The sequence below is a fragment of the Roseateles sp. genome, from assembly GCF_965229315.1.
GTDB lineage: Bacteria > Pseudomonadota > Gammaproteobacteria > Burkholderiales > Burkholderiaceae_C > Pelomonas.
The window spans coordinates 365,172-421,654 of record NZ_CBDDJA010000002.1; the positions used below are offsets into that span (position 1 = coordinate 365,172).

General features: G+C 67.8%; 54 protein-coding genes (2 of these 54 cut by a window edge). 34 read left to right on the forward strand and 20 right to left on the reverse strand.

All coding sequences use genetic code 11. From position 1 onward, the window contains the following. The 7 genes from ACO07H_RS06400 to ACO07H_RS06430 all read right to left on the reverse strand — a co-directional run. On the reverse strand, nt 1–512 hold the 5' portion of the coding sequence (locus ACO07H_RS06400) for a glycosyltransferase (RefSeq protein ID WP_422012287.1). The gene continues 610 nt to the left of window position 1, outside the view; only the first 512 of its 1,122 coding nucleotides appear in the window; its start codon is at nt 510–512; the stop codon falls past the left edge of the window. Continuing rightward, a complete protein-coding gene (locus ACO07H_RS06405) occupies nt 509–1,288 on the reverse strand; it encodes a glycosyltransferase (protein ID WP_422012289.1) in 780 nt (259 codons plus the stop codon). Before ACO07H_RS06405 ends, ACO07H_RS06400 begins: the two co-directional genes overlap by 4 nt. 199 nt (nt 1,289–1,487) lie before the next feature. After that, nucleotides 1,488–2,738, reverse strand: coding sequence for an O-antigen polymerase (locus ACO07H_RS06410; RefSeq protein ID WP_422012291.1), 1,251 nt, complete (start codon nt 2,736–2,738; stop codon nt 1,488–1,490). 27 nt (nt 2,739–2,765) lie between these two features. Next, complete coding sequence (locus ACO07H_RS06415) at nt 2,766–3,635, reverse strand: glycosyltransferase family A protein (RefSeq protein WP_422012293.1); 870 nt, start codon at nt 3,633–3,635, stop codon at nt 2,766–2,768. A gap of 20 nt (nt 3,636–3,655) precedes the next feature. After that, a complete protein-coding gene (locus tag ACO07H_RS06420; protein WP_422012295.1) occupies nt 3,656–5,104 on the reverse strand; it encodes a lipopolysaccharide biosynthesis protein in 1,449 nt (482 codons plus the stop codon). Between the two features lie 25 nt (nt 5,105–5,129). After that, entirely contained in the window at nt 5,130–6,245 is a 1,116-nt protein-coding gene (locus ACO07H_RS06425) for a lipopolysaccharide biosynthesis protein (protein WP_422012297.1), read from the reverse strand. 29 nt (nt 6,246–6,274) lie between these two features. After that, nucleotides 6,275–8,131 (reverse strand): SLBB domain-containing protein, encoded by a 1,857-nt coding sequence (locus ACO07H_RS06430; protein ID WP_422012299.1) that lies wholly within the window; start codon nt 8,129–8,131, stop codon nt 6,275–6,277. 260 nt (nt 8,132–8,391) lie between these two features. On the opposite strand from ACO07H_RS06430, the gene ACO07H_RS06435 reads away from it, so the two are divergent. Beyond that, nucleotides 8,392–9,522: an MraY family glycosyltransferase gene (locus tag ACO07H_RS06435; protein ID WP_422012301.1), complete on the forward strand. Its 1,131-nt coding sequence runs from the start codon at nt 8,392–8,394 to the stop codon at nt 9,520–9,522. A 27-nt stretch (nt 9,523–9,549) separates the two neighbouring features. Then, nucleotides 9,550–11,031 carry a DEAD/DEAH box helicase gene (locus ACO07H_RS06440; protein WP_422012303.1) on the forward strand — a complete coding sequence of 494 codons (1,482 nt, stop codon included), beginning with the start codon at nt 9,550–9,552 and terminating at the stop codon, nt 11,029–11,031. Here the strand turns inward: ACO07H_RS06440 and ACO07H_RS06445 are convergent. Together ACO07H_RS06445 and ACO07H_RS06450 are read right to left on the reverse strand one after the other, a co-directional pair. After that, the gene (locus ACO07H_RS06445) at nt 11,028–11,804 is read right to left on the reverse strand and encodes an SAM-dependent methyltransferase (protein WP_422012305.1); all 777 of its coding nucleotides are present in this window, start codon (nt 11,802–11,804) and stop codon (nt 11,028–11,030) included. The two genes, ACO07H_RS06440 and ACO07H_RS06445, sit on opposite strands and share 4 nt — an antisense overlap. Then, nucleotides 11,801–12,376, reverse strand: coding sequence for a Maf family nucleotide pyrophosphatase (locus ACO07H_RS06450; protein ID WP_422012307.1), 576 nt, complete (start codon nt 12,374–12,376; stop codon nt 11,801–11,803). Before ACO07H_RS06450 ends, ACO07H_RS06445 begins: the two co-directional genes overlap by 4 nt. A gap of 32 nt (nt 12,377–12,408) precedes the next feature. Here ACO07H_RS06450 and ACO07H_RS06455 point away from each other — a divergent pair, with 32 nt between their 5' ends. The 20 genes from ACO07H_RS06455 (at nt 12,409) to acpS (ending at nt 29,412) form a co-directional block, all read left to right on the forward strand. Then, on the forward strand, nt 12,409–12,966 hold the full coding sequence (locus ACO07H_RS06455; RefSeq protein WP_422012309.1) for a YceD family protein: 558 nt from the start codon (nt 12,409–12,411) through the stop codon (nt 12,964–12,966). Nucleotides 12,967–13,140: 174 nt separating this feature from the next. Further along, nucleotides 13,141–13,326, forward strand: a complete 186-nt coding sequence (rpmF, locus tag ACO07H_RS06460; RefSeq protein ID WP_056876082.1) for a 50S ribosomal protein L32 — start codon at nt 13,141–13,143, stop codon at nt 13,324–13,326. Between the two features lie 130 nt (nt 13,327–13,456). After that, nucleotides 13,457–14,563: a phosphate acyltransferase PlsX gene (plsX, locus tag ACO07H_RS06465; protein ID WP_422012312.1), complete on the forward strand. Its 1,107-nt coding sequence runs from the start codon at nt 13,457–13,459 to the stop codon at nt 14,561–14,563. Next, complete coding sequence (locus ACO07H_RS06470) at nt 14,560–15,558, forward strand: beta-ketoacyl-ACP synthase III (protein ID WP_422012314.1); 999 nt, start codon at nt 14,560–14,562, stop codon at nt 15,556–15,558. The genes plsX and ACO07H_RS06470 overlap by 4 nt, the downstream gene beginning before the upstream one ends. A 62-nt stretch (nt 15,559–15,620) precedes the next feature. Beyond that, nucleotides 15,621–16,565 (forward strand): ACP S-malonyltransferase, encoded by a 945-nt coding sequence (gene fabD, locus ACO07H_RS06475; protein ID WP_422012318.1) that lies wholly within the window; start codon nt 15,621–15,623, stop codon nt 16,563–16,565. A gap of 5 nt (nt 16,566–16,570) precedes the next feature. Then, nucleotides 16,571–17,314 carry a 3-oxoacyl-ACP reductase FabG gene (fabG, locus tag ACO07H_RS06480; RefSeq protein WP_422012320.1) on the forward strand — a complete coding sequence of 248 codons (744 nt, stop codon included), beginning with the start codon at nt 16,571–16,573 and terminating at the stop codon, nt 17,312–17,314. A gap of 98 nt (nt 17,315–17,412) precedes the next feature. Continuing rightward, nucleotides 17,413–17,652: an acyl carrier protein gene (acpP, locus tag ACO07H_RS06485; RefSeq protein ID WP_056204266.1), complete on the forward strand. Its 240-nt coding sequence runs from the start codon at nt 17,413–17,415 to the stop codon at nt 17,650–17,652. Between the two features lie 42 nt (nt 17,653–17,694). Next, entirely contained in the window at nt 17,695–18,939 is a 1,245-nt protein-coding gene (gene fabF / locus ACO07H_RS06490) for a beta-ketoacyl-ACP synthase II (protein ID WP_422012323.1), read from the forward strand. 17 nt (nt 18,940–18,956) lie between these two features. After that, on the forward strand, nt 18,957–19,373 hold the full coding sequence (locus ACO07H_RS06495; RefSeq protein WP_422012325.1) for a hypothetical protein: 417 nt from the start codon (nt 18,957–18,959) through the stop codon (nt 19,371–19,373). Further along, nucleotides 19,373–19,978 (forward strand): sigma-70 family RNA polymerase sigma factor, encoded by a 606-nt coding sequence (locus ACO07H_RS06500; RefSeq protein WP_422012326.1) that lies wholly within the window; start codon nt 19,373–19,375, stop codon nt 19,976–19,978. Before ACO07H_RS06495 ends, ACO07H_RS06500 begins: the two co-directional genes overlap by 1 nt. Nucleotides 19,979–19,983: 5 nt before the next feature. Then, entirely contained in the window at nt 19,984–20,523 is a 540-nt protein-coding gene (locus ACO07H_RS06505) for a sigma-E factor negative regulatory protein (RefSeq protein ID WP_422012328.1), read from the forward strand. Between the two features lie 57 nt (nt 20,524–20,580). Next, nucleotides 20,581–22,041, forward strand: coding sequence for a Do family serine endopeptidase (locus ACO07H_RS06510; protein WP_422012330.1), 1,461 nt, complete (start codon nt 20,581–20,583; stop codon nt 22,039–22,041). A gap of 516 nt (nt 22,042–22,557) precedes the next feature. After that, entirely contained in the window at nt 22,558–24,366 is a 1,809-nt protein-coding gene (gene lepA / locus ACO07H_RS06515; protein WP_422012332.1) for a translation elongation factor 4, read from the forward strand. 31 nt (nt 24,367–24,397) lie between these two features. Next, the gene (gene lepB / locus ACO07H_RS06520; RefSeq protein ID WP_422012334.1) at nt 24,398–25,381 is read left to right on the forward strand and encodes a signal peptidase I; all 984 of its coding nucleotides are present in this window, start codon (nt 24,398–24,400) and stop codon (nt 25,379–25,381) included. 3 nt (nt 25,382–25,384) lie between these two features. Then, nucleotides 25,385–25,765: a DUF4845 domain-containing protein gene (locus tag ACO07H_RS06525; RefSeq protein WP_422012336.1), complete on the forward strand. Its 381-nt coding sequence runs from the start codon at nt 25,385–25,387 to the stop codon at nt 25,763–25,765. A gap of 28 nt (nt 25,766–25,793) precedes the next feature. Further along, nucleotides 25,794–26,486 (forward strand): ribonuclease III, encoded by a 693-nt coding sequence (gene rnc, locus ACO07H_RS06530; RefSeq protein ID WP_422012338.1) that lies wholly within the window; start codon nt 25,794–25,796, stop codon nt 26,484–26,486. Beyond that, on the forward strand, nt 26,483–27,421 hold the full coding sequence (gene era / locus ACO07H_RS06535; protein WP_422012340.1) for a GTPase Era: 939 nt from the start codon (nt 26,483–26,485) through the stop codon (nt 27,419–27,421). The genes rnc and era overlap by 4 nt, the downstream gene beginning before the upstream one ends. 97 nt (nt 27,422–27,518) lie before the next feature. Then, nucleotides 27,519–28,256 carry a DNA repair protein RecO gene (gene recO, locus ACO07H_RS06540; RefSeq protein WP_422012342.1) on the forward strand — a complete coding sequence of 246 codons (738 nt, stop codon included), beginning with the start codon at nt 27,519–27,521 and terminating at the stop codon, nt 28,254–28,256. Then, nucleotides 28,253–29,020 (forward strand): pyridoxine 5'-phosphate synthase, encoded by a 768-nt coding sequence (locus ACO07H_RS06545; RefSeq protein ID WP_422012344.1) that lies wholly within the window; start codon nt 28,253–28,255, stop codon nt 29,018–29,020. Before recO ends, ACO07H_RS06545 begins: the two co-directional genes overlap by 4 nt. Next, on the forward strand, nt 29,017–29,412 hold the full coding sequence (acpS, locus tag ACO07H_RS06550) for a holo-ACP synthase (RefSeq protein ID WP_422012346.1): 396 nt from the start codon (nt 29,017–29,019) through the stop codon (nt 29,410–29,412). The genes ACO07H_RS06545 and acpS overlap by 4 nt, the downstream gene beginning before the upstream one ends. Nucleotides 29,413–29,418: 6 nt before the next feature. Here acpS and ACO07H_RS06555 read toward each other — a convergent pair whose 3' ends face one another. The 4 genes from ACO07H_RS06555 to ACO07H_RS06570 all read right to left on the reverse strand — a co-directional run bounded on the left by ACO07H_RS06555 (nt 29,419) and on the right by ACO07H_RS06570 (nt 36,892). After that, complete coding sequence (locus ACO07H_RS06555; protein ID WP_422012348.1) at nt 29,419–31,119, reverse strand: hypothetical protein; 1,701 nt, start codon at nt 31,117–31,119, stop codon at nt 29,419–29,421. A 40-nt stretch (nt 31,120–31,159) separates the two neighbouring features. Beyond that, nucleotides 31,160–32,182 carry a hypothetical protein gene (locus ACO07H_RS06560; protein ID WP_422012350.1) on the reverse strand — a complete coding sequence of 341 codons (1,023 nt, stop codon included), beginning with the start codon at nt 32,180–32,182 and terminating at the stop codon, nt 31,160–31,162. A 113-nt stretch (nt 32,183–32,295) separates the two neighbouring features. After that, nucleotides 32,296–33,837, reverse strand: coding sequence for an oligopeptide:H+ symporter (locus ACO07H_RS06565; protein WP_422012352.1), 1,542 nt, complete (start codon nt 33,835–33,837; stop codon nt 32,296–32,298). 79 nt (nt 33,838–33,916) lie between these two features. Next, nucleotides 33,917–36,892 carry an Rne/Rng family ribonuclease gene (locus ACO07H_RS06570; RefSeq protein ID WP_422012354.1) on the reverse strand — a complete coding sequence of 992 codons (2,976 nt, stop codon included), beginning with the start codon at nt 36,890–36,892 and terminating at the stop codon, nt 33,917–33,919. 610 nt (nt 36,893–37,502) lie between these two features. Here ACO07H_RS06570 and ACO07H_RS06575 point away from each other — a divergent pair. The 4 genes from ACO07H_RS06575 to sppA are packed head-to-tail and all read left to right on the forward strand — an operon-like array spanning nt 37,503 to nt 40,562. Then, entirely contained in the window at nt 37,503–38,513 is a 1,011-nt protein-coding gene (locus ACO07H_RS06575; protein ID WP_422012356.1) for an RluA family pseudouridine synthase, read from the forward strand. A 10-nt stretch (nt 38,514–38,523) separates the two neighbouring features. After that, nucleotides 38,524–39,183, forward strand: coding sequence for an HAD family hydrolase (locus ACO07H_RS06580; protein ID WP_422012358.1), 660 nt, complete (start codon nt 38,524–38,526; stop codon nt 39,181–39,183). After that, a complete protein-coding gene (locus ACO07H_RS06585) occupies nt 39,176–39,562 on the forward strand; it encodes a Rieske (2Fe-2S) protein (RefSeq protein ID WP_422012360.1) in 387 nt (128 codons plus the stop codon). The genes ACO07H_RS06580 and ACO07H_RS06585 overlap by 8 nt, the downstream gene beginning before the upstream one ends. 1 nt (nt 39,563) lies before the next feature. Continuing rightward, nucleotides 39,564–40,562 carry a signal peptide peptidase SppA gene (sppA, locus tag ACO07H_RS06590; RefSeq protein ID WP_422012362.1) on the forward strand — a complete coding sequence of 333 codons (999 nt, stop codon included), beginning with the start codon at nt 39,564–39,566 and terminating at the stop codon, nt 40,560–40,562. A gap of 10 nt (nt 40,563–40,572) precedes the next feature. Here sppA and ACO07H_RS06595 read toward each other — a convergent pair whose 3' ends face one another. Then, complete coding sequence (locus ACO07H_RS06595) at nt 40,573–41,481, reverse strand: choice-of-anchor A family protein (RefSeq protein ID WP_422012364.1); 909 nt, start codon at nt 41,479–41,481, stop codon at nt 40,573–40,575. A gap of 177 nt (nt 41,482–41,658) precedes the next feature. Beyond that, the gene (locus ACO07H_RS06600) at nt 41,659–41,886 is read right to left on the reverse strand and encodes a hypothetical protein (protein WP_422012366.1); all 228 of its coding nucleotides are present in this window, start codon (nt 41,884–41,886) and stop codon (nt 41,659–41,661) included. 134 nt (nt 41,887–42,020) lie between these two features. On the opposite strand from ACO07H_RS06600, the gene ACO07H_RS06605 reads away from it, so the two are divergent. From ACO07H_RS06605 to ACO07H_RS06620, 4 genes are all read left to right on the forward strand, one after another. Beyond that, nucleotides 42,021–43,634, forward strand: coding sequence for a gamma-glutamyltransferase family protein (locus ACO07H_RS06605; protein ID WP_422012368.1), 1,614 nt, complete (start codon nt 42,021–42,023; stop codon nt 43,632–43,634). After that, nucleotides 43,631–44,011, forward strand: coding sequence for a PPC domain-containing DNA-binding protein (locus tag ACO07H_RS06610; protein WP_422012370.1), 381 nt, complete (start codon nt 43,631–43,633; stop codon nt 44,009–44,011). Before ACO07H_RS06605 ends, ACO07H_RS06610 begins: the two co-directional genes overlap by 4 nt. Before the next feature lie 128 nt (nt 44,012–44,139). Further along, entirely contained in the window at nt 44,140–45,411 is a 1,272-nt protein-coding gene (locus ACO07H_RS06615) for an MFS transporter (RefSeq protein ID WP_422012372.1), read from the forward strand. After that, nucleotides 45,408–45,992 (forward strand): GNAT family N-acetyltransferase, encoded by a 585-nt coding sequence (locus tag ACO07H_RS06620; protein WP_422012374.1) that lies wholly within the window; start codon nt 45,408–45,410, stop codon nt 45,990–45,992. The genes ACO07H_RS06615 and ACO07H_RS06620 overlap by 4 nt, the downstream gene beginning before the upstream one ends. 75 nt (nt 45,993–46,067) lie before the next feature. Here the strand turns inward: ACO07H_RS06620 and ACO07H_RS06625 are convergent, their stop codons facing one another. From ACO07H_RS06625 to ugpQ, 3 genes are all read right to left on the reverse strand, one after another. Then, entirely contained in the window at nt 46,068–47,402 is a 1,335-nt protein-coding gene (locus ACO07H_RS06625; RefSeq protein WP_422012376.1) for an alpha/beta hydrolase, read from the reverse strand. Between the two features lie 166 nt (nt 47,403–47,568). Continuing rightward, the gene (locus ACO07H_RS06630; RefSeq protein ID WP_422012378.1) at nt 47,569–48,459 is read right to left on the reverse strand and encodes a hypothetical protein; all 891 of its coding nucleotides are present in this window, start codon (nt 48,457–48,459) and stop codon (nt 47,569–47,571) included. Between the two features lie 22 nt (nt 48,460–48,481). Next, nucleotides 48,482–49,213, reverse strand: coding sequence for a glycerophosphodiester phosphodiesterase (ugpQ, locus tag ACO07H_RS06635; RefSeq protein WP_422012380.1), 732 nt, complete (start codon nt 49,211–49,213; stop codon nt 48,482–48,484). A gap of 61 nt (nt 49,214–49,274) precedes the next feature. Here ugpQ and ACO07H_RS06640 point away from each other — a divergent pair, with 61 nt between their 5' ends. From ACO07H_RS06640 to ACO07H_RS06650, 3 genes are read left to right on the forward strand one after another with little or no spacing between them, the layout of a single operon-like run. Beyond that, nucleotides 49,275–53,132: a DUF3683 domain-containing protein gene (locus ACO07H_RS06640; protein ID WP_422012382.1), complete on the forward strand. Its 3,858-nt coding sequence runs from the start codon at nt 49,275–49,277 to the stop codon at nt 53,130–53,132. Continuing rightward, complete coding sequence (locus ACO07H_RS06645; protein WP_422012384.1) at nt 53,129–53,494, forward strand: 2OG-Fe(II) oxygenase; 366 nt, start codon at nt 53,129–53,131, stop codon at nt 53,492–53,494. Before ACO07H_RS06640 ends, ACO07H_RS06645 begins: the two co-directional genes overlap by 4 nt. A gap of 1 nt (nt 53,495) precedes the next feature. Further along, nucleotides 53,496–53,924, forward strand: a complete 429-nt coding sequence (locus tag ACO07H_RS06650) for an HIT family protein (protein ID WP_422012386.1) — start codon at nt 53,496–53,498, stop codon at nt 53,922–53,924. Here the strand turns inward: ACO07H_RS06650 and ACO07H_RS06655 are convergent. Beyond that, nucleotides 53,894–54,082: a hypothetical protein gene (locus ACO07H_RS06655; RefSeq protein WP_422012388.1), complete on the reverse strand. Its 189-nt coding sequence runs from the start codon at nt 54,080–54,082 to the stop codon at nt 53,894–53,896. The genes ACO07H_RS06650 and ACO07H_RS06655 overlap by 31 nt on opposite strands. A gap of 404 nt (nt 54,083–54,486) precedes the next feature. Between ACO07H_RS06655 and ACO07H_RS06660 the strand changes: the two genes are divergently transcribed. Beyond that, entirely contained in the window at nt 54,487–54,834 is a 348-nt protein-coding gene (locus ACO07H_RS06660) for a hypothetical protein (RefSeq protein WP_422012390.1), read from the forward strand. Between the two features lie 131 nt (nt 54,835–54,965). Here ACO07H_RS06660 and ACO07H_RS06665 read toward each other — a convergent pair whose 3' ends face one another. Beyond that, on the reverse strand, nt 54,966–56,483 hold the 3' portion of the coding sequence (locus tag ACO07H_RS06665; RefSeq protein WP_422012392.1) for a M13 family metallopeptidase. The gene runs 516 nt beyond the window's last position; 1,518 of the gene's 2,034 nt are visible here — the last part of the coding sequence; its start codon lies beyond the right edge, outside the window — the gene reads right to left on this strand; it ends in the stop codon at nt 54,966–54,968.

Below are 56,483 nucleotides of genomic sequence, written 5' to 3' on the forward strand. Positions count from 1 at the left end.
TTGGGAATCACCCGCCAATGATCGGCGACGTAGCCGAAGGCCACATGAGCTCGGCGCGCCATCTCGGCGTTGCAGACCATGGCAGTCGGCAACCAACCCGACAGCCAGGCACACAGGTGTGCCACGGTGCGGGTCGCGCGGCCAATGTCCGCGGCGTCGAGGCCGCTCTGGCGGATGTTCCAGAACACGCGACGGCAGCCGACCAGCCGCGCCAGCAGCCCACCCAGCAAGTCCGCGTGGTACAGCCACGTCTGCACGATGGTTTCGGCCGGATCCTGGCGTAGCAGTCTGGCCAACTCCCAGCAAGCCGCCAGCGGGCGCTGCCGCAAACGCAGGGCTGTCACGGCTTGGCCAGCCTGTTGCAGGCGGTGCCCGACGACGCCGGTCTCACCGAGGGAAACGACGAGCTGACGGATGCCAGGCTGCGTAGCAGCCACATGCAGCACCAGACGCTCCAGCATGGCCTCGGCACCGCCTTGCTCCAGGCCTGTGATCACGTGGACCAGCCTCATGCGAGTTGTGCTTCCAGGAGGGCGGCAAGCCGCTCAGCGACAACGTCGAGCGCATAGTGTTCGCTCACGACGCGACGACCGTTGGCGCCCATGGCCCGGGCTCGCGATGGCGCGTCCAGCAGGTCGGCAATCGCATCGACCCAGGCATCGCGGCCCCGGGCCGCGTACCCCACGTCGGCCCTGGCCAGCACCTCGAGATTCATGCCCACCGGGGTCACAACGACGGGCACCCCGCAAGCCATATAGGTCAGCATCTTGAAGCTGCATTTACCTCGCTCCCACAGCGTGTCCGCAAGCGGCATCAAGCCAACGGTCAGGTCCTGCAACGCGCCCACTTCGTTGTCAGGGCTCCACTTGACATAGTCGATGCGTGACGCGGGCAGCATCGGTAGCTGGGGCTGGGCGTTCGAGATCACACGCAGACGCAAATCGGGATAACACGCCATGAGGATCTGCAGCGCAGGCTGGATCGCGACGAGATATGGAAAACCGCCCGCAGAGCCCGACCACCCCAGCGTGGGCGCCGCCGCAGTACGCCCCCCGGGAGTGAAACGTTGGGTGTCCACGGCCGTCGGCAGGACTGTCACGGTGCACTGCGCGCCGAAATGCTCGGCGATGAAGGCGTTGCCGCAGATCACCACCTGGGCGCGCCGCGCGATGCGGTCAGCGTGGTGGCCCCGCGGACCGAGGAAGATCGCATCGTCCACGTCCAGCACGAATGGGCGCCGAATCAGCGGCTCAGCGGTACACAGCGTGGCCAGCAATTGGCGCTGCAAGAAAACCAGATCGGCGTCGGCGTTTGCGCGCCGCACCCGCGCCATTGCGTCGGCTAGAGCGCGTGCGACCCAGGCGAGACGTGGCGCAGCGCCGAATGGTGGATAAGCCCCCGGGCCAGAATCCAGTGTGTTGCAGTGCCACCCGTCATGCGCCAGTGCTGGCACGAATTGCTTCCACCGAAACCGCGAACTGGGAACTTCAGGGCCTTGCGTGAGCGCCGTCAATACGCGATTTGGCTGGAAAGGCATGTTGAATGAAAAGGCAAACGAGGCAGGTCTTTATGAAGAAATAAAGACTGGGCAGGAAGAGATCAGAAAATATCGAAAGTACGATGGCGGAAAACAGGTAGCTGGCAAGCAGGATGTGTATGAGGGAGCGCGGGTTTTGGGCTTTTTTGTGGTGAAATGTCGCCCAGGCGCCATAGAGCGCCATTAGCAATATCAGTCCCGCCCATCCATATTTTGGAAAAATCGAAAAAAATACTGTATACACGTTGCCTATGCGGCCGTCGTGGGTGAATTCGAGAAATTCCTGGTGCAGCGGTCCTGCTTTGCATAGATCGAGTTTTGATGCAAGGGTGCACGGGAACACCAAGGCATCCCAGCTGGGGTTGAGGCGCTCTGGTGCGTCCATGTAGCGCGAGAATAAAATCGGACCTTGCAATGTGTAGTCCAGCAGATTTGTTGTAACCGCAGACGCGATTTCATCAGCTTCACTGTCCTCACTGACATCCCCTTTGGACACCAGGATCGCGCCAGCACTGAAAATGGTGATGAACAGTATTACAATGCCGATAAGAGTCGAGCTATTCAGTTTTTTGCCGTAGCGCAGCCGAATATAAACGAGAGCAATGATCAGCTGAACAAGTGCCGAGCGCCCATTGGTCAGCAGGTTGGTGCCGATCCAGATCAGAGTCGGGGTGAGATACAAGATGAGGGGTAATCTGCCACGCGCGGTCCCCAGCGCCAGCAGCGGTGAAACGATGAAGCCGAGCACTAGATAATTGCCCACGAGCGGCCCTACCGTTTCTCCTTGGCTGACGGACAGCACGCGCAGCTGAAATGCCAGGGCGGCCAGATCCTCAGTTTCACCAGCAATCTGATTGATTTCCTGCCACCAGAGCGGCAGCATGACCGCATGGAGCAGCAGGACGGCTATGGTCAGGCGTTTGTAATTAATTTCGCTGCTGGTGAAGTAGCTAAAGTTATCGGTCACGCGCGTGCTGAATATGGCGCCAGCAATGAAGCACGTTATACCAGCCGCAAAAGTTGCACACGCGGCAATATCGGCCTGCAAATAGCCCAGCCCGTCTGCGCTTCCAATGCCGACCAGCACAACGCCCCAAGTCAGCGGCATCCAAGCAGCCGGGTGCAGGGCGTCATGCGTCATTCGCCAGGCGGTCAGGCCGAGCGAAAGAAAAAGAAGCCCGAATACTAGGGTGACCGCCATGTATTTTCGCTGTGACGGGTCAATCGGTCAGCCGGTCGTCAGACTGTCTCTGATGCGCAGAAGACGGCCAAGCACTGCGCTTGCCCACAGTATCGCGCGTGGCGGATGTGTAGGCAGCGGCCAGCGCGTGCGTGTGAATCGCCAGTAGTTCATGGCAGCGCGCAAGCGCAATATAAGGGGCAGTGGCAAGAGGAGCATTTCCGCGTAGTACAGACTGGTGCCTAAAGGGCTTTGGTGACGCAGGAAGGTTGCGCGACTGCTCAAGTTGTCCTTGGTGTCATGGTAAACACGGAGCGCACGATTGATGAAGCGCGATTGATAGCGGCGTGCGAGACGATTCCAGATCAGGCCTTCGGGGCAAAATCGTTCCCCCTGGAATTCCGGAAATGGATGGGACTTTAAAATCTCGGTGCGATGGAATCCCCACATCTCAGCCGTTCTGCCAAGTTCGGCTAGCACCGCAAACGGGTGCCCATCGATATGACTGTGAGGCAAGGCGCCTTCAAGCACAATGCCGGATTCTGATCGGCACAGACAACTGACCCCGGAGAAATCGTCCCGCAGTTCAGCGGGGATTGCCTTCCATGTGTCATTCAAGGCTAGCAGAGTGTCGGGATCGCAACTGTCGTCCGAGTCGAGCGTCAGGAAGAATTCCCCAGCAGCTTCGCGCACGCCGCGATTGAAGGCGCGATGCTTGCCGCCATTGGCCTGCACGGAATATCTCAGCTGAATCAAGCCCTGCTGTTTCCAAGCCTCCAACAGATTCGCGGTGTTGTCGGTTGACCCATCGTCGACCACCAGCCATTCAAAGTCTTGCAGGGTCTGCGCGCACAGGGATGCATAGACGCGTCCCAGCGTGTGCGCGCGGTTGAAGGTTGGAGTGAAGATCGTGAACAAGGGCGGAGTGGCGTTGAGGCTCATGGCGAAACCCTGCGGATCAGCAGGGTGATACTTCTACGTGCGTTGGCCGCATTGAGCAGCAGCGCCAAGGCAGCAAAGAGCATCATGACCATGCTGCCCTTGACGATCAGGGCCAATACGGAGTTCAAGGGCTGAAGCGTCCACTGGCCTGTCACATATTCGCCGCCGGCGATGCTGACACAGGCGCAGGCGATGATCTTGACCAATTCGACGGGTAGCTTTTTCCAGAAGCCGAGATGCCGCGTCGTCCATGCGGTGCAAGCCGCGCCTAGCGTCAATGCGCCGAAGGCCGACCATGCGGCGCCGCGAGCCTCATATTCAGGAATGAGCAGCACGCCAAACAGGATATTGGTGGCGGCCATGACCAGCGTGATCGTGAACTGGCTGTTCGTGCGGTGCTCGAGCTGCAGGGCGATATCGAACAGGTAGTTCCGCAGGCCGCCGATAGCGGTGGCGGCAGCGATCCAGGGCAGCACGAGCTTGGCCTGGCCTGCGATGTGATCGCTAAAGATCAGATGCGACACCTCGGTCGCGCAACCTACGAAGAGGCTGGTGGCCGCGCCGCCAACCAGCAGTACGCCGTTGATCATCGGCTGGAAGGCTAGTCGCGCGCCTTGTGCTCCGTTGCGCTCCCACGCTGCCACCACCTGTGGGAAGCCGGCGAGCATGAAGACGTTCAGCAGGGCGCCGAGGCTCTGCTGCGCCAAGTCGTAAGCGGCGCTGTAGCCGGCCACTGCAGCAGACCCATGGATGGCGCCGAGCAAAAGGCGGTCGGCCATGTCGATAGTCATGGTCGCGGCATAGACCAAGGCCAGCGGCATACCGAAGCGGACCAGTTTGCGGCGTATCTCCGGATCTGAGGACCATCCGGATACAGCGAGGAATGTGGTTCCGAAACTGGTGGTAGCAACCAAGGCCGAGGCCCCCAGTGCAAACAGGACGGCGTCGTGCGCACCGCCCTGGTGCGTCAGCACATAACCCAGGCCGAGCAGTAGGGCAGCTCGGGAGACAGTGAGCTTTCCGTATTGCAGTGGTTTCCCTGCGGCATTGACGAGCTGCAATTGAAGGTTAAATAACCCCATGGCAATAGCGGCGAGCGTGACCAGCGTGATCGTCGCGCCGCTCACGTCGGCACGGCTCCAAGACGTCAGGCCTGCTGCGGTGGCGCCAAGCGCAGCAATGATCGCAGCAGCAATCAGCCACAGGCGCCGCAACTCCCGCCTCAAGCCACGCGTATCCCCATCATTGCCGGCATGGAAGCGGTTGGCGGCAATGGCGATCCACTGGAAGCCGATACTCGCAATCACATTCGCTGTGGCGAGACCCAGCGAGTAACGGCCAAACTGCTCCGTCGTCAGGACGTGGGTAAAAACGCTGAGGGTTCCGACGGCCAGCAGACCATTGGCGACACGTACCGCCAGATACTGGAGAGTATGGTGCAGCACTGCACGCCTAGTCGAAGCGGTGCACTCAGGCTGCCGGTAGTCTGGACTGGGCGACAGCGTCGCTCGGACGGCGAGCGCGCCACAGGAACGTCGCTGCCAGGATCAGGAACGCTGCAATTGTGGTGCCCACGCCGATGTAGGCCCGTTTGGGCGCGCTCTTGCGTTCGGGAGGCTCAGCCTTGTCGACCACTTGCAGCAGAGTTCCCTCGCGCGCTTCGTCCAGCCGGGCAGCCTCGTATTGGCGTGAGAACAGTTCGAAGACGGCTTCTTGATACTTGAACTCGCGATACGCGGACAGGTAGGAGGATGAGTCCGATGCACTGATGGGCGTCTCGGCGCGCGACACCTGGGCGCGCAGGGCGGCAATGGTGCTCAGCTGTGTTTGAAGTTCGGGCGTGTCTTCGGCAAAGCGCTGGCGCAGTGCCTGAGCGCGGACTTCAGCCGCCGTCAGCTCGGCCTGAAGCCTGGCGAAGCTTTCCGCAGTCGCCTTGGGTTCTGCACGCAAGGCACCGGGGTTGTAGCCCGAGGCTTGCAGCGCAGCCTGTGCAGCGAGAAGTTTTTCTCGAGCGGTCTTGACCTGCGATTCGAAGAAGACGCGCCGCTGCTGTGCTTCTGTGATCGCCAGACTCCCTGTCAGTTCGCGAAGTTCGCTGACGTAGGCATTGGCCATGTCCGCGGCGCGCTTCGGATCGTGATCATCGACTTCAATGATCAGGACGCCGTCCTTCTTCCCCGCGCTCATCCGCGAAGCGAGCGACAGACGCTTGAGCGCGTCAGTCTTGAACTGGACGTCATAGAGCTTTTGCAGCTCGAAACGTTCGACGAGGCGCATCCCGATGGAACTGCTTTGCAGGAGGGAGACATATTGATCACCAGGCGTCCGGATGCCGGCCGCTGCGCTGGCCAAGCCCGACAGCGCACCTAGCGAAGCCAGTGCGGCCGAAGCGCTGCTCGTCTGCTGCGGCAGGATGAGGGAAGTCCTGGCCGTGAACGTCGGAGGAATCAGGAAGCTGAGGCCGATAGCAATGACTCCGGCGCCAAGCGAACCCCCAAACAGCTTGAACTTGCTGGACCACAAGATCTGCCCAGCGCGTTCCCAGGTGACGGCGGATGGTGGTACTTGCGTGAGGTCTTGTGACACAGATGTTGGAGGGCTTGGTACGCCGTAAATCAATTGCGAATAGTCTTCAGAGCTGCAGCGCCAATACCGAATTGGTAGAGGATCTGCGTCCAGTCCTTGGCTTCCTGGCTGAAGGTGGTCTTGGTCAGATCCTCGGGCACGAAGATGGTGTCGCCAGGTAGCGCTGCCAGCGTCGAGAAGCCGGTACCCATGCTGATCCAGCCGCTGGACTGCTGCTTGGCGCTGACCACGCTGCCATTGGCGCGAATGACGAAGGTGCCAGAGCTGTCTGCACCACGCGTCGGACCGCCCGCAAGCTTGAGCATGTCGTCAATGCTCGCTCCTTGATTGAGCACGAAGCTGCCGCCGTTGAACACGCTACCGAACACGCCCACGGTGGTCGGGCGAGCCGGGATCGTCAGCCTGTCGCCATCCTCCAGCGCCAGTTCCGGCAGGGTGGTCGCCGTGGGGGGCAACTGCAACACGATGCGGCCGGTAGGACGCACGTTACGCAAGCGTTCGATCAGACGGTTGGAACTCTGTGCCCTGGCGTTTTGGGCGCTGGCTTCGTCTGCCGTCGCCGCTTTCTGCGTCACTTGGACGCGAGCAAATTCGGTTTCCATATCGCGAAGCGCGCGCTCATATTGCACTTGCTGGGTCACACGAACGCTTTCGCGGCTGAATTCAGAGCCATAGACGAATGCGCCGGCCGTCAATCCTCCTGCGGCGCTGATCGCGTCCGTCAGCGTGCTATTTGCCGGCAGGATGTATTCGCCAGGCCGCTGAACCTCGCCTTCGATCTTGATCCGTTTGTTCTGTCTATGCTGGGGCAGCAGGTTGTCCATCGCGTTGAATGCGCGCACGACGTCGCCAACTTTGAGAGCAGTGCGTCCCTGCGCCGGCAGGGCGAGTTCAACGATGCGGATGTCATTGCGGGTGTCCACACTCTCAACTGCCAAGCGTGTGCGGTCGGCCACCGCGTTCAGCCCGCCACCCATCAACAACAGGTCGTTGACCACCTCGCCTGGCTTGAGTTCGAAGATCGCCTGGCGATTGACGCTGCCGATCAGCGCTGCCTGCAAGCCGATCGGCCCGATGTGAACCACGTCATCAGCCTGCAAGACACGGTCTGCGCTTTTGTCGCCGCGCAGCAGCAGGTCGTACATGTCGAACTGGCTTATGAGCTTGCTGCCACGCCGCAGTTCGATGTTTCGAAAACTGCCTGCGGCGGAAGGACCGCCCGCCTGGATCAGCGCATTGACGATGGTCGAAAGGCTATTGACCGTGTAAGCACCTGGGCGCTGGGTGAATCCGGTCACGTAGACGCGGATACTGCGTAGCCTGCCGAGCGAGGCGCTCAGGCGGTAGTTGCGAAACACCTGCGCCACGCGTTGATCGATCGCTGTATTGAGCTCCGAGTAGCGCAGCCCTGCCACCAGTACTGGCCCCACGCGAGGGATGGTGATACGACCGCTGCGATCAACGATCAGGCGCAGGTCAGCTTCGACGGACCCCCAGAGATTGACCACCAATTCGTCACCAATGCTGATGACGTAGTCTTGCGGAATCTGGCTGGACGCTTCGCCTTGAGGGGAGTTGCGCTGCGACAGGAGGTCTGCACCAAACCTGCGCACGTCTGAGTCTTCGCCTGCGATGCGATGTACTTGGCGTTCGAAGTCGGTCATCAGCAGCCGGCGTTGCACAGGGCTTAGCTGATCGTGATCTTCTCGGCCGCGCGGTTGGGTCGGCTGATCGTTACCGGCCTCGTTTGCCAATCTGGAGGGCGACACCAACTTGACCGGGCCTGTGTTGGTAGCCGTTTCTTGCGGTTCGGTGGCTGCTGTGGCGACTCCAGCCAAGTTCGCCAGCACGGCCGCGCTCAACGCCAACAGTGCGCTGCGGGTCAAGCGCTGCCAGGCTGTGTTCGATGAGTGGTAAGTTCGCCTGGGGCCGAGAATAGTCATGAAGGGGCCGGGAGTTGAGGGGCGGCGCTAAACCTCGGGGAAGCCACGAGAGCGCAAACTGGCACAGATTCTAGCCATCGCGGGAGTATCCCAGGCTCGGCCTACCGACCAGGCCTGACGCGTCTCGCTACACTCATCACCTCGGATTTGACGCGCGGACTGCCTGCCGTGCATGCCCGTCCGCTCCACAGTTTCCTGGTTTCATGCTCCCTATTCTTGCGTTGAGTTTTGCGGTCGCTGCGGCCGTGACGTTGCTCATTATTCGCTCCTCGCACCTCCACGGTGCGTTGTCCTCCGACCATGACCTGTCAGGCCCGCAGAAGTTCCACTCCCGTCCGGTGCCGCGCGTCGGTGGGTTGGCTATTTTTTGCGGTTTCGCGGTCGGCACGGCGCTACTCGCTTGGCGCTACCCGGCGATGCGCAGTGCTGCGGGGTTGTTGTTGCTATGCGCCACGCCGGCATTCATTTCAGGCGTCATTGAGGATCTAACCAAGCGCGTCAGCCCGCTGCGGCGCATGCTCGCGACGCTGCTGGCTGCGGCGCTCGGTGCCTGGCTACTGGGCGCGCAGATCAAGCAGACGGAAATTCCTGGACTGGATCTGATCGCTGCGACGACAGTCGGCGGTTATCTGCTTGCGTTGCTTGTCGTTAGTGGGGTTGCCAATTCGATCAACATCATTGACGGCATGAACGGCCTCGCCTCCATGTGCTCGGCAATCATGCTGGCGGGTCTGGCCTATGTGTCCCTGCAGGCCGGAGACCAACTCGTTGCGGCGATGGCGATCGCCGTCATCGGCGCCGCGCTAGGTTTCTTTATGTGGAACTACCCACTCGGGCTGATCTTCCTGGGTGATGGCGGTGCGTACTTCCTTGGCTTCATGCTTTCGGAACTGGCGATCCTGCTACTGGTCCGCAACCCCGACGTCTCGCCGATGTTCCCGCTGCTGCTGTGCGCTTACCCGGTCTTGGAAACGGTGTTCTCCATGTACCGCCGCAAGGTAGTTCGGGGCCGGCCGGTGGGGATGCCTGACGGCATCCACCTGCACAGCCTCATCTACCGCCGTCTGATGCGCTGGGCCATCGGCAGCAAGGATGCGGCGGTGCTGACCCGCCGCAACGCGCTGACCGCGCCCTACCTGTGGGTGTTGTGCAGCCTGTCCGTCGTCCCGGCCACGATCTGGTGGGATGACACCACGATGTTGCAGATGATCCTCGGCCTGTTCGTCGTCTGCTACGTGCTGCTGTACTGGCGCATCGTGCGCTTTCGCACGCCGCGCTGGATGGTGCTCAATTCGCGTGCTGAATCGCAGCCGCCGGCCGCCCGATCCGAGTAGGGCGGCCTCATCCGGGATAATCGCCGGATGCAAGAAACCCCCGAGTCCGCCGCTGTGGCGCCTGCAGAGGCCGCGCCGGCCCGCTTCGACACCCTTCCTCTGGACCCCAAGCTGCTTCGCGCGGTGGCCGATTCCGGCTACCTGACGATGACACCCATCCAGGCCAAGGCGATCCCGATCGTGCTGGAGGGCCGTGACGTGATGGGCGCGGCGCAGACGGGCACCGGCAAGACGGCCGCGTTCTCGATCCCGCTGCTGCAGCGCATGCTCAAGCACGAGACTGCGAGCGTGTCGCCGGCCCGCCACCCGGTGCGCGCGCTGGTGCTGGCGCCGACGCGCGAGCTGGCCGACCAGGTGGCCGACAACGTCAAGAAGTACGCCAAGCACACGCAGTTGCGCTCGGTCGTCGTCTTCGGCGGCGTGGACATGAAGCCGCAGACGGCCGCGCTGAAGGCGGGCGTCGAGGTGCTGATCGCCACGCCCGGCCGGCTGCTGGACCACATCGAGGCCAAGAACTGCGCGCTGAACCAGGTCGAGTACGTCGTGCTCGACGAGGCCGACCGCATGCTGGACATCGGCTTCCTGCCGGACCTGCAGCGCATCCTGAGCTACCTGCCCAAGACGCGCCAGACACTGCTGTTCTCGGCGACCTTCTCGCCCGAGATCAAGCGCCTGGCACAGAGCTATCTGCAGGACCCCATCCTTGTCGAGACGGCGCGGCCCAACCAGACGGCGTCGACGGTGGAGCAGCGTTTCATCGCCGCGGCCGACGACGACAAGCGCGCCATCATCCGGCAAATCCTGAAGGAGCGCTCGATCCGCCAGGCCATCGTGTTCGGCAATTCGAAGCTGGGCGTGGCGCGCCTGGCACGTGCTTTCGAGCGCGACGGCCTGCGCACCGTGGCCTTGCATGGCGACAAGTCGCAGGACGAGCGCCTGAAGTCGCTCGACGCATTCAAGCGCGGTGACGTGGACGTGCTCGTGGCCACCGACGTGGCCGCGCGCGGCCTGGACATCGTCGACCTGCCGGCCGTCTTCAACTTCGACGTGCCCTTCAATGCCGAAGACTATGTGCACCGCATCGGGCGCACGGGCCGTGCCGGCGCGTCGGGCCTGGCGGTCACGCTGGTCACCAAGTCCGATGCCCGCCTCGTGGCCGACATCGAGAAGCTGATCAAGCGCAAGATCGACCTCGACGCCTTCGAGCTCGAAAGTGAGCGTCCGCGGTTCGAGCCGCGCCGCCGCGAAGAGGGTGCCGACCGCGCCGAACGCAGCGAACGCCCGCCGCGCACCACCAGCCCGGCGATGCGCACGCCGGCGCCGTCGGGTGATCCGTTCTTCGACAAGCCCTACGAAGCCGGCGCGCGTGACGAGCCGCCGGTGTGGGAGAAGAGCAAGGCTGCGGGCGCGCCTGCAGGCGTCAGCAAAGGGCTGTCCAGCTACATCAAGCCCAAGAAGCAGGTCGCGGCGCTGTTTGGCGCCAAGAAGCCCGCGTCCGTCGAGTCCTAGGCCAGCAGCGAGAAGACCGCCGGAATGCGGTCGGGCAGCGTGGCGCGGTTGGCCCGCCAGTCGGCCACCGTGGCGGTCTGCGTCCAGCCGCCCGGCAGCGTCAGGCCGACGCTGATCGACAGCCGGGTGGCCGGCTTCAGCGTCGCCAGCAGCGCCTGGCGCAGTGGCTCGTTGCGGTAGGGCGTCTCGATCAGCAACTGCGTCTGCTGCGACTTGGCCGACAAGGCCTCCAGCTCGCGGATGCGGGCCATGCGTGCGCCTGCCTCCACGGGCAGGTAACCGACGAAGGCGAAGCTCTGGCCGTTGAGGCCGCTGGCCGCCAGCGCCAGCAGCAACGCGCTGGGACCGGACAGCGGCAGCACCTCGATGCCCGATTCGTGGGCGAGCGAGACCAGTCGAGCGCCGGGGTCGGCGACGGCGGGCAGGCCGGCTTCCGAGACCAGCCCCAGGTCGTGGCCGTCCATGGCCGGTTCGAGCAGCGCGTGCCAGGCGGCGTCGTCGTTGCCCGACGCGCCGAGTCCGCCCTTGGGTGGCCGGGGCAGCTCGGCGATCTGGATGGCCTGCAGCGGCTGCGCCAACGGCGTGATGGCGTCCACGCGCTTGAGCAGCGCCCGCGTCGTCTTCGCGCTCTCGGCGGCCCAGTGCGTCAGCCGCGCGGCCTGTTCGATGACCCGCTGCGGCAGCACCTCGCGCAGGTCCAGCGAATCGTCCACGCCGAAGTCCAGCGTGTTGGGCATCAGGATGAGCCGCCCTTTCTTGAGGCCTGCGTTCATGCCAGTGGCTCCAGGCCGGCGCGGCGCAGCAACGCGCAGGTGCGGATCAGCGGCAGCCCGACCAGCGCGGTCGGATCGTCGGACTCGACCGCTTCAAGCAACGCGATGCCCAGGCTTTCCACCTTGGCGCTGCCGGCGCAGTCGTAAGGCGTGTCGGCACGCAGGTAGGTCTCGATCTCCGCGTCGCTGAGCTGACGCACGCGCACGCGCACCTCGGCGCGTTCGATGGCCGCGAGTCCGGGCGCGACGACGGCCACGGCGGTCTGGAACACCACCTCCCGGCCGCTCATGCGGCGCAACTGCGCTGCGGCCGCCTCATGCGTGCCGGGCTTGCCCATGGCCTCGCCGGCCAGGTCGGCCACCTGGTCAGAACCGATGACGATGGCGCCCGGGTGCGTCACGGCGACGGCGCGTGCCTTGGCCAGCGCCAGCCGTTCGGCCAGCGCGGCCGGCGCCTCGCCGGGCAGGGCGGTTTCGTCGACTTGGGGTGCGATGGTCTCGAAGGGCAGGCGCAGCCGGGACAGCAGGTCCCGGCGGTAGCGCGACGTCGAAGCAAGGATCAATGCGGGCATGAAAGCATTGTCCCCCGCCTAAACTTCGCGCCATGAAACCGCGCGCCTTTGCATTCGTTCCCGAGAAGCTCGACCTTGCCGCCTTCGCCCGAGACGGCGCCAACCTGGCGGGCGAATGGCCGGCGGCGTCGCTGCTGCGCCTGGCGGATGCCGCCGCGCCTGAAGTGCCTGCCAGCAGCTGGCCGGCGCTGCATTGGCACCTGCACGGCGAGATGCGCCAGCCCAAGGGCGGCGCCGAGCAGACCTGGCTGCACGTGACGGCCGAGGCCCAGGTCGCGCTGACCTGCCAGCGTTGCTTGAAGGCGGTGCAGGAGCACATCGACGTCGACCGCTGGATCCGCTTCGTCGGCACCGAAGAAGAGGCCGCTGCGCTGGATGCGGACAGCGACGATGACGTGCTGGCGCTGCCGCGCCATCTCAATGCGCGCGAGCTGATCGAGGACGAATTGCTGCTGGCGCTGCCGCTGGTGCCACGGCACGAGGTCTGCCCCGAGCCGCTGCCCCATGCCGCCGACGCCGAAGAGCCGGTCGTGGACGAGCGCCCGAACCCTTTCGCGGCACTGTCGGCGCTGAAGCGGCGCGACGGCTGATCGCCATGCCGGCGCTTGCTGCAGGAGTTCACGGATGCAGGAGCGGTTGGCGTTTGCCGCATTTCTCGTTATACTCATGGGCTTTTCTGCGGCCTGGAGCTCGAGCGTTTTGTTCGCTTCCCGGGGCCGTGCCCCAAAGACAGTCCCCAAGTTCCGCAGAGTCAGGAGAATTTCATGGCCGTTCAGCAAAACAAGAAGTCGCCTTCCAAGCGCGGCATGCACCGTTCGCACAATGCCCTGGTGACCCCGGGCACGGCCATCGAGCCGACCACCGGCGAAGTGCACCTGCGTCACCACATCAGCCCCACCGGCTTCTACCGTGGCCGCAAGGTGCTGAAGAGCAAGGCCGACGCGGCCTGAGCTTGATCGGGCCCGTCGTGGGCCTGAGGCTCCGCCCGGCCTCCCGGCGGTGCGCACCGACGAATCTGCCGACCCGGCCTGCGTCCCGCGCAGTGCCGGGTTTGGTCTTTTCTGAACTGCTTTCGACCCGATGACCCACGCGCCCCTGCCCGATCCTGTCCGCCTTGCCGTCGACTGCATGGGCGGCGACCACGGCCCTTCGGTGACGCTGCCGGCCTGCCGTGCCTTCCTCGACAAGCACCCGGGCGCCGAGCTCATCCTCGTCGGCAAGCCCGAAGCGCTCACCGCGGCTGCGGCCTGGCCCCGCTGCCACATCGTGGCGGCCAGCGAGGTGGTGACGATGGACGACGCCATCGAGGTGGCGCTGCGCCGCAAGCGCGACTCGTCGATGCGTGTGGCCATCCAGCAGCTCAAGGCCGACCGCGACGGCAATCCGCCCCGGGCGCACGCCTGCGTGTCCGCCGGCAACACCGGGGCGCTGATGGCGGTGGCCAAGGTGCTGCTGAAGACGCTGGAGGGCATCGACCGCCCGGCCATCGCGGCGGTGATGCCCAACGCCACCGGTCGCTTCACGACAGTGCTCGACCTCGGCGCCAACGTCGATTCCTCGGCCGAGAACCTGCTTCAGTTCGCCGTCATGGGCAGCGCGCTGGTCTCAGCCGTTGACGGCATCGAGGAGCCCAGCGTCGGGCTGCTCAACATCGGCGAAGAAGCGATCAAGGGCAGCGAAACGATCAAGCTGGCAGGCGAACTGCTGCGTGCCGCCGGCGCGGCCGGGCAGCTCAAGTTCTTCGGCAACGTCGAGGGCAACGACATCTTCAAGGGCACGACGGACATCGTCGTCTGCGATGGTTTCGTCGGCAATGTCATGCTCAAGTCGTCCGAGGGCCTGGCCAGCATGATGGGCGCCTTCATCAAGGCCGAGTTCAGCCGGGACTGGCTGAGCATGCTGGTGGGGGCGCTTGCCAGGCCCGTGCTGAACCGCTTCAAGCACCGTGTGGATCACCGCCGCTTCAACGGCGCGGCGCTGCTGGGCTTGCGCGGCCTGGTGTTCAAGAGCCACGGCTCGGCCGATGCGTTCGCGTTCGAGCAGGCGCTGGCGCGCGCTTATGATGCCGCCCGCAACCGGTTGCTTGACCGGGTCCACGACCGCATCGTCGCCACGCTGCAAGCCTCATCGAACACGGCGGCGACCGACGCAGGAGACAACGCGGCGACCGCCGCGCAGGCCGCATGAGCCCTTCAGCCCACACTTCCCTCCGACATTCCCGCATCCTCGGTACCGGCAGCTACCTGCCCGCCGACCGGGTGACCAACCAGGCCCTGGCCGAGCGCCTCGCCGCCGAGGGCATCGAGACCTCCGACGACTGGATCGTCGAGCGCACCGGCATCCGCGCGCGCCATTTCGCCGCCGCTGACCAGGCCGCCAGCGACCTGGCGTTCCCGGCCGCGCAGGCCGCGCTCGACGCTGCCGGCATCGCCGCCGAAGAGATCGACCTCATCATCGTCGCGACCTCCACGCCCGACATGGTGTTCCCGTCCACGGCCTGCCTGCTGCAGAAGAAGCTGGGCGTGCATGGCTGCGCCGCGTTCGACGTGCAGGCGGTCTGCTCCGGCTTCGTCTACGCGCTCAGCGTGGCCGATGCCATGATCAAGAGCGGCGCGGCGCACAAGGCGCTGATCGTCGGCGCCGAGGTATTCTCGCGCATCCTGGACTTCAAGGACCGCACCACCTGCGTGCTGTTCGGCGACGGCGCCGGCGCCGTCGTGCTGGGCGCGAGCGCCGAGCCCGGCCTCCTCGCCACCGAACTGCATGCCGACTCCCGCCATGTCGACATCCTCTGCACGCCCGGCACCGTCGCGGGCGGCCAGGTGATCGGCAGCCCCTTCCTGAAGATGGACGGTCAGGCCGTCTTCAAGCTCGCCGTCGGCGTGCTGGAAAAGGTGGCCCGCTCGGTGCTGGACAAGGCCGACATGACCGAGGCCGACATTGATTGGCTGATTCCGCACCAGGCCAACATCCGCATCATGCAGGGCACGGCCAAGAAGCTGAAGCTGGACCTGAACAAGCTCATCGTCACCGTCGACGAGCATGGCAACACCTCGGCCGCCTCCGTGCCGCTGGCGCTGGACGTGGCCGTGCGCAGCGGCCGCATCCAGCGGGGCGACACCGTCATGCTCGAAGGCGTGGGTGGCGGCTTCACCTGGGGCGCGGCCCTGTTGAAGTACTGACTGGCGACCCCGGTGCGGCCATATCGGCCGGCCCCGACCGCCACTGACCTGGAACTGAACTCATGACTGCACCTTTCGCCGTTGTCTTCCCCGGCCAAGGCTCGCAGGCCGTCGGCATGCTCGACGCCTGGGGCGACCACGTGGAGGTCCGCCGCACGCTGGACGAAGCCTCCGCCGCGCTCGGCGAGGACATTGCCGCGCTGATCCATGCCGGCCCCAAGGACCTGCTCGACCTGACGACCAACACCCAGCCCGTCATGCTGACGGCCGGCATCGCCTGCTGGCGCGCCTTCGTCGCCGAGACGGGCGCGGTGCCCGTGGCCGCCGCCGGCCATTCGCTGGGCGAGTACACGGCGCTGGTCGCCGCAGGCAGCCTGAGCCTGGCCGACGCGCTGCCGCTGGTGCGCTTTCGCGCGCAGGCGATGCAGGAGGCCGTGCCGGTGGGCACCGGCGCGATGTACGCCATCCTGGGCCTGGACGGTGACGCCGTGCGTGCCGGCTGCGCCCAGGCGGCCGCCGAGACCGGCGAGGCCATCCAGGCCGTGAACTTCAACGACCCGAAGCAGACGGTCATCGCCGGCAGCAAGGCCGGCGCCGAGAAGGCGGCCGAGATCCTCAAGGCCGCAGGCGCCAAGCGCGCGCTGCCGCTGCCGGTGTCCGCGCCGTTCCACTCCAGCCTGATGAAGCCGGCGGCCGAGCGGCTGAAGGAGAAGCTGGCCACCGTGCGATTCCAGGCGGCCGCCTTCCCGGTCATCAACAACATCGACGTGGCCGTGACCGACAACGACGCGGCGCTGCGCGATGCGCTGTATCGCCAGGCCTTCGGCCCCGTGCGCTGGGTCGAGGTCGTGCAGGCCCTCAAGGCCCGTGGCGTGACCCACCTCATCGAGGCCGGCCCGGGCAAGGTGCTGACCGGCATGGCCAAGCGCATCGATGCCGACCTGCAGGCCGCCTGCATCTTCGACCCCGCCTCGCTTGCCGAGGCCCGCACGCTGCTGGGAGCCTGAGCGCCATGACTGAAACCGTTTCCCAGGGCGTGGCCCTCGTCACCGGCGCCAGCCGCGGCATCGGCCGCGCGATCGCGCTGCGCCTGGCTGAAGCCGGCTGGCGCGTCATCGGCACGGCCACCAGCGAACCCGGCGCGGCCGGCATCACCGAGGCGCTGGCGGCGCATGGCGGCCGCGGCATCGTGCTGAACGTGACCGACGGCGCCGCCGCGCAAGCCGCCGTGGACGACATCGTCGCCAAGGATGGCGCGCTGAACCTGCTCGTCAACAACGCCGGCATCACGCGCGACATGCTGTCGATGCGCATGAAGGACGACGACTGGGACGCGGTCATCGACACCAACCTGAAGGCGGTCTTCCGCCTCGCCCGCGCGGCCACCAAGCCGATGATGAAGCAGCGCGCCGGCCGCATCGTCAACATCACCTCCGTGGTGGGCGCGTCCGGCAATGCCGGCCAGGCCAACTACGCGGCGGCCAAGGCCGGCGTGGCCGGGCTGACCCGGTCTCTCGCCCGCGAGCTGGGCAGCCGCAACATCACGGTCAACTGCATTGCGCCGGGCTTCATTGCCACCGACATGACCGAGGTGCTGCCCGAGGCGAGCAAGGCCGCGCTGCTGGCGCAGATCCCGCTGGGGCGTCTCGGCTCGGTGGACGAGATCGCCGCGGCCGTCGTCTTCCTGGCCTCGCCGGGTGCGGCCTACATCACTGGCAGCGAGCTGCACGTCAACGGCGGCATGTACATGGCCTGACGGCCGGACGAACCCACGCGCACCCTGACTTAGGGGCGCAACTCTAGTGCCCGTAGAATGCCGGGCTGTTTTCTGCAAACCCCTCCTGGAGGAGTGTCATGAGCGATATCGAAGCACGAGTCAAGAAAATCATCGCCGAGCAACTTGGCGTGGCGGAAGCCGACGTCACCAACGAAAAGGCTTTCGTGGCCGACCTGGGCGCCGATTCTCTGGACACCGTGGAACTGGTGATGGCCCTCGAAGACGAGTTCGGCATCGAGATCCCCGACGAAGAAGCCGAAAAGATCACCACTGTCCAGTTGGCGATCGACTACGCCGTCAAGCACCAGAAGGCCTGAGGCCTTCCCGGCCTGTCTCCCTCACTTTCCCGTCCTTTTCGCATGACCCGTCGCCGTGTAGTCGTCACCGGTCTTGGCCTCATCAGTCCCGTCGGCAACACCGTTGCCGAAGGCTGGGCCAACATCCTTGCCGGGCGCTCCGGCATCGCCACCGTCACCCGCTTCGACGCCAGCAACCTGGCGTGCCATTTCGCGGGTGAGGTCAAGGGCTTCAACATCGAGGATTACATCCCCGCCAAAGAAGCCCGGCACATGGACAAGTTCATCCATTACGGGTTGGCGGCGTCCATGCAGGCGGTGCGCGACGCGGGCCTGCCGACGGGTGAGCAACTGACCGAAGAGCAGGCCGAGCGCATCGGCGTGCTCGTCGGTTCCGGCATCGGCGGCCTGCCGCTGATCGAGGAGACCAAGGCCGAGCTGATGAACCGCGGCCCGCGGCGCATCTCACCGTTCTTCATCCCGGCCTCGATCATCAACATGATCTCCGGGCATGTGTCCATCCAGTTCGGCTTCCAGGGCCCCAACCTTGCCATCGTCACGGCCTGCACCACCGGCCTGCATGCGATCGGCGAGGCCGGCCGCCTCATCGAGTACGGCGATGCCGACGTGATGATCGCGGGCGGGGCCGAAGGCGCCGTCTCGCCGCTGGGCATCGGCGGTTTCGCTGCCGCACGCGCGCTGTCCACCCGCAACGACGACCCCGCGACCGCGTCCCGCCCCTGGGACAAGGACCGCGACGGTTTCGTGCTGGGCGAGGGCGCGGGCGTGCTGGTGCTCGAAGAGTACGAACACGCCAAGAAGCGCGGCGCCAAGATCTACTGCGAGCTGTCGGGCTTCGGCATGGGCGCCGACGCTTATCACATGACCGCGCCCAACGTCGACGGCCCCAAGCGCTCCATGCGCGCGGCGCTGCGCAACGCCGGGCTGAACCCCGACCAGGTCGACTACATGAACGCGCACGGCACCTCCACGCCGCTGGGCGACGTGAACGAGACCAACGCGATCAAGCTGGCCTTCGGCGATCACGCCAGGCACATGGTCATCAGCTCGACCAAGTCCATGACCGGCCACCTGCTGGGCGGCGCGGGCGGCATCGAGTCGGTGTTCACGGCGCTGGCCATCCGCGACCAGGTCGCGCCGCCGACGATCAACATCTTCAACCAGGACCCCGAGTGCGACCTGGACTACTGCGCCAACGAGGCGCGGCCGATGAAGATTGCCGTCGCCGCGAAGAACAACTTCGGTTTCGGCGGCACCAACGGCACGCTGATCTTCAAGCGGGTCTGACGGCCCCGGCGCCGGCGATGCGACGCACGCCGCCGGTCGTCGTGCATCTGCAGCCTCAGCCGGCCGTGCAGGCCGTCGCTGTCGTGATTGCCCTGCTGGCTGGCGGTGGCGTGGCCGCGTGGCTGATCGGCCATCAACCTCAGTTCGGACCTGTGCTGCTGCTCCTGCCGGTGCTGGCCACCTGGGCCTGGCGTGAAGCTGCCGTGGTGCCGCGCCGCCTGCGCTGGGATGGCCAGGCATGGTGGCTGCTGGAGCCGGGCCGCGATGCCGAGACCGCCGTGACGCTCGCCGTGCTGATCGACCTGGACGCCTGGCTGTTGCTGCGTGCCAGCCCGGGCCCGCGCTGGCTGCCGCTGGCGCGCCGGCACGAACCAGCCCACTGGGGTGCCTTGCGCGCCACGCTGTTTGCCGCACGCGGCGGCGCGGTGCAATGATGAGTGCCCAAGACCGGGACGCCGACGCGCTGCTGGTGCGCGAAGCGCAGGCGGGCAACCGCGCGGCCTTCGACATGCTGGTGCTGAAGTACCAGCGGCGCGTCGAGCGCCTGCTGTCGCGCAGCGTGCGCTCACCCGAGGATGTGGCCGACCTGTGCCAGGAGACCTTCCTGGCCGCCTACCGCGCGTTGCCTGCCTTCCGCGGCGAGAGTGCGTTCTACACCTGGATCTACCGCATCGCCATCAATGCCGCCAAGCGGCACCTCGCGCGCCAGCGGCCCGTCGAGTCACTGGACCCGGGGGAGGACGGGGACGGCGAGGGAACTTTCGGCACGGCGCCTCATCCAAGCGACGATGCGACGCCGGAAGCCCTGCTCGCCAGCCGCCAGCTGGCCCGCGGACTGGACGAGGCGGTGCAGGCCCTGGCCGAGGATCAGCGTCGCGCTTTGCTGCTGCGGGAGGTGGATGGCTTGAGCTATGAAGAGATTGGCGAACTGATGGACTGCCCGCCCGGCACCGTGCGATCGCGCATCTTCCGCGCGCGTGAGGCCGTGGCCGCACGGCTGCGTCCGCTGCTGGGTGGCCGGGGAGGGCGACGTTGGTGAATGCGATGAACGACGATGCGCTGAACGAATCCCTGTCGGCCCTGGCCGACGGCCGCGCCACGCCGGCCGATTGGGCGCGTGTGAACGCCGCTTGGGACCGCGACCCGGCGCTGCGCGAGCGCTGGGCGTCGTGGCACGCGGTGGGCGACGGCCTGCGGTCGGTCGACCTGCCCGCGCTGCACCGCGAGCCGCAGGCGCTGCTGGACGCCTTGCATGCAGCCCTGCCAACGCCCGCCGTGGTGCGGCCGCGGCGGCGGGACTGGTTGGCGCCTGTCGCCGTGGCCGCCGGCTTCGTCGCCGTGGCGGTCGGCGTCAGCACGCTCCAGGTGACGCCGGTGGCGCAAGAGGTCGCCGCGTTCACGCCCGCGTCAGCGTCGCGCTCGCAGGCGCTGACCGGTGCCAGCTTTGCGCAGACGGCCTCGGGCCGTGCGATGCCCGCGCCCGGCGGCCTGCGCGAAGCGGCCCTGACGGTGGACGCGCCCTCCGAGATCACCGGGTGGCCCCAGGGCCTGCCCGAGCCGGCGGCGTCGTCATCCCGGCCTTGAAGGTGGCGGTGGCCGCCTCATCTGCTTTGTCCTTCTCCGTTTCATTGGAAATCCCGTATGCATGCTGAGAGCCAAGTTCCTGCTTCTTCCCGCACCCGTCTGGTGCTGACCGGCACCGCGCTGGCCCTGGCGCTGGCCCTGGGCCAGGCGCCCGCCGTGGCGCAGCCGCGCGACCTGCCGGACTTCTCTGAACTGGTCGAGCGCGTCGGCCCGGCCGTCGTCAACATCCGCACGTCCGAGAAGGTCAAGATGACCGAGGGCCAGGCGGAGATGAACGAGCAGATGCAGGAGTTCCTGCGCCGCTTCGGCATCCCGGTGCCCAACCAGCGCCGCGGAGCACCGCGCGGCGGCGGCACGCCGGACGACGACGGCCCGATGCGCCGCGGTGTCGGCTCGGGCTTCGTGCTCAGCGCCGACGGCTATGTGATGACCAATGCCCACGTCGTGCAGGGCGCCGACGAGGTCATCGTCACGCTGACCGACAAGCGCGAGCTCAAGGCCAAGATCATCGGCGCCGATGCGCGCTCGGACGTGGCGGTCGTGAAGGTCGAGGCCACGGGCCTGCCGTTCGTGAAGGTCGGCGACAGCACCAAGGCCCGCGTCGGCGAGTGGGTCATGGCCATCGGCTCTCCGTTCGGCCTGGAGAACACGGTCACGGCCGGCATCATCAGCGCCAAGCAGCGCGACACCGGCGACCTGCTGCCGCTGATCCAGACCGATGTCGCCATCAACCCCGGCAACTCCGGTGGCCCGCTGGTGAACATGCGCGGCGAGGTCATCGGCATCAACTCGCAGATCTACAGCCAGAACGGCGGCTACATGGGCATCTCGTTCGCGATCCCCATCGACGAAGCCGTGCGCGTGGCCGACCAGTTGCGTGCCGGCGGGCGTGTCGTGCGCGGTTTCCTGGGTGTGCTGCCTGACGACATCACGAAGGAAGTGGCCGAGTCCATCGGCCTGGGCAAGGCGTCCGGTGCCGTGGTGCGCAACGTGACGGCCGGCAGCCCGGCGGAGAAGGGCGGCGTGGAAGGCGGCGACGTCATCACCAAGGTCGACGGCAAGGTCGTGGACAAGGCGGCCGACCTGCGCCGCCTCATCGCGGCCGTGAAGCCCGGCGCCAAGACCACGCTGACGGTGTTCCGCCGCGGCAGCTACAAGGACCTGGTCGTCACCGTCGGTGAAGACGAGCGCAGCAAGCGTGCCGGTGCGAGTGAGACGGAGTCCGCGCCCGCGGCCAGCCCGAGTTCGGCGCTGGGCCTGAAGGTGTCCGAGCTGACGGAGGCGCAGCGCAAGGAGATGAAGCTCAAGTCCGGCGTGAAGGTGGACGCCGCCACCGGCGCCGCAGCACGGGCCGGCCTGCGCGAGGGCGACCTCATCCTGTCCGTGGACAACGTCGAGGTGGCCACCGTCAAGGCCTTCCAGGCCCAGATCGCCAAGGCCGACAAGGCCAAGGTCATCAACCTGGTGGTGAAGCGCGACGACGTGGTCAGCTTCGTGCTGCTGAAGCCGGCCCGCTGACGGGTCGCGAAGACTCGGCTGCGGAGTCGGGCTTTCCGCGATGCGGCAAGCCTCGACCAACGCAGCCGACCAGGTTGTCCACCTTTTACGGAAGTTGGCGCCTGCAAACTTACGCTGACGCGGCCGGATTGTTCACGCCAGCCGCTAAAATGGGCGCTTGGCGACCGCAGGAAAGCGGTGTCTGGCGACTGAATGGCAGCTCACCTGCGATGTCCTGGTTTGATCCACAGGTGATCCACAGGGGCTTGTGGATAACCTGTTGTTAAAATTCCTTGTTGGCAGCCCGCAACGGCCGCAAAACCAATGCTGGTGCGGTTTCCCGGCCGACCCTTTTGGCTACAATGAAAGCCCAACAAGCAGTTGCCAAACATTTGTTGGAAGGCGCGTCACCTCTTCGACGTGCCTTTTTTTTAGCTTCAGCACGCCGCTCCGCGGCTTCACATCGAGCACCGATGTGAGCTCGCGCAGCAACGGCTTGGCCGTTGCGTCTCACGGCCTCGCGTGCCCACGATCTTCATGAACCACATCCGCAACTTCTCCATCATTGCCCACATCGACCACGGCAAGAGCACGTTGGCTGATCGCATCATTCAGCGCTGCGGCGGCTTGAGCGACCGCGAGATGGAAGCGCAGGTGCTGGACTCGATGGACATCGAGCGCGAGCGCGGCATCACGATCAAGGCGCAGACCGCGGCGCTTCAGTACAAGGCCAGGGACGGCAAGGTCTACAACCTGAACCTGATCGACACGCCGGGCCATGTGGACTTCTCTTATGAAGTGAGCCGTTCGCTGTCGGCCTGCGAAGGCGCACTGCTCGTGGTGGATGCTTCGCAAGGTGTCGAAGCGCAGACGGTGGCCAACTGCTACACGGCGTTGGAGCTGGGCGTCGAGGTCGTGCCGGTGCTCAACAAGATGGACCTGCCCAACGCGGACCCGGACAACGCCAAGGCCGAGATCGAGGACGTGATTGGCATCGATGCCGACGATGCGATCCCGTGCAGCGCCAAGACCGGCATGGGCATCGACGACATCATCGAGGCGGTGATCGCCCGCATGCCGCCGCCCAGGGGCCTGGTCGACGCGCCGCTGCGCGCGATGATCGTCGACTCCTGGTACGACGCCTATGTGGGCGTGGTGATGCTGGTGCGCGTGGTGGATGGCACGCTGCGCCGCGGCGAGCGCATCCGCATGATGGCCTCCAACGCGGTCTACCCGGCCGACAACCTGGGCGTGTTCTCGCCCAAGTCGGAGTCACGCGAGGCGCTGAACGCGGGCGAGGTGGGCTTCATCATCGCCGGCATCAAGGAACTGCAGGCCGCCAAGGTCGGCGACACCATCACGCTGGAAAAGAAGCTGCCGAACAACCTCGGTCCGGCCGAAGAGGCACTGCCCGGCTTCAAGGAAATCCAGCCGCAGGTCTTTGCCGGGCTGTATCCGACCGAAGCGAGCGAGTACGACCAGCTGCGCGACGCGCTGGAGAAGCTCAAGCTCAACGACAGCTCGCTGCGCTACGAGCCCGAGGTCAGCCAGGCGCTGGGCTTCGGCTTTCGCTGCGGCTTCCTCGGCCTGCTGCACATGGAGATCGTGCAGGAGCGCCTGGAGCGCGAGTTCGACCAGGACCTGATCACCACCGCGCCCAGCGTGGTCTACGAGGTGGTGCAAGGGGACGGCTCGGTGATCGAGGTCGAGAACCCGAGCAAGATGCCCGAGATCGGCCAGATCCAGGAAATCCGCGAGCCCATCGTCACCGTGCACCTGTACATGCCGCAGGACTATGTCGGCCCGGTGATGACGCTGGCCAACCAGAAGCGCGGCAACCAGCTGAACATGTCCTATCACGGCAAGCAGGTCATGCTGACCTACGAGATGCCGCTGGCGGAGATCGTGCTGGACTTCTTCGACAAGCTCAAGAGCGTGTCGCGCGGCTACGCGTCGATGGACTATGAGTTCAAGGAGTACCGCGCGTCGGATGTGGTGAAGGTCGACATCCTGATCAACGGCGACCGTGTCGATGCGCTGTCCATCATCGTGCACCGCGTGCAGAGCCAGTTCCGTGGCCGCGGCGTGGCGGCCAAGATGCGCGAACACATCCCGCGCCAGATGTACGACGTGGCCATCCAGGCGGCCATTGGCGGCAACATCATCGCCCGCGAGAACATCAAGGCGCTACGCAAGAACGTGCTGGCAAAATGCTACGGTGGTGACATCACCCGCAAGCGCAAGCTGCTGGAAAAGCAAAAGGCCGGCAAGAAGCGCATGAAGCAGATCGGCTCGGTCGAGGTGCCCCAAGAAGCCTTCCTCGCCATCCTGCAGGTCGACGACTGATCTCTCCCTTTCTGCCTTGAAAACCTCCCTGATGAGCGCTCTGACCGGACTCTTGTACGCGGCCCTCGTGGCCTACCTGGGCGGCTGGTACGTCGGCCGCTGGAACGGCAACTTCGCGCTGCTGCTCTTCGTGCTGACGGCCGTGACCATGCTGTACTGGCTGGCCGAACGTTTTCACTTCGCACCGGCGCGCCGCGCCGCGGCCCAGGCGCTGGTGGCCAACGACGCCAAGCGTCGCGAGGCCCTGGCCGCGCAGGGCATCTCGCGTGTCGATGGCGACGTCGAGCCGGCGCGCCAGCAGATCCTGCAGCAGCCCTGGTGGCTGGACTGGACGGCCGGCCTGTTCCCGGTGATCCTGGTCGTCTTCCTGCTGCGCAGCTTCCTGTTCGAGCCGTTCAAGATCCCGTCCGGTTCCATGGTGCCGACGCTGCTGGTGGGCGACCTCATCCTCGTCAACAAGTTCCACTACGGCGTGCGGCTGCCGGTGCTGAACAAGAAGATCATCGCCAACAACGACGTCAAGCGTGGCGACGTGATGGTCTTCCGCTACCCCGAGGACCCGAGCACCGACTTCATCAAGCGCGTCGCGGGCATCCCGGGCGACGAGGTGAGCTACGTCAACCAGAAGCTCTACGTCAACGGCCAGCTCGCCGCCACCCAGCCGGTGGACAACTTCTACGATGACAGCGGCATGCCCCGGGTCTACCGCCCCCGCTTCCTCGAGAAGCTGGGCGACAAGGAGCACCAGATCCTCGTCGAGCCCGACGCACAGCGTTTCTTCCGGCCCGACCGGGCCGACGGTCCCTTCCCCTTTCAGGAGAACTGCCGCTACACCGTCGAAGGCGTGACCTGCAAGGTGCCTGCCGGCCACTACTTCATGCTGGGCGACAACCGCGACAACTCGCGCGACTCCCGCTTCTGGGGCTTCGTGCCGGACGAGAACATCGTCGGCAAGGCCTTCTTGGTGTGGATGAATTTCGGTAACCTCAAGCGCATCGGCACTTTCTTCAACTGACGCATGCCCATCCAGCATCGCCTTCGCACATCGCCGCGCCACCAGCGCGGCATCACCTTGTTCGGCCTGCTGTTCTGGGGTGCCTTCATCGCGGTCACGGCCGTGGTCGGCCTGAAGGTCTTCCCCACCGTGCTCGAGTACTACACGGTGCAGCGGGTGGTGGACCGGATCGCCGCCTCCAACCCGGCCACGGTGCCCGCCGTACGCCAGGATTTCGACAAGGCCACTCAGGTCGAATATTCCATCCAGAGCGTCAAGAGCAGCGACCTCGTCATCAGCAAGGACAACAACGACAAGGTCGTCATCGAGTTCGCCTGGGACAAGGAAGTCGATCTCTTCGGCCCGGTCTACCTGTTGATCAAGTACCGGGGCAAGTCTCGTTGACGGCGCCCCCAGCGCCATGCACCCGACGATGAGCGCTGCGCTGGACGACCTGCAACGCCGCCTCGGCCACCGTTTCCAGCGGCCCGAGTTGCTGGCACGGGCCCTCACGCACCGCAGCTACGGCGCCGACCACAACGAGCGCCTCGAGTTCCTGGGCGACGCCGTGCTGAGCCTGGCGGTCTCCAGCCTGCTCTACGACCGCTATGCCGGCTCCGACGAAGGCGACCTGACCCGTGTGCGCGCGCACCTCGTGCGCGAGGACAGCCTGCACAAGCTGGCGCTGGCCTTGGGCCTGCCCGCCGTGCTGAAGATGTCCGACGGCGAGGCCCGCGGCGGTGGCGCGCAGCGGCCGTCCATCCTGGCAGACGCCGTCGAGGCCGTGCTGGGCGCGGCCTACATCGACGCCGGCTACGACGCGGCCATCGCCATCGTGCGCCGGCTGCTCGGCGAGACCATCGCCACGGCCACCAGCGTGGGCGATTTCGCCAAGGACGCCAAGACCGCGCTGCAGGAATGGCTGCAGGCCCGCCGCATCGCGGTGCCCAGTTACCGTATCGTCGCGACACGCGGCCAGGCCCACGCCCAGACCTTCGAGGTCGAATGCGCCGTCCCCGCGCTGGACGTGGCCGAACTGGGCGAAGGCCGTTCCCGCCGCACCGCCGAGCAGGAGGCCGCCCGCCGCCTGCTCGACAGACTCACCGCCGAACGAGGCAAACCATGACCACCGACGCAGTTCCTCCCGCCGCCGCCCCAGCGGACGGCCCCGCCCAGCCGAACCTGCAACGTTGCGGCCTTATCGCCATCGTCGGCCGGCCCAACGTCGGCAAGTCCACGCTGCTGAACGCCCTGGTCGGCCAGAAGGTCAGCATCACCTCCGACAAGGCGCAGACGACGCGCCACCGCATCACCGGCGTGCGCACCGTCGAGGAGGCACAGTTCGTGTTCGTCGACACGCCGGGCTTCCAGACCAAGCACAACGCCGCGCTGAACCGCACGCTGAACCGCACCGTGCACGGCGTGCTGGCCGACGTGGACCTGGTGCTGTTCGTCGTCGAGGCCGGCCGCTTCGGGCTGGACGACGCCAAGGTGCTCAGCCTGCTGCCCGAGGACAAGCCGGTCGTGCTGATCGCCAACAAGCTCGACGCCGTGCACCGCCGCGCGGAGCTGGCGCCCTGGCTCAAGGGCATGCAGGAGCGTCGCAATTTCAGCGAGTTCGTGCCGCTGTCGGCCAAGAAGGAGGCCGACGTGACGCGCCTCTTCAAGATCCTCAAGCCCTACCTGCCCGAGCAGGGCTGGTTCTACGAGGAAGACGCGCTGACCGACCGCAGCGAGAAGTTCCTCGCCAGCGAAATCATCCGCGAGAAGCTGTTCCGCCTGACCGGCGACGAGCTGCCCTACACCTCCACCGTCATCATCGACAAGTGGGAGGAGGAGGGCCAGTTGCGCCGCATCAGCGCCAGCATCGTCGTCGAGCGCGACGCCCACAAGGGCATGATCATCGGCCAGGGCGGCGAGCGCCTGAAGCGCATCGGCTCCGAGTCGCGCCAGGAGCTGGAGCACCTGATGGACGGCCGCGTGTTCCTGGAGCTGTGGGTCAAGGTGCGTTCCGGCTGGGCGGACACCGAAGAGCATCTGCGCTCGTACGGCTACGAGTGACATGACGACCCCGTCGGGCCGAGCGCCGGGCCGCTCCCCAGCCGGCCCGCGTCCCCCCGGGGGAGCGGCCGGCGTCCCCGCCGCACGGGCGGCCTCGGTGCAGGCCGCGTACGTGCTGCACCAGCACGACTGGAGCGAGTCCAGCCTCATCGTCGACCTGTTCACCCGCGAATCCGGCCGCATCGCCGTGGCGGCCAAGGGCGCCAAGCGCCCGTACTCGCAACTGCGCGCGGTGCTGCTGCCGCTGCAGCGCATCAACGTCAGCCTGTCCAAGCCGGCCAAGATCGACGGCGGCGACGTGCAGACGCTGCAGACACTGAGGTCGGCCGAATGGGGTGGCGGCGCGACGATGCCCGCCGGCGCGGCGCTGTTCTCCGGCTACTACCTGAACGAGCTGCTGCTGAAGCTGCTGGCCCGCCACGACCCGCATCCGCAGCTCTTCGACGCCTACGCCGACGCGCTCACCCACCTGGCCGAGGGCGACACCGCGCTGCGCGCCTTCGAGCTGAAGCTGCTGGCCGAGCTGGGCCTGCTGCCCGATCTCAGCGTCGTCACCACCACGCAGACCGCCATCGACCCCGCGCGCCGCTACCAGCTGTCGCCCGAGTCCGGCGTCATCCCGCCCACGGGCGATGCCAGCCTGCCAGGCGCGTTGCTGATCCAGCTGCAGGCCGCGCTGCTGCATGGCAGCCCGGCCGCGCTGCGCCAGGCCTGCGCTGCTGCGCCCCAGGGCCTGAAGACGACGTTGCGCGGCCTGCTCCACTACCATCTGGGCCACCAGCCGCTGCGCACCCGCGCGCTGATGGTGGACGTCCAGAACCTCCTCGACACATGAACCCCTTTGCCCACGCCGGCACCCGCTGCGCCCTGTCGGTCAACGTCAACAAGGTCGCGCTGCTGCGCAACACGCGCCACCTGGGCATCCCGAGCGTGCTGCGCGCGGCCGAGCAGTGCCTGCTGGCGGGTGCCCAGGGCATCACGGTGCACCCGCGGCCCGACGAGCGCCACATCCGCGCCGCCGACGTGGATGACCTCGCCGCCTTCCTGAAGGACTGGCCGCACGTCGAGTTCAACATCGAAGGCAACCCGACGCAGAACCTGATGGACTTCGTGCGCCGCCACCGCCCGCACCAGGTCACCTTCGTGCCGGACGCCGAAGACCAGTTCACCTCCGACCACGGCTGGACGCTGCCGCAGGATGCCGAGCGGCTGCAGCCGTTGATCCGCGAAACCCAGGACCTGGGCGTGCGCGTCAGCCTCTTCATGGACCCGAATCCCGAAACGATGGCACTTGTTGCCGAGTTGGGCGCCGCCCGCATCGAGCTCTACACCGAGACCTTCGCCAGCGCCTTCGGCACTGACCGGCAGGAGGCCGTGCTCGCCGGCTTCACCGCCACTGCGGAGGCCGCGCTCAAGGCCGGCCTGGGCATCAACGCCGGCCACGACCTGAACCGCGACAACCTCAGCCTCTTCCTGCGCCACGTGCCGGGCGTGCAGGAGGTGTCCATCGGCCACGCGCTGATCGCCGACGCGCTGGAGCTGGGCTATGCCGAGACCGTGCGCGCCTATCAACAAGTGATCGCGACGGCCTACGTGTGATTTACGGCATCGGCACCGACCTCTGCGACATCCGACGCATCCGCGAGACGCTGGCGCGGCGGGGCGACCGCTTCGCCGAGAAGGTGCTCGGCCCGCACGAGCTGGCGGTGTTCCATGAACGCCGCGTCAAGGTCGCCGCGCGGGGCGAGGCCTATCTGGCGACGCGCTTTGCCGCCAAGGAAGCGTTCTCCAAGGCCATCGGCATGGGGATGCGCATGCCGATGACGTGGCGTGCGATGGAGGTCGTCAAGGCGCCCAGCGGCAAGCCCGAGGTGGCGCTGCATGGCGAACTGGCCATCTGGTTCGCCGCGCGCCGGCTGCGCGCCCAGGTGACCGTCAGCGACGAGCAGGACTACGCCGTCGCCTTCGTCGTCGTGGAACAACTGCCCTGAGGGGGCTCAGCGCGGCTGGAACAGCAGCCGCTCGGCCAGCTCGCGCCGCGCAGGCGGCTGGGCCGGCAGGCGGTCCAGGATGGCGATGACCGGCTCGCACGCCGTGCCGGCACGCGAGGTGTCGGGCGTGTCGGCCCACAGCCGGGCGAGCATGCCCAGCGCGGACGGCCCCACCGAGCGGGACAGCACCTCGATCTCGATGGCGCTTGGCGGCTTGGGCAGCCAGCGCGGCGGCGCGCTGCTGGCGGTGTCCAGCAGCCACTGGCTTTCGCGGATCTGCAGGCCCAGCGGCAGTTGGCGGCGCGCGTCCAGCCGGCCGTCCAGCAGGTCGCGGCACGGTGGCCTTGCCGCCGCGTTGACGCCCGCGGCGGTGCCGCTGCGGGCGGGTGCCTGCAAGGCCTTCAGCTGCTCGGACACCAGCTGCACGTAGCGCCGCCGCGAGGCCGCGTCGGCGCTGGCAATGAGTGCCGGCATCTGCTGCGCCAGCGGCGCGAGCGATGCGGCCTGCACGTCCTCGTCGGCGGCGCCGGCCGCGCGCGCGGCCCACATCCGCTGCGCGACGGCGGCGATGGTGCCGGCAGTGCGGTGCTCCAGCGCGTCCCACACCGGGTGCATGCGCAGCGCGTCGTCGAAGTCCGCCAGCCCTGCGCTGCCTGCGGGCAACGGGATCGCCAGCGTCTGCGGCATCGGTGCGATCAACCCGTGCGACAGCAGGTGCTCGCGCGGCGCAAACCAGATGCCGGACGCCGGCGTCGCCAGCGTCTTGTCGATGAGCGGCTGCGGCAGGCCCAGGCCCCGGTAGGTGGCCGCGAGCTGCTGGTTGGCCAGTGCCTCGAAGACCGGGTTGTAGGTGCCGGTGGAGGCGCGGTGAAAGCCCAGCCGCGCGCCCGGCGTCAACTGCCGCGGCTGGCCGGCCAGGAACACGACGGTGCAGGCGCTGGCGCAGTCGCCCACCACGCGCACTTCATGGCCGCGGGGCTTCAGCGTCGCGGCGATCAACTCGGCCTCGTGCAGGCGCCCGCCGGGCGACACCAGTTCGATGCGGCGCAGGCCGCGCGCCGCCTCGCTGTCCAGCAGCGCGCGCATGCGGCCGGCGTCGCCCATGCCGATGGTGCCGTCCAGGCGCAGGCTGCGGCCATCGTTGGAGAAGCTGAACCTCGCATGCCCGATGGGGTCGATGCCGCGTGCCATCTGCCAGTACTCGCCCAGGCTGGGCAGCACGCCGAACAGCACCGAGGTCAGCAATTGCAGCGCACCCAGCCCGAGCGTGATGCGGGCACCGTAGCCCCACAGCCGCGAGCCGTTCTCGTGCAGGTAATTGCTGGCGGAGCGCCAGGCGCCGACGATGCACCACACGTCCAGCGCCAGCAGCAGCGGCAACGTGACCAGCAGCGTGATGGCGCTGAGCTGCAGTGATTCGCCCTTGACACTGATCCAGCTCATCAACGCCGTCAGCGCCATCGCCAGCGGCAGGGCGACCAGCAGGTTGTTGACCCAGTAGGCGCGCACCAGGCTCATCTCGCCATGCCAGTGGCAGGCAAAGTAGCCGCGCCCCGACGGCTCGGCCGCGCGCGGCCGGCGCGGTGGCGGGCCACGGCGCGGATGGGCGGCGGGCTGTTGCCAGGCCTCGGGGGCAGCCGGCGGCGGTGGCGTGGCGCTGCCCATCGTCGGGTCGCCCGTGGGGCGCGCGTGCCTCGGGTTGTTCATCGTGGCGTCCCCTGCCGTGCCTCGTGTTCGTCGCGCCGCGTCAGGGCTTTCGCTTGGCGGCCGATCGGGCCGGCGCCGGCTTGGCCAGGGACTCGCCCTTGGCGCGCATGTCCATGTCCATGTCCATCAGCATCAGGCCGTTGTCGGGCATCTTCATGGTGATCGTCAGCGCCATCTTGAGCTGGCTGGTCAGCGGCAGGCCATCGGCCATGCGCAGCGTGCTGCTGCCCTTGCCGGTGCCGGCCATCGTGATGGCCATGACCTTGGCGGCGCCGTCGGCCGCGGAGGCGGCGGCTGCGGGCGACGAAGCAGCCGAGGCAGCCGAAGCAGCAGCAGGCAGCGGTGCGTTGATGTCCATGGTCATGTCCATCGCCATGTCGAAAGACGCCACGCCGCGGTCCATGCGCACGAGCGTGTAGCGCAGCTTGTTCTGCATCGTGCCGGCACCGCCGGGCAGCGGGATGGGCAGCGCCATCGTCATCGGCACTTCCACGCTTTCGCCGACCTGCAGCGGCTTCTGGGCGAGCACCTTGTAGAGCTGCAAGGCCTCGCCGACCATCGCGTTGCCCTGCTTGCGCAGCAACTCGTCGAGCGCGGGCGCGCCTGACACGCCCTGGATCTCGAAGGCGAAGTCCTTGGGGTTGAAGCGCGCGGTGAAGGCCAGGTCCTGCGCCTTCTGGGGCAGCGGCTGGATCTTGCCGCCCACTTCCACCTCGCCGCCCTTGCTGCTGGTGGTCATCGTCAGCGGCAGCCAGCCGACGGCATCGGGCTGGCCGACCTTCATCGCCTGCGCCATCTTCACGGCCACCTTCATCGGCCCCATGCGCGTGAAATTCTCGGCGGCCTGGTTGATCTTGGCCCGCTGCTCGTCGGTGGCCTCGGGCGCCGGCTCGATGCGCATCTTGATGGTCGCCTGGATGTCCATCGACTGGCGCTGGTGCTGGCCGGCGCGCGGCGTGGTGTCGAAGGCCACGGCAGCCGGCGTGGCGGGTGCGGCGGTTGCCCCCAGGCTCAGCGCGAGCAGGGCTGCAGCGAGGAACGGGCGGTACGGGAACGCGGGCATCACAGGGCCACTCCTAAACGGCGATGCCGCCCAGGCTGGCGGCCGGGCGGCATCGTAGGCCCGGTCAGGCGGTTTCAGCGCGTGGCCGGGCCGGGTAATTTCAACGTCGCGGGTCAGTTGCGGTAGTTGTTCTGCATCGGATACCGCCGCGCCGCCAGCGCGAACAGCAATGCTGCCACCAACGCGAAGCCGGCGAAGAAGAACATCAGGCAGGCCGTCTCGCTGTAGCCGCTGGACTTGATCGCAGCCAGCGCGGCCGGGCTCTTGATGCTGACGTTGGACAGCAGCACCCACAGGTTGCCCACCGTCACCGACAGGTTCCAGAAGCTCATGATGGTGCCCTTCATGGCCAGCGGCGCCTGGCTGTAGGCGAACTCCAGGCCGGTGGCCGACACCAGCACCTCGCCCAGGGTCAGCAGCACGTACGGCAGCATCTGCCAGAGGATGCTGACCGTCGAGCCTTCGTCCAGCCACAGCTGCAGCACGCCGGCCACGATCCAGGCCGCCCCCGCCAGCGCAATGCCGGCGCCCATGCGGCGCAGTGCCGTCACCTTCAGCCCCATGCGTTGCAGCAGCGGGTAGAGCACCAGGTTGTTGAACGGGATGAGGAGCATCACCAGCAGCGGGTTCAGCGCCTGCATCATGGACGACTGGAACCACGCGGGCTTGGCCATCTGGTCGGCCTGCAACACCCAGGTCGAGGCTTTCTGGTCGAACAACGACCAGAACGGCGTGACCAGGGCGAACAGCACCAGCACGCGCAGCACGGCCCGAACGCCGTCCACGGCCTCGTCCGGGTGAATGCCGCGCGCGCGGTCCAGCTGCAGCGACGCGCCCACGCCGCCGAAGCCCATCACCAGCACCAGCGCCAGGCACACCGAGGCGACGAAGCCCAGGCTGGCCATCTGGCTGAGGCTGAAGGCCGCGCTCAGCAGGCCCAGTGCGGCCACGCCCATGCCAAGGCCACCACCCTTGAGCGCCGTCCACACCACCTTCAGGAAGCTGTGTGGGTTGGCGCCGCGCGCGGGCTGGTGCACGTACTTCTTGCGGCCGCTCCACAGGATGAGGGTGGCCACGAACATCAGCAGGCCCGGCAGGCCGAAGGCGACGCTCGCCCCGTACTGCTTCAACACCACGGGCATCAGCAGCGACGCGAAGAAGCTGCCGAAGTTGATGATCCAGTAGAAGGCGTCGTAGACCTTCTGAGCCAGGGACCGGTTGCTCTTGTCGAACTGGTCGCCCACGAAGCTGGTCACCAGCGGCTTGATGCCGCCCGAGCCCAGCGAGATCAGGAACAGCCCGAAGTAGAAGCCCTTCAGGTTGTTCTCGAATAGGGCCAGGCAGGCGTGGCCGGCGCAGTAGATGACGCTGAACCAGAAGATCGTCGGGTACTTGCCGAAGAAGCGGTCGGCCAGCCAGCCGCCCAGCAGCGGGAAGAAGTAGACGCCGATGACGAAGGTGTGGAACACCTCCTTGGCCTCGGCCTTGCGCAGGTCCTCCGGGATGGCCAGCAGCAGGCTGGTCATCATGAACACCGTCAGGATGTTGCGCATGCCGTAGAAGCTGAAGCGCTCGCAGCCCTCGTTGCCGATGATGTAAGGGATCTGCGGCGGCATCTTGGCCGCGGGGCTGGCCGCGGTGGCGGTGTTCGTCATGAAGGCCTCGTTCGGGCTGAATGGAAAACGCCGCGCGGCTTGTGGCCGGCGGCGTTCAGGGGCGGGCAGGCGCGGTGGGTCAGGCCTCGAAGGGCAGCTTCACCTGGCTCAGGTCCTTGCGGGTCTCGACCAGCACCAGCGGGCCCTCGTCGACGACCACCACCGGGGCCGGCTCGCGGCCCAGCGGCGCGGGCGCGGGCTCGGCGGCGATGGCCGCCTGCACGGCAGCGATCTTGTCGGCGTCGGAGTTGACCCAGCTCAGGCCGGCCGCAGCAGCGATGCCGTTGAGCTCGTCCATGGGCAGCTTGAAGGCTTCGACGACCGGCGCGGGTGCAGCCGCCGGCGCAGGGGCCGGTGCGGCCACGGGCGCGGCAACCACGGGTGCCGGCGCGCGGACCGGCGCCTGGGCCGGCGTGGCCGCGCTGGCCATCGCGTCTTCGATCAGCGAGCTCTGGACCGGTGCGGCGGGGGCGGTGCCGGCGGCATCGGCACCGGCGTCACCGGCCGGGGCTTCCTGGCCGTCGACGCTGCCGTCCTGGCTTTCGGCGGAACGGTTGCGGTTGCGATTGCGGCCACCGCGGCGGCGGCTTTCGCGGCCATGGCCTTCACCGGCGTCGTCGCCTTCGGCGGCGGGGGCTGCATCGGCTGCGGCATCGGCGGTCGCTTCGGCCGGTGCGTCGGCACCGGCTTCCACGGCACCGTCGCTGCCGGCGGCGGCCTGTTCGTCACGGTCACGCCCGCCACGGCGGCGGCGGCGGCCACGGCCCTGGCGCTCTTCGCCGACCGGCACGTCGCCGGTCGGGGGCAGGCCGGCTTCGGCCTGGCTGTCGACGAAGGCCGGCGGGGCGTCGTGGTTGATGGCGAGTTCGTCGCTCAACGGGGCCGTCACCGGCAGTGCGGCCACGGTCTCGACCGGCGGGCGGTCCTGGCGCTCGCCACGGGGGCGGCGCTCACCGCGCTCAGCGCGTTCGCCACGTTCCGGGCGCTCACCGCGCTCGGCCCGTTCCGCCCGCTCGGGGCGCTGCTGTTGCTCGGGCTTGTCGCCGCCTTCGCCACGTGGCTTGCGGTCGCCGCGCTCGGGGCGCTCGCTGCGTTCCGCGCGTTCGCCACGGGCTTCCTGCGGCTTGCCGTCACGGCGGCCGCCTTGGCCACGGGGCTCACCGCGTTCGCCACCCCGGTCACCGCGCTCGCCGCGTTCACCACGGCGGCCGCCATCGCGGCCACGGCCGTCACGGCCACCTTCGCGCTTGGGCTTGTCGGTCGCGGCAGCGGCCGGCGCGGGCGCCTGGACGGCCGGCACGGGGGCCGGGGCGGGCTCGCCGCCACCGAAGAAGCTGAACAGGCGGCTGAAGAAGCCCTTGGCTTCGGGCGCCGGGGCGGGTGCCGCCACCGGTGCCGGTGCGGGCGCTGCCACGACCGGTGCGGGTGCGGGCACGGGCATGGGGGCCGGCTGCTCGGGCAGGATGCCCTTGATGACCGGCTCCTGCTTGTTCTTCTTCTCGACGTCGCCACGGCGCGTGATGCCCACCTCGTCGGTCGGCTCCTCGATCATCGTGTAGCTGGCCTGCAGGTTCTCCAGGCGCGGATCGTCGTGGCGCAGGCGCTCCAGCTTGTAGTTGGGCGTTTCGAGGTGCTTGTTGGGCACCAGCAGCACGGTCACGCGCTGCTTGAGTTCGATCTTGGTGATCTCGGTGCGCTTCTCGTTCAGCAGGAACGAGGTCACTTCCACCGGCACCTGCACGTGCACGGCGGCGGTGTTGTCCTTCAGCGCTTCTTCCTGGACCATGCGCAGGATCTGCAGCGCCGAGGACTCGGTGTCGCGGATGTGGCCGGTGCCGTTGCAGCGCGGGCAGGTGATGTGGTTGCCTTCGCTGAGCGCCGGGCGCAGGCGCTGGCGGCTCATTTCGAGCAAGCCGAACTTGCTGATGGAGGCGAACTGCACGCGGGCGCGGTCCTGGCGCAGCGCGTCGCGCAGGCGCTGTTCCACGTCACGGCGGTTCTTGCTCTCCTCCATGTCGATGAAGTCGACGACGATCAGGCCGCCCAGGTCGCGCAGGCGCATCTGGCGGGCGATCTCGTCGGCCGCCTCAAGGTTGGTGCGGGTGGCGGTCTCTTCGATGTCGGTGCCGCGCGTCGAGCGGGCCGAGTTGACGTCCACCGACACCAGCGCCTCGGTGTGGTCGATGACGATGGCGCCGCCCGAGGGCAGGTTCACCGTGCGGCTGAAGGCCGTCTCGATCTGGTGCTCGATCTGGAAGCGGCTGAACAGCGGCGCGTCGTCACGGTAGCGCTTCACGCGATGGCCCTGGTCGGGCATCACGTGGTTCATGAACTGGCTGGCCTGCTCGTACAGGTCGTCGGTGTCGATCAGGATCTCGCCGATGTCCTGCGTGAAGTAGTCGCGGATCGCGCGGATCACCAGGCTACTCTCCTGGTAGATCAGGTAGGCGCCCTTGCCGCCCTTGGCTGCGTCGTCGATCGCGGTCCAGAGCTTGAGCATGTAGTTCAAGTCCCACTGCAGCTCGGGCGCCGTGCGGCCGATGCCGGCGGTGCGCGCGATCAGGGACATGCCCTTGGGGTATTCGAGCTGGTCGAGGTTTTCCTTCAGCTCCTCGCGGTCCTCGCCCTCGATGCGGCGCGACACGCCACCGCCGCGCGGGTTGTTGGGCATCAGCACGAGGTAGCGGCCGGCCAGCGACACGAAGGTGGTCAGCGCCGCGCCCTTGTTGCCGCGCTCTTCCTTCTCGACCTGGACCAGCAGTTCCTGGCCTTCCCGGATCGCGTCCTTGATGGTCGCGTTCTTGACGTCGGCGCCTTCGCGGAAATAGGTCCGCGAGATCTCCTTGAACGGCAGGAAGCCGTGGCGGTCCTCGCCGTAGTCGACGAAACAGGCTTCGAGCGACGGCTCGACGCGCGTCACGACGGCCTTGTAGATGTTGCCCTTGCGCTGCTCGCGGCCTTCGATTTCGGTCTCGAAGTCCAGCAGCTTCTGGCCATCGACGATCGCGAGGCGCCGCTCTTCCGGCTGCGTCGCATTGATCAGCATGCGTTTCATGTCATCTCCTCGCGCGCCGGGCAGGTCAAAGCCGCCGCAAAACGCGCACGTTCATCGTGCCGCCAGGCCAGGAGGCCGGGCGGCTAAAGATGCACGGGCGACAAGGGAAGAACCGAGGAAGGAATCGCCCTGGACCGAAAGCGTGGCTGACCGGGGGTCAGTGCGCCCTCGGCGTTGGCGCGTGCGCCGCAGCAGCTGGTACGCGAGCCGAGCCGCCGGCTCCCGAGCGCACCCGCCCGGCACTTGGCCGGGACAGGGCGGCCACACCGGGATCTAGCCGGGGCCGCAGGGGTGCGAGTGGGGGGAGGGGCATGCTCATCTGCGTGGGCTGCTGGACGCTGGTGACAACTCGCCCGGCCGTGAGGCCAGAGCGTTCTGTCGCCATGGAAACCTTGTTGTCTGCGGGCGCCGGGTGCTTGTCAGCAGCGGGCTCGCGGGTTCTTCGATCATCGCTCTGCCGCGTCGGGCAGCGGGCCGTTCACTCACTCGGGGAGGGAACCTGCCGGCCGTCGTTCGCGTTGCATCGCCTGTGGCTGCAGGGCTTTCGCCCGTCAGCCACACGTTGCCGCCGCTAAAATCAAGCAAATCAAATACTTACGACAGCAACGTGGTGAAAAGGATTATAGGGGCAGGCCAAGCGCTGCCTGACACCACGCAAACCCCGCCCGCGGCACCTGCCGCAGTTCGGGAGGTCAGGCGGGTCACGGTGGACGAAGGCTCCGCCGGCCAGCGGCTGGACAACTTCCTGCTGCGCGAACTCAAGGGCGTGCCCAAGACGCATGTCTACCGCGTCATCCGCGCTGGCGAGGTGCGGGTCAACAAGGGCCGCGCCCAGGCCGACACGCGCCTGGAGATCGGCGACGAGGTGCGCATCCCGCCCGTGCGCCTGCCCGAGCGCCAAGTGCAGCCGGAGGCACCGGCGCGTGAATTCCCGGTCATCTTCGAGGACGAGCACCTGCTGGTCATCGACAAGCCGGCCGGCGTGGCCGTGCATGGCGGCTCGGGTGTCAGCTACGGCGTCATCGAGGCGCTGCGCCGCGCGCGGCCGACGGCCAAGTTCCTGGAGCTGGTGCACCGGCTGGACAAGGAAACGTCGGGCCTCTTGATGATCGCCAAGAAGCGCAGCGCCCTGGTCCACCTGCAGGACCAGCTGCGCGAGCGCCAAGGTCCCAAGGCCATGGGCAAGACCTACGCCGCGCTCGTCTGGGGCGACTGGCCGGCCAAGCTCAAGGTCATCGACGTGCCGCTGGTGAAATTCGTCGGCAGCGACGGCGAGCGCTGGGTGCGCCCGGGCAAGGACGGCGAGGAAGACGCCAAGCGCTCCATCAGCCTCGTGAAGGTCGTGCAGAGAACGCCGCAGTTCAGCCTGCTGGACGTGACCATCAAGACCGGCCGCACCCACCAGATTCGTGTCCACCTGCAACAGGCCGGCCATGCCATCGTGGGCGACCCCAAGTACGGCGACTTCGAGCGCAACCGCGATCTGGCGCGCGGTCCGGCGAAGTTCGACCGGATGTTCCTGCATGCGCGGCGGCTGCAGTTCACCCACCCTGCCACCGGGGCGCAGATCGCGCTGGAAGCGCCGCTGCCACCTGAGTGTGAGAAGCTGACGAGAAGCTAGAAGTCACCGCATGAGACCCCAACGCTTTGACCTGATCGCCTTCGACTGGGACGGCACCCTGTTCGACTCCACCGCGTTGATCGCGCGCTGCATCCAGCGCGCGGCCGTGGATATCGGCCTGCCTGAGCCCGAGTTCGAGCGCGCCAGGTACGTCATCGGCCTGGGCCTGCGCGATGCGCTGGAGCATGCCGTGCCCGGCCTGGCCGAGGACCGCTACCCGGCGCTGAGCCTGCGCTTTCGCCACCACTACCTGGCCTCGGAGCACGAGCTGTCGCTGTTCGAGGGCAGCCTCGCCATGCTGCAGGCACTGAAGGCGCGCCACCACTGGCTGGCCGTGGCCACCGGCAAGAACCGCGCGGGCCTGGACCGCGTGCTCGCGTCCAGCGAGCTGGGGCACATGTTCGATGGCACGCGCACGGCCGACGAGACGCGCTCCAAGCCGCATCCGCAGATGCTGTTGGAGCTGATGCGCGAGTTCGGCGTCGAGCCCGAGCGCACGCTGATGATCGGCGACACGACGCATGACCTGCAGCTGGCGGCCAATGCCGGCGCGCCCTGCGTGGCGGTCAGCTTCGGCGCGCACGACCACGAGACCTTCGCCGAGTTCAAGCCGCTGTTCGTCGCGCATTCCATGCGTGAACTGCACGACTGGCTGATCCAGCATGGGTGAGCAAGCGGTCGCCGCGCCGCAGCGGCTGTGCACGTCCGACGAGCTGGCTGAACGCGGCAAGGCCGTCGGCTTCGACGTCATCCAGTGGCGCGAGCCGGTGCGCGCGTTCGCGTTGCGCTACGACGGCCAGGCCGTGGCCTACCTGAACCGCTGCGCCCACGTGCCCACCGAGATGGACTGGCAGGAAGGCGAGTTCCTGGACCGCGACAAGCGTTTCATCATGTGCAGCATCCACGGCGCGGCGTACGAGCCGCTGACCGGCCAATGCGTGATGGGCCCCTGCACCCGCGGCCGCCTGACCCGCGTCGAGCTGACCGAGCGGGACGGGCAGGTCTACTGGCACCCCACGCGCGACACCCAACCCCCCTTTGAAGATTGACATGAGCCAGCCTGACGACGACCTGCCGCCCCCCATGCAAGACCCCGTCGGCGTGCCGCCGCCGGCCCGTGCGGCAGCGCTGCCTGCGGAGTCTGTGCTGGCCCAGCTGGCAAGCGACTTCCTGCGCGAACGGCGCATCGAGCGGCGCTGGCGCACGGCCTTGCGCCTGTTCTGGCTGGCGCTCGCCGCGCTGCTGGTCTACAGCGTCTGGCTGCAGGGGCGCCATGCGCCATCGTCCACCACGCCGCACACGGCCCTCATCGAGGTGCGCGGCGAGATCGCGGCCGACACCGAGGCCAGCGCCGAGCAGCTGCTGGCCGCGCTGAAGGACGCCTTCAACGACGACGCCGCCGAGGCCGTCGTGCTGCGCATCAACTCCCCCGGTGGCAGCCCGGTGCAGGCCGGCATCGTCTACGACGAGATCAAGCGGCTCAAGACGCTGCACGACAAGCCGGTCTACGCGGTCGTCGAGGAGATGTGCGCGTCCGGCGCCTACTACATCGCCGCTGCAGCCGACGAGATCTACGTCGACAAGGCCTCCGTCGTCGGCTCCATCGGCGTGCTGATGGACGGCTTCGGCTTCACGGGGCTGATGGAGAAGGTCGGCGTCGAGCGCCGCCTGATCACCGCCGGCGAGAACAAGGGCATGCTGGACCCGTACAGCCCGCTGTTGCCGAAGCAGCGCGCCTATGCGCAGGCGATGCTGGACCAGATCCACCAGCAGTTCATCGCCGTCGTGCGCGAAGGCCGCGGCAAGCGGCTGAAGGAAACGCCGGAGACGTTCTCCGGCCTGTTCTGGAACGGCGAGCAGGCCGTCAAGCTGGGCCTGGCAGACCATTTCGGCAACCTGGACTACGTGGCCCGCGAGGTCGTCAAGGCCGAGGACATCGTCGACTACACGCCCAAGGACAACGTGGCCGAGCGGCTGGCCAAGCGCTTCGGCGCGGCCGTCGGCGCGGGTGCCGTGAAGGCGCTGCGCGACATCGCCCCGATTCGTTGATCTGCGCTGGTCAGCGGGCGCGGCGGCGCCTCACGAGCAGGCCCGCGGCCAGCGCCAGGCCAACCAGCGCAACCGAACCCGGCTCCGGCACGGTCTGCGCGGACGGCGTCGGCTGGCGCAGGCTGGTGGTGCCCGGGATGGGCGCGTCGTTCACCTGCATGCTGGTGTTCCAGTTGTTGACGACGACCTGGCCGTTGATCTGGCCCCAGCCCTGATTGACTGTCGCGTTGACCGCCAGCAGCGACGCATTGACGCCACCGTTGAGCAACACGCTCACCGCATCCACCAGGTTGAAGATCACCTGGCCCTTGGTGAAGTTCGTGTAGCCATGGTTGCCGAAATCGACCGAGCTGCCGTGCACGTTGATGAGGATCTGCGCATCGGGCGCCAGCGCGTCGATCTGCAGGTTCTTCACCAGATCCGAGGCGTTGATGTCGAACACTGCCAGCGACTGGCCGGCCGCGCTGAAATGCAGCGTGCCCCACTGGTCGATGACGGAGCCGGTGTTGGCCATCGCGTCCCAAGCCTGCGAAAGCTGCGCCAGCCGCGCACGCTCCGCGGTGAAGTCGACGCTGGTGCCCGACTGCACGCCGCCCTTGACGGTGCCCGACTGCGACGGCGCGTAGCTGCCACCCACCTGCACGCCTCCCCAGATCGACCCGCTGGTGAAGCTGAGGTTGCCGCCTACCGTCAGGCCCGTGCCCGCGTACAGCGCGCTGGAACCCGTCTTGGTGTTGATCGAATAGTTGCTGATGGTGGCGTTGCCGCCCACGGCCACGCGGCCTTCCACGTCGCTGCTGCTGACATTCATGTTGCCGAAGGCCAGCAGGTTCATGCTGGCATCCAGCCCCAGCGTGATCGGGCCGGCATGGGCGGAGAAGGCGGCGAACAGGGTGGCGATCAGGGCAAGGCGGCGCATGAAGCAGGGTGGTGGGATGGCAGTGGCGCCAGTCTAGGAAGCCATCCTCGAACGCGACACGCCTCGACGCGGGGGTTGGCGAGGTGCTTCGCGACGCAGTTCACGACTGGCGCGCCGTCGCCATGAAAAAGGCCGCAGCCCTTTCGAGCTGCGGCCTTGCGCCGAGCGCTGTCGCGCTTACTGCGTCTTGGTTTCTGTCGCGGCCTTGTCGGCGTGCTTCTTGCCGTGGTGCTTCTTGGCGTGCTTGGCCGTGCTGGCAGCTTCCGCAGGGGCGGTAGCTGCAGCCGGGGCCACGGCCGGCGTGGCGGGCTTCACGGGGGCCGGTGCGGCCGGGGTCTGTGCCATGGCCACGCCCGAGGCGAGCGTGATGAGGGCGGTGGCGATGGTGATCTTCAGCGTGTTCATCTTCAGGACTCCAGTGTGGTGGATGGTTTCGTTGCGGCTTCGCGAAAGCTTGTGGAGACAACGACGCCTGGGGGCCGGCAGTTGACGCGCGGCGGGTGCGTTGCAAAGCTTTACACCCCCCAGAATCCACACCCATGAACACCGCATCGACCTTCGACTGGACCGCCGGCTACGCCAGCCGGCGCAGCCCGCTCTTCGCCCGCAACGTCGTCTCCACCTCGCATCCGCTCGCGGCGCAAGCCGGGCTGCGCATGCTGCAGGCCGGAGGCAACGCGGTGGACGCGGCGATCACCACGGCGGCCTGCATGACCCTGGTGGAGCCTTGCAGCAACGGCCTGGGGTCGGACGCGTTCTGCATCCTGTGGGATGGGCGTCAGCTGCACGGCCTCAACGCCTCGGGACCGTCGCCGAACGCATGGACGCCCGAGTTCTTCGGCGGCCAGGTCATGCCCCGGCGTGGTTGGCGTTCGGTCACCGTGCCTGGCGCGGTCGGCGGCTGGGCGGCGCTGAGCGAACGTTTCGGCAAGCTGCCGTTTGCCGACCTGATGCAGCCGGCCATCGAGATCGCCGAGCGCGGCTACGCGGTGCCGCCCATCGTGCAGGGCAAATGGGCGATGGCCGCGGCGCTGGACGAGATCACGTCGCAGCCCGGCTTTGCGCAGGCCTTCCTGCCGCAGGGCCGCGTGCCCGAGGTGGGCGAGCTGTTCCGCTTCCCCGACGCGGCGCGCAGCCTGCGGCTCATCGCCGAGAGCCAGGGCGAGGCCTTCTACCGCGGCGAGATCGCGGCGGCGCTGGCCCGCTTCTCCCGCGAGACCGGTGGCGCACTGACCGAGGCGGACCTGGCGGCCTACCGGCCCGAATGGGTCACGCCGCTGGCACAGGACTTTGCCGGGCACACGCTGCACGAGATTCCGCCGAATGGCCAGGGCATCGCCGCGCAGATGGCGCTGGGCCTGCTGCAGCATTGGGACGTGCGCGCCCACGCGGTCGACAGCCCCGAGGCGCAGCACCTGATGATCGAGGCGATGAAGCTGGCGTTCGCAGACGTCTACCGCCATGTGGCCGAGCCGGGCGCGATGCAGGTCAGCGCAGCGCAACTGCTCGACCCCGGCTACCTCGCGTCGCGCGCGAAGCTCATCGACCCCACGCGTGCGCAGGCGTTCGGCGCCGGTAACCCCGTCAGGGGCGGCACCATCTACCTGACTGCCGCCGACGAGTCCGGGATGATGGTCAGCTTCATCCAGAGCAACTACATGGGCTTCGGGTCGGGCCTGGTGCTGCCGGGCTACGGCGTCAGCCTCCAAAACCGCGGCCACTGCTTCACGCTGGCGGGCGGCCACCCCAACCAGGTGGCGCCGGGCAAGCGCCCCTTCCACACCATCATCCCGGCATTCCTCACCAAGGACGGAGCGCCGGTCATGAGCTTTGGCGTGATGGGCGGCAACATGCAGCCGCAGGGGCACCTGCAGACGCTGGTGCGCATGCTCAGCTACGGCCAGAACCCGCAGGCCGCGTGCGACGCGCCGCGCTGGCGTTTCAACGAAGGCCTGTCGATCAACGTCGAGCCGCACATGCCGGCGGCCACCCTGGCTGCGCTGGCCGCGCTCGGCCACGAGATCGGCGACATCCACGACAGCTACCAGGACTTCGGCGCCGGCCAGTTCATCTGGCGGCTGGGCGACCCGGCCGTGCAAGGCTACGTGGCCGCCAGCGACCCGCGCCGCGACGGCGCAGCCGTGGGGTATTGATGATGGAGCCGCTGCGCCTGAACCCCGGCGACGACCTGCGCGGTGCGCTGGAGGCCACCGGGCACACCGGCTTCGTCATCGCCGGCATCGGCAGCCTGACGCACGCGCAGTTGCGCATGGCCGGCGAGCCTGCGGCCACGCGCATCGACGGCCCGCTGGAGATCCTGACGCTCAGCGGCAGCCTCACGCCTGATGGCGCGCACCTGCACGCCAGCGTGTCGGATTCGTCGGGCCGCGTGCGGGGCGGGCATGTCTGCGCCGGCTGCGAGGTGCGCACGACGGCCGAGCTGCTGATCGCCCCGTTGCCGGCGGGCTCGCTGTCGCGCGCATTCGATGCGCGCACCGGCCATGCCGAGCTGCGCATCGCCAAGGCATGACACCGCCACGGCGCGCTGCTAGCATGCGCGCCATGACCAAGTTGCTCGACCTCGACTGACGCCGCTGCGCGTGCTGTGTCCCGGCGGGGGCCTCCCCGCCTGTCGAGTCGTTTCGGAGCCTTCGCGTCATGTTCTCCAAGTTCTTCACCCTCGCGCCCGGCGACCTGCTGCGCGATGCGGTCTACCGGCGGCTGTGGTCGTCCATCCTCATTTCGTCGCTCGGCGGCCAGATCACGATGCTGGCGCTGCCGCTGACGGCAGCCGTGCTGCTGGAGGCGAGCCCCACGCAGATGGGCCTGCTGCAGGCGATGGAAATCCTGCCCTTCGTGCTGTTCTCGCTGCCGGCCGGCGTGCTGCTGGACCGCTGCGCCAAGCTGCCCGTCTACATCTGGGGCGAGAGCCTGCTGGCGGTCGCCGTGGCCAGCGTGCCGGTCGCGGCGTGGCTGGGCGCCTTGAGCATGACCTGGCTGTACGTCGTCGGCTTCGTGCTCGGCTGCGTCTACACCGTGGCCGGCAGCGCCGCGCAGATCGTGCTGACCCAGGTGGTGCCGCGCGAACGGCTGGTCGAGGCGCATGCGAAGAACGCGCTCGCCTCGTCGGGCGCCGAGGTGGCGGGCCCCGGTGTGGCGGGCGCGTTGATCAAGCTGCTCGGCGCACCGCTGGCACTGGCCGTGGATGCGCTGCTGCTGCTGGTGTCGGCGGCCATCCTGCGCGGCATCCAGGTCAAGGAGACGCTGGCTGCGCGCAGCGGCCAGGCGTTCTGGCCGGAGCTGAAGGCCGGCCTGCGCTTCGTGCGCGAGCGGCGGCTGCTCGTCAGCCTGGCCGCGGCCACCGGCGGCTGGCAGCTCTTCCACAACGCGGCGCTGGTGGTGCAGATCCTGTTCGCCACGCGCGAGCTGAAGCTGTCGCCGCAGACGGTGGGCCTGTCTTACATCGCGCTGGGCGCGGGCACCGTGCTGGCCAGCGTCTTCGGCCACCGCATCAGCCGCCGCATCGGGCCGGGGCCGTGCCTGGTGCTGGGCTACGGGGCGTGCGGCGTCGGCTGGCTGCAGCTCGCGCTGGCGCCGGCCGGGCAGCTCGGCGTCATCAGCTTCGGCGTGATGCTGTTCGCCTTTGGCGTGGGCGCCGTGCTGATCTTCATCAACTTCCTGTCGCTGCGCCAGGCCGTGACGCCCGCGCCCATGCTGGGCCGCATGACGAGCACGATGCGCTGGCTCATCCTGCTGCCAGCGGGGCCGGGCGCGCTGATCGGCGGCTGGCTGGGCGAGCACCTGGGCCTGCGCGCCGCGCTGGGGTTCTCGGGCGTGGGCGCCTGCCTGCTGGCGGTGCTGGCCTGGCGGCACGGCGTCATCCGCAGCGTGCGCGAGCTGCCCAAGCCTGTCGAGGTGATGGCCGCATGACTGCGTCCCGCGATCCCCTGCTGATCGACGTGCCCGAGCGCCTGGACGGCGAGCGCACGCTGCTGCTCGCGCCGCGCGCCGGGCTGGGCGCGGAGATGGCCGTGGTCATCACGCAGTCGCTGTCCCACCTGCGGCCCTGGATGCCGTGGGCGCAGGACGCCCCCACCGTCGAGAGCGCGGAGCTGGTGGTGCGGCGCATGCAGGCCGACTTCATCGCGCGGCGTGACCTGTGCTTCCAGATCTACGCGCGCCGGCCGGATGGCAGCCCGGGCCGGCTGCTGGGCGGCACGGGCCTGCACCGCATCGACTGGGCCGTGCGCAGGTTCGAGATCGGCTACTGGGTCCGCCCCGAGGCTGCAGGCCAGGGCCATGTCAGCGAGGCCGTGCGCTTGCTGACGGCGCTGGCCTTCGGCACGCTGGGCGCGCGGCGCGTGGAGATCCGCTGCGACACGCGCAACCTGAAGAGCCGGGCCGTCGCCGAGCGCTGCGGCTTCGCGCTGGAAGGCGTGCTGCGCAGCAACGTGCTGGGCGTGGACGGGCATCCGCGCGACACCGCGGTCTACGCGCGCATCGACGGCTGACGACTTCGGTGCACGCGTAGTCCGGCATCGGGCCACGGCAGCCTTTGGAAGCTTGGGCTGCCGGCGCCGCTGCCGCTACTTCGCCGGCTCCAGCGACCAGTAGCGCCCCTGGGCGGAGTTCACGGCACGCAGTCCGCCGCGGTCGGCCGCGCGCTTGCCGCCGGTGATGAGGTTGTAGAGGTCGGTCAGCACCGGCTGCGCCTGGGCGAAGTAGGTGTGGCCCATGAGGCTGGTGTCCACGTCGGAGGCGTCGATGGTGTCGATGCCGTTGATCAGCGTCAGTGACGCGCCCGACTCGCCGGCCCGCGGGTACTGGTGGAACTTGCGCGAGGCGCCCAGCGCTTCGTCCTTGGACGACGCGTACAGCGTGACCGGGCGGCCGGCACTGACCAGGGCGGGCGCGATCTGCTCCTTGAACACCTGGGCATCGATGTCGGGCGCCGTGAGGATGATCTCGGCGATGCGGTCCTTGAGGTCGGGCCGGGCGGCCATGGCAGCGGCCACGGCGCGGGTCAACGCCCGGTTGCCCATGCTGTGGGCGATGAGATACACGCGCTCTGCCTGGGCGCTGTCCAGGAAGTCCACGAGGAACTTCTGCAGGTTGCCCTGCGACCACTCCACCGTCGCCTCGTCGGCGGCGTAGGCGGACACCTCGCCCGCCGAGGGCCAGCTGAACATCACGGCCGCGCCGGGGAAGCGCAGGTCGTAGGCGATCTGCGCGGTGCGCCGCGCCGCGTGGTCGAACGTGACCTTGTAGCCGGGCACGAAGAGCAGCGCGCTGCGGTCGTTGCCCCGGGCGAACTGGGCCTGCAGCTGCGCATACAGCGCCTGGCGCGACAGCAGCGTGGTGGACAGCAACGTGACGTGCCGCGTGGGGTCCGGCTTGAACTCCAGCCGCCAGAACTTGGGCCCTTCCATCTCCCCCACGACATGGCGGAAGGGGATGGACACCTCGCACACACCGTAGCTCAGGCCGGTTCGGGAACGCTTGCCGCCGAACTTGTTGACCGGGTCGGCCGGCTTGTCGGCCAAGCGGTCCGTCGCGAAGTAGACAGGCACCGTCGTGAACTCGGGCCGTGCTGCCGGCGCTGGCGAGGCCGCCACGTTGTCGGGCGGAGGCGGTGGCGGTGGCGGGGGCGGCGGTGGTGGAGGTGGAGGTGGCGAAGGAGGCACTGCTGCGGCGCAGCGCTGCGCGACGGCCTCCAGCGACAGCGGGCGGGCCTGCGTGGCGTAGCGTTTCACGGTGGCCACCGTGCAGCCCGGGGCATCCTCGATGCTGCGGCAGGCACTCAGGTCGCCGCCGCTGCGGGCGGTGTCGTACACCTCCTGCAGCGTGCAGGCCTTGCCGTGCGCCACGCCTCCCAGCGTGGACATCAGCAGCAAAGCCCCGAGGCGAAGCAGTGGACCCATGGCGTGTGCCTTCGTCATTGGTGCCCGGCCGCTGAGGCCGCCGGGCGTGGACAGGCCCCGATGATGCGGCCGCACGGCGTGGCAGGCACTGTCGTTTGCCCGCGCTCGCCGCGAATGTCAGCCGCGGGCTGCGACCCTAGCGCGCCGCACCATTGCGCGGGTGGGTTCAGTCCGGGCCGCGCTCCGCGCCTGGCTGTGGTCGAGCGAGGGATGCCGCTGGTGGCGAGGCGGTGACGTTGCCGATGTCGACCTCGGAGTCGATGCGCGAATCCTGGAGGTACAGCGGCCCGGCGATGGACGGCCGTGGCCCGGCCTTGCCATCGGGAGTGGCGATCCAGTGGGTGCCGCCTGCGCTTTTCAGGCCAATGACATGGATTGGCACGTAACTGGCCAGTACGTCCGCCAGAGACGGCGTGGGAACCAACTCCGCGCGCGACTTGGAGCCTACCGCCGTGTGCCAGTTGCCCGCCAAGGCGACGACGGTGTAGGCCGGGCTCGAAGCCAACGTCATCCAAAGCTTGTCGGCCATCGTGCGGTCGTTGATCGCCGCGAATCGCGTGGACTCGATTTCTGTGAGCTGCATCGGCTGGCCGGGATCGGCGGCAATGATCTCGTGGAACTCCAGTTGCATGGCCAGCACGCCCACGCGCTGGCCTGCCTGCTTCCATTGGCGCATCTGTTCTATCAGTGCCAGCATCGCCTGGCTGTTGCGACCGTCCTGAAAGGGGCGTGCCCACGCGCCGGTGCCGGTCAAGGCCTTCACGTCGGACGGATTGCCCGCAGAGCTCAGGTAGCGATTCAGAGCTGCCTGCTCCTGCCCCTCACGCTCCAGTGCCAGGATCACCGTACGCCCCTGCTTCAGCAAACCGCACACCAACTGGGCGACAAACTGCGGCGTCTGTTCGTTCCCGTGCACCTCGCCCACGACGATGGCCCGGGCCGTGATCTTCTCAAGCGCCAGTTGCGGCGGTGGTCCGGCGCAATCCGGCGCGGCGGCGAGCGCCGTGCCGAAGCTGGCCCAGCCGGCCAGCCACATGGCGGCGGCGATGGATCTCATGTGTTCTCCCTGAAGTGAAGCATCAGACGGGCCGGAGCCGGTCCACGGCGTCCGTGATGATCCCGTCGATGCCGTCGGCGATCAACCGCTTGGCCACCGCCTCGTCATTGACCGTGTAGACCAGCGCCCGCCAGCCGCGGCCATGCAGGCGCTTGATGAGCGCGCCATCCATCAGCCGGTAGTTCGTGATGACCGCCACCACGTCCAATTGTTCGGCTGCCTGCCACCAGCCGTCCCACAGCTGGTCCAGCAGCAGCGCGCGGGGCAGCGTGGGTTCGGCATCGCGCGCGGCGGCCAGGGCCTCGGGCTTGAAACTGCTCAGCAGCGGCGGCAGCGCACCGCGCCACAAGCGCGCCGCCTCGCGCGCGACGGCCGCGCCGGTGCGGACCTCGTCACCGGGGCAGGGCTTGATCTCGACGTTGAGCATGCAGCCGTTGGCCTGGCAGAAGGCCGCGACCTGCGCGAAGCGCGGCAGCGGCTCTGCGGCGTAGGGCGGGCTGTGCCAGGCGCCGGCATCCAGCCGGGCCAGATCGGCCCAGTCCTGGGCGGCCGGCGAGCCCTGGCCGCTGCTGGTGCGCTCCAGCGTGTCGTCATGCAGCAAGAAGGCTTCGCCGTCCCGGCTCAGCTTGACGTCACATTCGAAGGCTCGGTAGCCAAAACCGGCCCCGGCGCGGAAGGCGGCGAGCGTGTTCTCCGGGGCAATCTTGCCCGCGCCGCGGTGCGCGAGCCACAAGGGATAGGGCCAGGGCTTCATCCCATGGATTCTGAAGGGCAATCCGTGGCAGGACACCCCTGCGATACGATCCTCGCCCTCTATGAATGCCCCGCATCCCCTGATGCCGGTTGCCGCTGCCGCAGCCGACACCGACGCCCACGTCGACGCCCCTCGACTGCGCGAAATTCCCTACAACTACACGTCGTTCTCCGACCGCGAGATCGTCATCCGCCTGCTCGGCCCCCGGGCCTGGGAGCTGCTGGACAAGCTGCGGCTGGAGCGGCGCACGGGCCGGTCCGCGCGCATGTTGTACGAGGTGCTGGGCGACATCTGGGTGGTGCAGCGCAACCCCTACCTGCAGGACGACCTGCTGGACAACCCCAAGCGCCGCGTGCTGCTGATCGAGGCCTTGCACCACCGGCTGGCCGAGGTGCAGAAGCGCCGCGACCCGGGGGCCGACCCGCAGCGCGACAGCTACGTGGGCGAGTTGCTGAAGGCCGCGCACGACGCGGTGGCGCAGTTCGCGGTCATGTTCGAGCATGTGGCGGACCTGCGCAAACGCGCGGCCAGGCAACTGGCCAGGCACACCGCCAAGGACAACATCAAGTTCGACGGCCTGTCGCGCGTGTCCCACGTGACGGACGCCACCGACTGGCGCGTGGAGTACCCGTTCGTCGTGCTGACGCCGGACACCGAGGCCGAGATGGCCAACCTCGTGGGTGCCTGCTTCGAGCTGGGGCTGACGGTCATTCCGCGCGGCGGTGGCACCGGCTACACGGGCGGCGCGATTCCGCTGGTGTGGAACAGCGCGGTCATCAACACCGAGAAGCTCGAAGCGCTGCGCGGCGTGGAAATGCTGCGCCTGCCGGGCCTGGACCGTGACGTGCCGACCATCTTCAGCGAAGCCGGCGTCGTCACGCAGCGCGTGGCGGACCTGGCCGAGCAGCATGGCTTCGTGTTCGCGGTGGACCCGACCAGCGCCGAGGCGAGCTGCATCGGCGGCAACGTGGCCATGAACGCCGGCGGCAAGAAGGCCGTGCTGTGGGGCACGGCGCTGGACAACCTGGCGTCCTGGCGCATGGTCACGCCCGAGGCCAAGTGGTTGGAGGTCACGCGGCTGAACCACAACCTCGGCAAGATCCACGACGTGGAGGTGGCGAGCTTCGAGCTGCAGTACTTCGACGCCACGGGCCAGGTGCTGGAGCGCACCGAGCGGCTGGACATCCCGGGCCGCATCTTCCGCAAGGAAGGCCTGGGCAAGGACGTCACGGACAAGTTTCTCGCCGGCCTGCCGGGCATCCAGAAGGAAGGCTGCGACGGCCTCATCACATCAGCGCGCTGGATCGTGCACCGCATGCCGGCGCACACGCGCACCGTCTGCCTGGAGTTCTTCGGCAACCCCAAGGACTGCGTGCCCAGCATCGTCGACATCAAGGACTACATGTTCTCGATCGCCCACACCGGCGTGCTGCTGGCGGGCCTGGAGCACCTGGACGACCGCTACCTGAAGGCGGTGGGCTATGCCACGAAGAGCAAGCGTGGCGGCCTGCCCAAGATGGTGCTGGTGGGCGACATCGTCGGCGACGACGCGGACGCCGTGGCGCGCGCGACGAGCGAGGTCGTGCGCCTGGCCAATGGCCGCTCGGGCGAGGGCTTCGTGGCCGTCAGCGCCGACGCGCGCAAGAAGTTCTGGCTGGACCGCAAGCGCACGGCGGCCATCAGCAAGCACACGAACGCGTTCAAGGTGAACGAGGATGTGGTGATCCCGCTGCCGCGCATGGGCGAGTACACGCTGGGCATCGAGCGCATCAACATCGAGCTGAGCCTGCGCAACAAGCTGGCGCTCGTGACGGCGCTGCAGGCGCTGTTCACGACGGGCAAGTTGCCGCTGGGCAAGAGCGACGACGCGGGCGAGATCCCCAGCGCCGAGCTGCTGGAAGACCGCGTGCAGCAGGCGCAGGCGCTGCTGCGCGAGGTCGGCGGTCTATGGCAGGGTTGGCTCGACGGCATCGACTCCGGCTTCTTCGAGGGCCTGCAGACGCACGAATTGCGCGCGTCGTGGAAGACGCAGATCCTCAAGCCCTTGCAGGGCATCTTCAGCGGCGCGGCCTTCGAGCCGCTGCTGGCCGAGCTCAAGCGCATTCACCAGGAGGTGCTGCGCGGCCGCGTGTGGGTGGCGCTGCACATGCATGCCGGCGACGGCAACGTGCACACCAACATCCCCGTCAACAGCGACAACTATCAGATGCTGCAGACGGCCCACGAGGCCGTGGGGCGCATCATGGCGCTGGCCCGTTCGCTGGACGGCGTCATCTCCGGCGAGCACGGCATCGGCATCACCAAGGTCGAGTACCTGACCGACACCGAACTGGCGGCGTTCACCGACTACAAGCAGCGCATCGACCCCGAAGGCCGCTTCAACAAGGGCAAGCTGCTGAAGAACGCGGACCTGCGCAACGCGTACACGCCGTCCTTCGGCCTGATGGGCCACGAGTCGCTCATCATGCAGCAGAGCGACATCGGCGCGATCAGCGACTCCATCAAGGACTGCCTGCGTTGCGGCAAGTGCAAGCCGGTCTGCGCCACGCATGTGCCGCGCGCCAACCTGCTCTATTCGCCGCGCAACAAGATCCTCGCCACGTCGCTGCTGGTGGAGGCCTTCCTTTACGAGGAGCAGACGCGCCGCGGCGTGTCGATCAAGCACTGGCAGGAGTTCGAGGACGTGGCCGACCACTGCACGGTCTGCCACAAGTGCCTGACGCCGTGCCCGGTCAAGATCGACTTTGGCGACGTGACGATGAACATGCGCAACCTGTTGCGCAAGATGGGCCAGAAGACCTTCCGCCCCGGCAATGCCGCGGCGATGTTCATGCTCAACGCCACCAACCCCGAGACCATCAAGCTGGCGCGCACGGCGATGGTGGGCGTGGGCTTCAAGGCGCAGCGCCTGGCAGCCGACCTGTTCAAGCGTGTGGCCCGCAAGCAGACCAGCGCGCCGCCGGCCACGCTGGGGGCCGCGCCGATCAAGGAGCAGGTCATCCACTTCATCAACAAGAAGCTGCCGGGCGGCCTGCCCAAGAAGACGGCGCGGGCGCTGCTGGACATCGAGGACAAGGACTACGTGCCCATCATCCGCCCGCCGTCCATGGCGAGCGAGACCGAGGCCGTGTTCTATTTCCCGGGCTGCGGCTCGGAGCGGCTGTTCAGCCAGGTCGGCCTGGCCACGCAGGCCATGCTCTGGCATGCCGGCGTGCAAACGGTGCTGCCGCCCGGGTATCTCTGCTGCGGCTACCCGCAGCGCGGCTCGGGCCAGTTCGACAAGGCCGAGAAGATGATCACCGACAACCGGGTGCTCTTCCACCGCGTCGCCAACACGCTGAACTACCTGGACATCAAGACCGTCGTGGTGAGCTGCGGCACCTGCTACGACCAACTGCAGGGCTACAAGTTCGAGGACATCTTCCCCGGCTGCCGCATCATCGACATCCACGAGTACCTGCTGGAGAAGGGCATCACGCTGGGCTCCAAGACCAGCTACCTGTACCACGACCCCTGCCATTCGCCGATGAAGCTGCAGGAGCCGATGAAGACGGTGAAGGCGCTGGTGGGCGACAACGTCGTGAAGAGCGAGCGCTGCTGCGGCGAGAGCGGCACGCTGGGCGTGACGCGGCCGGACATCTCCACGCAGGTGCGCTTCCGCAAGGAAGAGGAACTGCGCAAGACGGAGACGCAATTGCGTGAGTCGGGCCAGGTCGGCGCGAACGACAACCTGAAGATCCTCACGTCCTGCCCGAGCTGCCTGCAGGGCCTGAGCCGCTATGGCGACGACCTGCAGAACGGCCTGCTCGAAGCCGACTACATCGTCGTCGAGATGGCCAGGCAGATCCTCGGCGAGAACTGGATGCCGGAGTACGTGGCCAAGGCCAACAACGGCGGCATCGAGCGAGTCCTGGTGTGACGCTGGCGCAGTACCTGCGCACCGCGTTCAGGTGGCAGCGCGGGCGCCAGGGCAGTGGCTACGACAAGATGCTGCTGCTCACGGCGCGCTGGCCGCTGCCGTTCGACAGCTACCTGATCCGCTACCCCGAGGGCAGCGCCATCCCGCCGCACACCGACCCGGTGCAGGCCGGGCGCCACTACCGGCTCAACGTCGTCGTGAAGGCCTCGCCGCGCGGCGGCGAGTTCGTCTGCGCGACGCCCATCTGGCAGAGCCGGCGCATCAAGTTCTTCCGCCCCGACGCCTGCGAGCACAGCGTGACCCGCGTGGAGGGCGGCAGCCGCTACGTGCTGTCCGTCGGCTGGGTCCTGAAAGGCCGATGACATGACTTGCCCGCTCTGCACGACCGACGGCGGCCTCGTCGTCGCGCGCACATCGAAGTTCCGCATCGTCCGCGTCGTCGACGGCGACGAGGCCGTGCGTTTCCCGGCGTTCTACCGGCTCATCTGGGCCACCCATGTCGCGGAGTTCAGCGACCTGGCCGATGCAGATCGGCACGCGTGCATGGACGCCGTCGCCGAGATCGAGCGGGTGCTCCGGTCGCTGCTGGCGCCGACCAAGGTGAACCTGGCCGCGCTGGGCAACGTCGTGCCGCATCTGCACTGGCACGTCATCGCGCGCTTCGAGGGCGACAGCCACTTCCCCGCGCCGGTCTGGGCCGAGCCCAAGCGCGATGCAGCGTTGCCTGCGCTCGATCTGGCCGCGGTGGATGCGGCCATCGCTCAACGCTTCTCGGCCACGGCGGCGCGGTAGGCGCCGTCGGTGCCGGCAGCGGCCGTCGCCTTTGCCGCGTCGACGGGGCGTGCCATGGCCGGGCCCGCTGTCAGCGCGAGGGCGATGGCGCAGGCGAGGCCAGCGAACAGGCTGTTGAGGGCGGGTGTGCGCTGGGCGATGGAATAGACGGTGGACATGACAAGCTCCTGAGGTCTGGTGGCGGGCGGCGCAACATGCGTCGACCTGGGTTCAGACTAGGTGCCGGGTTGCGCTGCCCCAAGGCGCACGCGATGAGCTGCCGACCGCGTGCGATGGCCTGCGAAAAGCGGCGCTCGAACCGCAGGCCATCTTCGCCTGCTCAGGCCTGCCGTGGTGTTAAGCCGCGTGCCGTCCGCCTGTTGGCGCGGCGACGGCGCGTCATGCCGCACGATTGGCTGGCATCAAAGCTGCTAAGTCCACAGCATTGGTTGTCTCCTCCATCCCGCAGGATGGATTCAAGCCCTGAGGCGCACCGCCTCGGGGTCTTTTTTTGTGCGACGCCCATGCAATGCACCGACGCTGTGCATCTGCCGACCCCGACGAACGCGTCAGGGACATTGTCTTGAGCGCCGAAACAGGGATCGGCAACATGCTTCCAGCCATGCAAAGCCCTTCGACAAGTGTCCAGATCACGCCCGGCAGGGGCTGGACCCGGTTCACCTATGCGCGCGCGGACATGGCGCTGCTCGGCGTCGTGCAGATCGGCCCGCAGATCGGCGCATTGGCGCAACTGCCCGGTGGCGGGTACGCCCAGGTGAACGGCGATTTCATCGAGCTGCTGGACGCGGCCCAGGTCGTGGCAGCGCTGCAGTGGGCCGGGCTGCCGGCCCGCACGGCATCGGGTCCATCCCGACCCGCCACCGTGACGATCAAGAAGCGCAGGCACGCCGCCGTTCCGACCGGCGCCTGACGCCGTGCCTGGGCGCCGCACGCGTGCCATGCAGGACGCCCCGGATGGCTCCGAAGCGTCTTGAAAAGGCACTTGCAAAACCGAAGTCGAAAGGGCGGCGATGCCCGCTCTTCCTCAGCAGGGTGGGCGGGTCACCACACCGTGAGCGGGTCGCTCGCCACCATCGCGCTGCCCGGCTTGCACGAGAACGCCTGTGCGAAGTAGGCCGAGTTGCTCATCGGCGTCAGCACCCGGTACTTGGCCGGGGAGTGCGAATCCGTGCGCACCTGGTTGATCAGGAACTCCGGGCGCACCTTGGCGCGCCACACCAGCGCGTTGCTCAGGAAGAAGCGCTGCGCCGGCGTGTAGCCGTCGACCAGCTTGCCGGCGCCGCCCGTGCGCTTGAGCGCGCGCTGCAGGCCTTCATAGGCGATGGGCAGGCCCGACATGTCGGAGATGTTCTCGCCCAGCGTCAGGCGGCCGTTGATGTTGTAGCCCGGCAGCGGCGAGATCGCGCTGTAGCGGTCGGCCACCTTGTCGGCGCGCAGCTTGTAGCCGGCGGCGTCCGCGGGCGTCCACCAGTCGGTCAGCGTGCCGATGGCGTCGAAGTTGCGGCCGCTGTCGTCGAAGTGGTGCGTGATCTCGTGGCCGATGACCATGCCGATGCCGCCGTAGTTGGTCGCGTCGTCGGCCTTGGCGTCGAAGAACGGCGGCTGCAGGATGCCGGCCGGGAAGGTGATTTCGTTGAGGCCGCCCGCCTGCGCATTGACCACATAGGGCGCCATGCGCCAGCGGCCACGCTCCACCGGCGCGTCCAGGTCCTTGACCTGCTGGCCGCTGTTCCACAGCGCGACCTTGAGCCAGTTGCCGGCGTAGTCGTTGGTGCCGAGCTGCAGGCCCTCATACTGCGGCCACTTCTCCGGCGCGCCGATCTTGGCCTGCATGTTGGCCAGCTTTTCCAGCGCACGGGTCTTGGTGCCGGGGGTCATCCAGTCGAGCTTCTCGATGCGGGCCTTCATGCTGGCGCGCACGTCGTCCACCAGTTGCACGGCGCGCTTCTGCGCCTCGGGAGAGAAGGCGCGCGCGACGAACAGTTCGCCCAGCGCCAGCCCCAGCGGCTCGCTGCCGGTGCGGCCACCGATCTGCAGGATGACGTCTTCGCTGCGCGGCGGCGGCGCCTGCAGGCCGGTGATGGCCTTGCCGCGGTAGTCGAACGACGCATTGGCGAAGGCCTTGGGCAGGCGGGGCGCGGCGGCGTCCAGCACGCGCACGGTGAGGTACTGACGCCAGGCCGGCAGGGACGCCGGCGAGCTGGCCAGCATGCCCACGCGCTCCAGGAATTCCGGTTGGCCGACGATGATGCGCTCGGGCAGCTTGGCGCCCGCCGTCAGCACCGCCAGGTAGGCGCTCCAGTCCAGCCCCGGTGCAGCCTTGGCCAGTTCCGCCAGCGTCATCGGGTTGTAGTTGGCGACGGGGTCGCGCAGTCGCTCCCTGGGGCGCGTGTAGTCGGCCAGCATGGTCTCCAACTCGCGCAGCGGCTTGATGTCTTCGTCGCTGGCCGGGCGGCCCGCCGCACTCAGCAGCGCCTTCACATAGGTGCCGTAGGCATGCCGCAGGGTGCGGGTGCGTTCGTCGTCCTTGCTGTAGTCCTCGGGATTGGGCAGGCCCAG

Excerpts from the sequence above, each read along its gene's own strand:
- ACO07H_RS06410 (WP_422012291.1), bottom strand. The coding sequence starts at position 2,738 with ATGGCGGTCACCCTAGTATTCGGGCTTCTTTTTCTTTCGCTCGGCCTG.
- ACO07H_RS06435 (WP_422012301.1), top strand. The coding sequence starts at position 8,392 with ATGCTCCCTATTCTTGCGTTGAGTTTTGCGGTCGCTGCGGCCGTGACG.
- ACO07H_RS06440 (WP_422012303.1), top strand. The coding sequence starts at position 9,550 with ATGCAAGAAACCCCCGAGTCCGCCGCTGTGGCGCCTGCAGAGGCCGCG.
- ACO07H_RS06445 (WP_422012305.1), bottom strand. The coding sequence starts at position 11,804 with ATGAACGCAGGCCTCAAGAAAGGGCGGCTCATCCTGATGCCCAACACG.
- ACO07H_RS06450 (WP_422012307.1), bottom strand. The coding sequence starts at position 12,376 with ATGCCCGCATTGATCCTTGCTTCGACGTCGCGCTACCGCCGGGACCTG.
- ACO07H_RS06455 (WP_422012309.1), top strand. The coding sequence starts at position 12,409 with ATGAAACCGCGCGCCTTTGCATTCGTTCCCGAGAAGCTCGACCTTGCC.
- rpmF (WP_056876082.1), top strand. The coding sequence starts at position 13,141 with ATGGCCGTTCAGCAAAACAAGAAGTCGCCTTCCAAGCGCGGCATGCAC.
- plsX (WP_422012312.1), top strand. The coding sequence starts at position 13,457 with ATGACCCACGCGCCCCTGCCCGATCCTGTCCGCCTTGCCGTCGACTGC.
- ACO07H_RS06470 (WP_422012314.1), top strand. The coding sequence starts at position 14,560 with ATGAGCCCTTCAGCCCACACTTCCCTCCGACATTCCCGCATCCTCGGT.
- fabD (WP_422012318.1), top strand. The coding sequence starts at position 15,621 with ATGACTGCACCTTTCGCCGTTGTCTTCCCCGGCCAAGGCTCGCAGGCC.
- fabG (WP_422012320.1), top strand. The coding sequence starts at position 16,571 with ATGACTGAAACCGTTTCCCAGGGCGTGGCCCTCGTCACCGGCGCCAGC.
- acpP (WP_056204266.1), top strand. The coding sequence starts at position 17,413 with ATGAGCGATATCGAAGCACGAGTCAAGAAAATCATCGCCGAGCAACTT.
- fabF (WP_422012323.1), top strand. The coding sequence starts at position 17,695 with ATGACCCGTCGCCGTGTAGTCGTCACCGGTCTTGGCCTCATCAGTCCC.
- ACO07H_RS06495 (WP_422012325.1), top strand. The coding sequence starts at position 18,957 with ATGCGACGCACGCCGCCGGTCGTCGTGCATCTGCAGCCTCAGCCGGCC.
- ACO07H_RS06500 (WP_422012326.1), top strand. The coding sequence starts at position 19,373 with ATGAGTGCCCAAGACCGGGACGCCGACGCGCTGCTGGTGCGCGAAGCG.
- ACO07H_RS06505 (WP_422012328.1), top strand. The coding sequence starts at position 19,984 with ATGAACGACGATGCGCTGAACGAATCCCTGTCGGCCCTGGCCGACGGC.
- ACO07H_RS06510 (WP_422012330.1), top strand. The coding sequence starts at position 20,581 with ATGCATGCTGAGAGCCAAGTTCCTGCTTCTTCCCGCACCCGTCTGGTG.
- lepA (WP_422012332.1), top strand. The coding sequence starts at position 22,558 with ATGAACCACATCCGCAACTTCTCCATCATTGCCCACATCGACCACGGC.
- lepB (WP_422012334.1), top strand. The coding sequence starts at position 24,398 with ATGAGCGCTCTGACCGGACTCTTGTACGCGGCCCTCGTGGCCTACCTG.
- ACO07H_RS06525 (WP_422012336.1), top strand. The coding sequence starts at position 25,385 with ATGCCCATCCAGCATCGCCTTCGCACATCGCCGCGCCACCAGCGCGGC.
- rnc (WP_422012338.1), top strand. The coding sequence starts at position 25,794 with ATGAGCGCTGCGCTGGACGACCTGCAACGCCGCCTCGGCCACCGTTTC.
- era (WP_422012340.1), top strand. The coding sequence starts at position 26,483 with ATGACCACCGACGCAGTTCCTCCCGCCGCCGCCCCAGCGGACGGCCCC.
- ACO07H_RS06545 (WP_422012344.1), top strand. The coding sequence starts at position 28,253 with ATGAACCCCTTTGCCCACGCCGGCACCCGCTGCGCCCTGTCGGTCAAC.
- ACO07H_RS06555 (WP_422012348.1), bottom strand. The coding sequence starts at position 31,119 with ATGAACAACCCGAGGCACGCGCGCCCCACGGGCGACCCGACGATGGGC.
- ACO07H_RS06560 (WP_422012350.1), bottom strand. The coding sequence starts at position 32,182 with ATGCCCGCGTTCCCGTACCGCCCGTTCCTCGCTGCAGCCCTGCTCGCG.
- ACO07H_RS06565 (WP_422012352.1), bottom strand. The coding sequence starts at position 33,837 with ATGACGAACACCGCCACCGCGGCCAGCCCCGCGGCCAAGATGCCGCCG.
- ACO07H_RS06570 (WP_422012354.1), bottom strand. The coding sequence starts at position 36,892 with ATGAAACGCATGCTGATCAATGCGACGCAGCCGGAAGAGCGGCGCCTC.
- ACO07H_RS06580 (WP_422012358.1), top strand. The coding sequence starts at position 38,524 with ATGAGACCCCAACGCTTTGACCTGATCGCCTTCGACTGGGACGGCACC.
- ACO07H_RS06585 (WP_422012360.1), top strand. The coding sequence starts at position 39,176 with ATGGGTGAGCAAGCGGTCGCCGCGCCGCAGCGGCTGTGCACGTCCGAC.
- sppA (WP_422012362.1), top strand. The coding sequence starts at position 39,564 with ATGAGCCAGCCTGACGACGACCTGCCGCCCCCCATGCAAGACCCCGTC.
- ACO07H_RS06595 (WP_422012364.1), bottom strand. The coding sequence starts at position 41,481 with ATGCGCCGCCTTGCCCTGATCGCCACCCTGTTCGCCGCCTTCTCCGCC.
- ACO07H_RS06600 (WP_422012366.1), bottom strand. The coding sequence starts at position 41,886 with ATGAACACGCTGAAGATCACCATCGCCACCGCCCTCATCACGCTCGCC.
- ACO07H_RS06605 (WP_422012368.1), top strand. The coding sequence starts at position 42,021 with ATGAACACCGCATCGACCTTCGACTGGACCGCCGGCTACGCCAGCCGG.
- ACO07H_RS06615 (WP_422012372.1), top strand. The coding sequence starts at position 44,140 with ATGTTCTCCAAGTTCTTCACCCTCGCGCCCGGCGACCTGCTGCGCGAT.
- ACO07H_RS06620 (WP_422012374.1), top strand. The coding sequence starts at position 45,408 with ATGACTGCGTCCCGCGATCCCCTGCTGATCGACGTGCCCGAGCGCCTG.
- ACO07H_RS06625 (WP_422012376.1), bottom strand. The coding sequence starts at position 47,402 with ATGGGTCCACTGCTTCGCCTCGGGGCTTTGCTGCTGATGTCCACGCTG.
- ACO07H_RS06630 (WP_422012378.1), bottom strand. The coding sequence starts at position 48,459 with ATGAGATCCATCGCCGCCGCCATGTGGCTGGCCGGCTGGGCCAGCTTC.
- ugpQ (WP_422012380.1), bottom strand. The coding sequence starts at position 49,213 with ATGAAGCCCTGGCCCTATCCCTTGTGGCTCGCGCACCGCGGCGCGGGC.
- ACO07H_RS06640 (WP_422012382.1), top strand. The coding sequence starts at position 49,275 with ATGAATGCCCCGCATCCCCTGATGCCGGTTGCCGCTGCCGCAGCCGAC.
- ACO07H_RS06650 (WP_422012386.1), top strand. The coding sequence starts at position 53,496 with ATGACTTGCCCGCTCTGCACGACCGACGGCGGCCTCGTCGTCGCGCGC.
- ACO07H_RS06655 (WP_422012388.1), bottom strand. The coding sequence starts at position 54,082 with ATGTCCACCGTCTATTCCATCGCCCAGCGCACACCCGCCCTCAACAGC.